At 70.3% G+C, this 54,351-nt stretch carries 65 protein-coding genes and 3 tRNA genes (1 of these 68 only partly in view); 62 read left to right on the top strand and 6 right to left on the bottom strand.

The genetic code is table 11. The annotated features are described in order from the left end of the window. The 8 genes from D4B81_RS11655 to D4B81_RS18150 form a co-directional block, all read left to right on the top strand. Positions 1–885, top strand: the 3' portion of a protein-coding gene (locus D4B81_RS11655) for a MaoC family dehydratase (protein ID WP_122262795.1). The gene continues 93 nt to the left of window position 1, outside the view; only the last 885 of its 978 coding nucleotides appear in the window; its start codon lies off the left edge, out of view; its stop codon occupies positions 883–885. A gap of 105 nt (positions 886–990) precedes the next feature. Beyond that, positions 991–1,063 (top strand) — tRNA-Thr (locus D4B81_RS11650). Positions 1,064–1,098: 35 nt separating this feature from the next. Further along, positions 1,099–1,172 (top strand) — tRNA-Met (locus tag D4B81_RS11645). A gap of 53 nt (positions 1,173–1,225) precedes the next feature. Next, positions 1,226–1,396 carry a 50S ribosomal protein L33 gene (gene rpmG, locus D4B81_RS11640; protein ID WP_097188228.1) on the top strand — a complete coding sequence of 57 codons (171 nt, stop codon included), beginning with the start codon at positions 1,226–1,228 and terminating at the stop codon, positions 1,394–1,396. Between the two features lie 72 nt (positions 1,397–1,468). Beyond that, positions 1,469–1,915, top strand: coding sequence for an FAS1-like dehydratase domain-containing protein (locus tag D4B81_RS11635; RefSeq protein ID WP_122262794.1), 447 nt, complete (start codon positions 1,469–1,471; stop codon positions 1,913–1,915). Continuing rightward, positions 1,915–2,340, top strand: coding sequence for a MaoC/PaaZ C-terminal domain-containing protein (locus tag D4B81_RS11630; RefSeq protein WP_122262793.1), 426 nt, complete (start codon positions 1,915–1,917; stop codon positions 2,338–2,340). The genes D4B81_RS11635 and D4B81_RS11630 overlap by 1 nt, the downstream gene beginning before the upstream one ends. Then, positions 2,337–3,473, top strand: a complete 1,137-nt coding sequence (locus D4B81_RS11625; RefSeq protein WP_122262792.1) for a UDP-N-acetylmuramate dehydrogenase — start codon at positions 2,337–2,339, stop codon at positions 3,471–3,473. Before D4B81_RS11630 ends, D4B81_RS11625 begins: the two co-directional genes overlap by 4 nt. A gap of 46 nt (positions 3,474–3,519) precedes the next feature. Next, positions 3,520–4,422: a hypothetical protein gene (locus tag D4B81_RS18150; RefSeq protein ID WP_161965136.1), complete on the top strand. Its 903-nt coding sequence runs from the start codon at positions 3,520–3,522 to the stop codon at positions 4,420–4,422. A gap of 29 nt (positions 4,423–4,451) precedes the next feature. Here the strand turns inward: D4B81_RS18150 and D4B81_RS11615 are convergent, their stop codons facing one another. Then, the gene (locus D4B81_RS11615; RefSeq protein ID WP_161965135.1) at positions 4,452–4,949 is read right to left on the bottom strand and encodes a hypothetical protein; all 498 of its coding nucleotides are present in this window, start codon (positions 4,947–4,949) and stop codon (positions 4,452–4,454) included. 337 nt (positions 4,950–5,286) lie between these two features. Then, complete coding sequence (locus tag D4B81_RS11610) at positions 5,287–6,324, bottom strand: adenosine deaminase (RefSeq protein WP_122262904.1); 1,038 nt, start codon at positions 6,322–6,324, stop codon at positions 5,287–5,289. Positions 6,325–6,417: 93 nt separating this feature from the next. Here D4B81_RS11610 and D4B81_RS11605 point away from each other — a divergent pair, with 93 nt between their 5' ends. The 5 genes from D4B81_RS11605 to argG all read left to right on the top strand — a co-directional run bounded on the left by D4B81_RS11605 (position 6,418) and on the right by argG (position 11,439). Beyond that, on the top strand, positions 6,418–7,410 hold the full coding sequence (locus D4B81_RS11605; protein WP_122262790.1) for an ABC transporter ATP-binding protein: 993 nt from the start codon (positions 6,418–6,420) through the stop codon (positions 7,408–7,410). Further along, positions 7,410–8,294, top strand: a complete 885-nt coding sequence (locus D4B81_RS11600) for a hypothetical protein (RefSeq protein WP_122262789.1) — start codon at positions 7,410–7,412, stop codon at positions 8,292–8,294. Before D4B81_RS11605 ends, D4B81_RS11600 begins: the two co-directional genes overlap by 1 nt. Continuing rightward, positions 8,291–9,214, top strand: a complete 924-nt coding sequence (locus tag D4B81_RS11595) for an ABC transporter ATP-binding protein (RefSeq protein WP_097188221.1) — start codon at positions 8,291–8,293, stop codon at positions 9,212–9,214. The genes D4B81_RS11600 and D4B81_RS11595 overlap by 4 nt, the downstream gene beginning before the upstream one ends. Continuing rightward, entirely contained in the window at positions 9,211–9,918 is a 708-nt protein-coding gene (locus D4B81_RS11590; protein ID WP_122262788.1) for an ABC transporter permease, read from the top strand. Before D4B81_RS11595 ends, D4B81_RS11590 begins: the two co-directional genes overlap by 4 nt. Positions 9,919–9,987: 69 nt before the next feature. Continuing rightward, positions 9,988–11,439 (top strand): argininosuccinate synthase, encoded by a 1,452-nt coding sequence (gene argG, locus D4B81_RS11585; RefSeq protein WP_122262787.1) that lies wholly within the window; start codon positions 9,988–9,990, stop codon positions 11,437–11,439. Between the two features lie 141 nt (positions 11,440–11,580). Here argG and D4B81_RS11580 read toward each other — a convergent pair whose 3' ends face one another. Next, a complete protein-coding gene (locus tag D4B81_RS11580; protein ID WP_122262786.1) occupies positions 11,581–12,813 on the bottom strand; it encodes a pyridoxal phosphate-dependent aminotransferase in 1,233 nt (410 codons plus the stop codon). 99 nt (positions 12,814–12,912) lie between these two features. Here D4B81_RS11580 and D4B81_RS11575 point away from each other — a divergent pair. From D4B81_RS11575 to D4B81_RS11550, 7 genes are all read left to right on the top strand, one after another. Beyond that, positions 12,913–12,985, top strand: a tRNA-Trp gene (locus D4B81_RS11575). Between the two features lie 62 nt (positions 12,986–13,047). Then, positions 13,048–13,293 carry a preprotein translocase subunit SecE gene (gene secE, locus D4B81_RS11570; protein WP_097188217.1) on the top strand — a complete coding sequence of 82 codons (246 nt, stop codon included), beginning with the start codon at positions 13,048–13,050 and terminating at the stop codon, positions 13,291–13,293. Between the two features lie 62 nt (positions 13,294–13,355). After that, positions 13,356–14,252 (top strand): transcription termination/antitermination protein NusG, encoded by an 897-nt coding sequence (gene nusG / locus D4B81_RS11565; protein ID WP_122262785.1) that lies wholly within the window; start codon positions 13,356–13,358, stop codon positions 14,250–14,252. A gap of 93 nt (positions 14,253–14,345) precedes the next feature. Beyond that, the gene (rplK, locus tag D4B81_RS11560) at positions 14,346–14,777 is read left to right on the top strand and encodes a 50S ribosomal protein L11 (protein WP_097188215.1); all 432 of its coding nucleotides are present in this window, start codon (positions 14,346–14,348) and stop codon (positions 14,775–14,777) included. A gap of 15 nt (positions 14,778–14,792) precedes the next feature. After that, positions 14,793–14,939, top strand: coding sequence for a hypothetical protein (locus D4B81_RS18145; protein WP_161965134.1), 147 nt, complete (start codon positions 14,793–14,795; stop codon positions 14,937–14,939). A 2-nt stretch (positions 14,940–14,941) separates the two neighbouring features. Next, positions 14,942–15,652 carry a 50S ribosomal protein L1 gene (gene rplA, locus D4B81_RS11555; RefSeq protein ID WP_097188214.1) on the top strand — a complete coding sequence of 237 codons (711 nt, stop codon included), beginning with the start codon at positions 14,942–14,944 and terminating at the stop codon, positions 15,650–15,652. Positions 15,653–15,927: 275 nt separating this feature from the next. Next, the gene (locus D4B81_RS11550; RefSeq protein ID WP_122262784.1) at positions 15,928–16,914 is read left to right on the top strand and encodes a hypothetical protein; all 987 of its coding nucleotides are present in this window, start codon (positions 15,928–15,930) and stop codon (positions 16,912–16,914) included. Positions 16,915–17,124: 210 nt separating this feature from the next. Here the strand turns inward: D4B81_RS11550 and D4B81_RS11545 are convergent, their stop codons facing one another. Together D4B81_RS11545 and D4B81_RS11540 are read right to left on the bottom strand one after the other, a co-directional pair. Continuing rightward, positions 17,125–18,213, bottom strand: coding sequence for a P1 family peptidase (locus D4B81_RS11545; RefSeq protein ID WP_122262783.1), 1,089 nt, complete (start codon positions 18,211–18,213; stop codon positions 17,125–17,127). A 42-nt stretch (positions 18,214–18,255) separates the two neighbouring features. Beyond that, positions 18,256–18,981: an esterase family protein gene (locus tag D4B81_RS11540; protein ID WP_122262782.1), complete on the bottom strand. Its 726-nt coding sequence runs from the start codon at positions 18,979–18,981 to the stop codon at positions 18,256–18,258. A 317-nt stretch (positions 18,982–19,298) separates the two neighbouring features. Between D4B81_RS11540 and rplJ the strand changes: the two genes are divergently transcribed. The 9 genes from rplJ (at position 19,299) to D4B81_RS11495 (ending at position 33,871) form a co-directional block, all read left to right on the top strand. Then, positions 19,299–19,934, top strand: a complete 636-nt coding sequence (gene rplJ, locus D4B81_RS11535) for a 50S ribosomal protein L10 (RefSeq protein WP_097188209.1) — start codon at positions 19,299–19,301, stop codon at positions 19,932–19,934. Positions 19,935–20,013: 79 nt separating this feature from the next. After that, the gene (gene rplL, locus D4B81_RS11530) at positions 20,014–20,403 is read left to right on the top strand and encodes a 50S ribosomal protein L7/L12 (protein WP_097188208.1); all 390 of its coding nucleotides are present in this window, start codon (positions 20,014–20,016) and stop codon (positions 20,401–20,403) included. A 477-nt stretch (positions 20,404–20,880) separates the two neighbouring features. Further along, positions 20,881–24,354 carry a DNA-directed RNA polymerase subunit beta gene (gene rpoB / locus D4B81_RS11525; protein WP_122262781.1) on the top strand — a complete coding sequence of 1,158 codons (3,474 nt, stop codon included), beginning with the start codon at positions 20,881–20,883 and terminating at the stop codon, positions 24,352–24,354. A 118-nt stretch (positions 24,355–24,472) separates the two neighbouring features. Beyond that, on the top strand, positions 24,473–28,399 hold the full coding sequence (locus tag D4B81_RS11520; RefSeq protein ID WP_122262780.1) for a DNA-directed RNA polymerase subunit beta': 3,927 nt from the start codon (positions 24,473–24,475) through the stop codon (positions 28,397–28,399). Positions 28,400–28,798: 399 nt separating this feature from the next. After that, the gene (gene rpsL, locus D4B81_RS11515; protein ID WP_097188205.1) at positions 28,799–29,173 is read left to right on the top strand and encodes a 30S ribosomal protein S12; all 375 of its coding nucleotides are present in this window, start codon (positions 28,799–28,801) and stop codon (positions 29,171–29,173) included. Then, entirely contained in the window at positions 29,173–29,643 is a 471-nt protein-coding gene (gene rpsG / locus D4B81_RS11510; protein WP_097188204.1) for a 30S ribosomal protein S7, read from the top strand. The genes rpsL and rpsG overlap by 1 nt, the downstream gene beginning before the upstream one ends. A 112-nt stretch (positions 29,644–29,755) precedes the next feature. Then, positions 29,756–31,858, top strand: coding sequence for an elongation factor G (fusA, locus tag D4B81_RS11505; RefSeq protein ID WP_097188203.1), 2,103 nt, complete (start codon positions 29,756–29,758; stop codon positions 31,856–31,858). Positions 31,859–31,978: 120 nt separating this feature from the next. Next, positions 31,979–33,172 (top strand): elongation factor Tu, encoded by a 1,194-nt coding sequence (gene tuf / locus D4B81_RS11500; RefSeq protein WP_097188202.1) that lies wholly within the window; start codon positions 31,979–31,981, stop codon positions 33,170–33,172. A gap of 129 nt (positions 33,173–33,301) precedes the next feature. Then, entirely contained in the window at positions 33,302–33,871 is a 570-nt protein-coding gene (locus tag D4B81_RS11495; protein WP_337189875.1) for a YceI family protein, read from the top strand. Between the two features lies 1 nt (position 33,872). Here D4B81_RS11495 and D4B81_RS11490 read toward each other — a convergent pair whose 3' ends face one another. After that, positions 33,873–34,352 (bottom strand): DUF2599 domain-containing protein, encoded by a 480-nt coding sequence (locus tag D4B81_RS11490; RefSeq protein ID WP_122262779.1) that lies wholly within the window; start codon positions 34,350–34,352, stop codon positions 33,873–33,875. A 341-nt stretch (positions 34,353–34,693) separates the two neighbouring features. Here D4B81_RS11490 and rpsJ point away from each other — a divergent pair, with 341 nt between their 5' ends. The 33 genes from rpsJ (at position 34,694) to D4B81_RS11325 (ending at position 53,956) form a co-directional block, all read left to right on the top strand. Further along, positions 34,694–35,002, top strand: coding sequence for a 30S ribosomal protein S10 (gene rpsJ, locus D4B81_RS11485; protein ID WP_006946210.1), 309 nt, complete (start codon positions 34,694–34,696; stop codon positions 35,000–35,002). Between the two features lie 8 nt (positions 35,003–35,010). After that, positions 35,011–35,679, top strand: a complete 669-nt coding sequence (gene rplC, locus D4B81_RS11480; RefSeq protein ID WP_122262778.1) for a 50S ribosomal protein L3 — start codon at positions 35,011–35,013, stop codon at positions 35,677–35,679. An 8-nt stretch (positions 35,680–35,687) separates the two neighbouring features. After that, positions 35,688–36,359, top strand: coding sequence for a 50S ribosomal protein L4 (gene rplD / locus D4B81_RS11475; protein WP_097188200.1), 672 nt, complete (start codon positions 35,688–35,690; stop codon positions 36,357–36,359). Beyond that, positions 36,356–36,658 carry a 50S ribosomal protein L23 gene (rplW, locus tag D4B81_RS11470; protein ID WP_202613668.1) on the top strand — a complete coding sequence of 101 codons (303 nt, stop codon included), beginning with the start codon at positions 36,356–36,358 and terminating at the stop codon, positions 36,656–36,658. Before rplD ends, rplW begins: the two co-directional genes overlap by 4 nt. Positions 36,659–36,698: 40 nt before the next feature. Further along, the gene (gene rplB / locus D4B81_RS11465; protein ID WP_097188199.1) at positions 36,699–37,535 is read left to right on the top strand and encodes a 50S ribosomal protein L2; all 837 of its coding nucleotides are present in this window, start codon (positions 36,699–36,701) and stop codon (positions 37,533–37,535) included. 18 nt (positions 37,536–37,553) lie between these two features. Then, the gene (rpsS, locus tag D4B81_RS11460; protein ID WP_097188198.1) at positions 37,554–37,835 is read left to right on the top strand and encodes a 30S ribosomal protein S19; all 282 of its coding nucleotides are present in this window, start codon (positions 37,554–37,556) and stop codon (positions 37,833–37,835) included. A 29-nt stretch (positions 37,836–37,864) separates the two neighbouring features. After that, positions 37,865–38,242 carry a 50S ribosomal protein L22 gene (rplV, locus tag D4B81_RS11455; protein WP_097188349.1) on the top strand — a complete coding sequence of 126 codons (378 nt, stop codon included), beginning with the start codon at positions 37,865–37,867 and terminating at the stop codon, positions 38,240–38,242. Next, the gene (rpsC, locus tag D4B81_RS11450) at positions 38,242–39,111 is read left to right on the top strand and encodes a 30S ribosomal protein S3 (RefSeq protein WP_122262777.1); all 870 of its coding nucleotides are present in this window, start codon (positions 38,242–38,244) and stop codon (positions 39,109–39,111) included. The genes rplV and rpsC overlap by 1 nt, the downstream gene beginning before the upstream one ends. After that, positions 39,111–39,530: a 50S ribosomal protein L16 gene (gene rplP / locus D4B81_RS11445; protein ID WP_097188196.1), complete on the top strand. Its 420-nt coding sequence runs from the start codon at positions 39,111–39,113 to the stop codon at positions 39,528–39,530. The genes rpsC and rplP overlap by 1 nt, the downstream gene beginning before the upstream one ends. Next, on the top strand, positions 39,530–39,781 hold the full coding sequence (gene rpmC, locus D4B81_RS11440; RefSeq protein ID WP_097188195.1) for a 50S ribosomal protein L29: 252 nt from the start codon (positions 39,530–39,532) through the stop codon (positions 39,779–39,781). Before rplP ends, rpmC begins: the two co-directional genes overlap by 1 nt. Positions 39,782–39,783: 2 nt before the next feature. Beyond that, positions 39,784–40,131 carry a 30S ribosomal protein S17 gene (rpsQ, locus tag D4B81_RS11435; protein ID WP_122262776.1) on the top strand — a complete coding sequence of 116 codons (348 nt, stop codon included), beginning with the start codon at positions 39,784–39,786 and terminating at the stop codon, positions 40,129–40,131. A gap of 132 nt (positions 40,132–40,263) precedes the next feature. Then, entirely contained in the window at positions 40,264–40,632 is a 369-nt protein-coding gene (gene rplN / locus D4B81_RS11430) for a 50S ribosomal protein L14 (RefSeq protein ID WP_097188193.1), read from the top strand. Between the two features lie 3 nt (positions 40,633–40,635). Continuing rightward, entirely contained in the window at positions 40,636–40,989 is a 354-nt protein-coding gene (gene rplX / locus D4B81_RS11425) for a 50S ribosomal protein L24 (protein ID WP_122262775.1), read from the top strand. Between the two features lie 2 nt (positions 40,990–40,991). Next, positions 40,992–41,594, top strand: a complete 603-nt coding sequence (gene rplE, locus D4B81_RS11420; RefSeq protein ID WP_122262774.1) for a 50S ribosomal protein L5 — start codon at positions 40,992–40,994, stop codon at positions 41,592–41,594. A gap of 3 nt (positions 41,595–41,597) precedes the next feature. Continuing rightward, on the top strand, positions 41,598–41,783 hold the full coding sequence (locus tag D4B81_RS11415; RefSeq protein ID WP_097188190.1) for a type Z 30S ribosomal protein S14: 186 nt from the start codon (positions 41,598–41,600) through the stop codon (positions 41,781–41,783). A 113-nt stretch (positions 41,784–41,896) separates the two neighbouring features. Continuing rightward, positions 41,897–42,295, top strand: coding sequence for a 30S ribosomal protein S8 (rpsH, locus tag D4B81_RS11410; protein WP_097188189.1), 399 nt, complete (start codon positions 41,897–41,899; stop codon positions 42,293–42,295). A gap of 30 nt (positions 42,296–42,325) precedes the next feature. Further along, a complete protein-coding gene (gene rplF, locus D4B81_RS11405) occupies positions 42,326–42,865 on the top strand; it encodes a 50S ribosomal protein L6 (protein WP_097188188.1) in 540 nt (179 codons plus the stop codon). A gap of 3 nt (positions 42,866–42,868) precedes the next feature. Further along, the gene (rplR, locus tag D4B81_RS11400) at positions 42,869–43,243 is read left to right on the top strand and encodes a 50S ribosomal protein L18 (RefSeq protein ID WP_097188187.1); all 375 of its coding nucleotides are present in this window, start codon (positions 42,869–42,871) and stop codon (positions 43,241–43,243) included. Positions 43,244–43,274: 31 nt separating this feature from the next. After that, a complete protein-coding gene (gene rpsE, locus D4B81_RS11395; protein WP_097188186.1) occupies positions 43,275–43,937 on the top strand; it encodes a 30S ribosomal protein S5 in 663 nt (220 codons plus the stop codon). Then, positions 43,937–44,119: a 50S ribosomal protein L30 gene (gene rpmD / locus D4B81_RS11390; RefSeq protein WP_122262773.1), complete on the top strand. Its 183-nt coding sequence runs from the start codon at positions 43,937–43,939 to the stop codon at positions 44,117–44,119. Before rpsE ends, rpmD begins: the two co-directional genes overlap by 1 nt. A 2-nt stretch (positions 44,120–44,121) precedes the next feature. Continuing rightward, positions 44,122–44,604, top strand: coding sequence for a 50S ribosomal protein L15 (gene rplO, locus D4B81_RS11385; protein ID WP_122262772.1), 483 nt, complete (start codon positions 44,122–44,124; stop codon positions 44,602–44,604). A 178-nt stretch (positions 44,605–44,782) separates the two neighbouring features. Continuing rightward, positions 44,783–46,108 (top strand): preprotein translocase subunit SecY, encoded by a 1,326-nt coding sequence (gene secY, locus D4B81_RS11380; protein WP_097188183.1) that lies wholly within the window; start codon positions 44,783–44,785, stop codon positions 46,106–46,108. Continuing rightward, a complete protein-coding gene (locus tag D4B81_RS11375; protein WP_122262771.1) occupies positions 46,108–46,707 on the top strand; it encodes an adenylate kinase in 600 nt (199 codons plus the stop codon). The genes secY and D4B81_RS11375 overlap by 1 nt, the downstream gene beginning before the upstream one ends. Positions 46,708–46,730: 23 nt before the next feature. Beyond that, positions 46,731–47,600, top strand: coding sequence for a type I methionyl aminopeptidase (gene map / locus D4B81_RS11370; protein ID WP_122262770.1), 870 nt, complete (start codon positions 46,731–46,733; stop codon positions 47,598–47,600). A 152-nt stretch (positions 47,601–47,752) separates the two neighbouring features. Further along, complete coding sequence (infA, locus tag D4B81_RS11365) at positions 47,753–47,974, top strand: translation initiation factor IF-1 (RefSeq protein WP_022925313.1); 222 nt, start codon at positions 47,753–47,755, stop codon at positions 47,972–47,974. Positions 47,975–48,044: 70 nt separating this feature from the next. After that, on the top strand, positions 48,045–48,158 hold the full coding sequence (gene rpmJ / locus D4B81_RS11360; protein ID WP_006592630.1) for a 50S ribosomal protein L36: 114 nt from the start codon (positions 48,045–48,047) through the stop codon (positions 48,156–48,158). 214 nt (positions 48,159–48,372) lie between these two features. Further along, positions 48,373–48,750 carry a 30S ribosomal protein S13 gene (gene rpsM, locus D4B81_RS11355; protein WP_122262769.1) on the top strand — a complete coding sequence of 126 codons (378 nt, stop codon included), beginning with the start codon at positions 48,373–48,375 and terminating at the stop codon, positions 48,748–48,750. 80 nt (positions 48,751–48,830) lie between these two features. Next, a complete protein-coding gene (gene rpsK, locus D4B81_RS11350) occupies positions 48,831–49,238 on the top strand; it encodes a 30S ribosomal protein S11 (protein ID WP_097188179.1) in 408 nt (135 codons plus the stop codon). Between the two features lie 27 nt (positions 49,239–49,265). After that, a complete protein-coding gene (rpsD, locus tag D4B81_RS11345) occupies positions 49,266–49,874 on the top strand; it encodes a 30S ribosomal protein S4 (protein WP_097188178.1) in 609 nt (202 codons plus the stop codon). 160 nt (positions 49,875–50,034) lie between these two features. After that, the gene (locus tag D4B81_RS11340; protein ID WP_122262768.1) at positions 50,035–51,060 is read left to right on the top strand and encodes a DNA-directed RNA polymerase subunit alpha; all 1,026 of its coding nucleotides are present in this window, start codon (positions 50,035–50,037) and stop codon (positions 51,058–51,060) included. Positions 51,061–51,091: 31 nt separating this feature from the next. Further along, complete coding sequence (gene rplQ / locus D4B81_RS11335; RefSeq protein WP_122262767.1) at positions 51,092–52,036, top strand: 50S ribosomal protein L17; 945 nt, start codon at positions 51,092–51,094, stop codon at positions 52,034–52,036. Positions 52,037–52,121: 85 nt separating this feature from the next. Then, positions 52,122–52,982 carry a tRNA pseudouridine(38-40) synthase TruA gene (gene truA / locus D4B81_RS11330; protein WP_122262766.1) on the top strand — a complete coding sequence of 287 codons (861 nt, stop codon included), beginning with the start codon at positions 52,122–52,124 and terminating at the stop codon, positions 52,980–52,982. Then, positions 52,982–53,956, top strand: coding sequence for a zinc-binding dehydrogenase (locus tag D4B81_RS11325; RefSeq protein ID WP_122262765.1), 975 nt, complete (start codon positions 52,982–52,984; stop codon positions 53,954–53,956). The genes truA and D4B81_RS11325 overlap by 1 nt, the downstream gene beginning before the upstream one ends. Positions 53,957–54,351: the final 395 nt, after the last annotated feature.

The following is a 54,351-nucleotide window of genomic DNA, read 5'->3' as shown; positions in this document are numbered from 1 at the left end:
ACGGGTCCGGACGGTCACGACCTCGACGTCCGCCTGCTCGACTCGGCGCCCAACCTCTCCGGCCTCTTCGCCCGGGCCGCCGCCACCGGCGCCCGCCGCCCGGGGTCCGAGGTCAGGCTGCCGACCCACCGGCTGATGCTGGCCGACGTCGGCCAGGACGTCCGGCGCCTGGCCGACTACTCGGAGGTGACCGGGGGAGTGCTCTCCGACCGGCTCCCCGCCACCTGGCTGCACGTGCTGACGTTCCCGCTCCAGGTCTCCCTGATGGCCGGGCGGGAGTTCCCGTTCCCGATGCTCGGTATGGTGCACGTCGCCAACGCGATGACCCAGCGCCGGCCCGTCCTCGTCGGTGAGACCCTCACCCTGTCCAGCTGGGCCGACAACCTCCTTCCGCACCGCCGGGGCCGCACCGTCGACCTCCTGGGCGAGGCCAGGGTGGGGGGCGAGGTCGTGTGGGAGGGCCGCTCGACCTACCTCGTGCGCGGGCAGGGCGGCGACGAGGCCCCTGCGCGGGGCGAGGAGCACGTCATACCCGAGGTCGAGCTGGCCACCTGGCGCCTGCCCGGCAACCTCGGCCGGCGCTACGCGAAGGTGTCCGGCGACGTCAACCCGATCCACCTCTCCGCGCTGTCGGCGAAGGCCTTCGGGTTCCCGCGCGCCATCGCGCACGGCATGTGGACCCACGCCCGGGTGCTCGCCGCCCTGCAGCCGCGGCTGCCCGGGGCGTTCCGCGTCGACGTGCAGTTCGCCAAGCCCGTGATGCTGCCCTCGACGGTGGTCCTGCGAGGCACCTCGACGGGCCTCACCGGGGTGCCGGAGGCCCTCGCGGTCACCTCCCGGGACGGGGGCCGCACCCACCTGACGGCGCAGGTCAGGGACGTGTGAGGTGACCTCGCGGCGGTGCCGGTCCTCGTTTTGGAGGTGCCCGGCACCGTCGTGTAAGGTTGCTTCTCGCTGCCTGCGGGATGCTGTCCGGCAGGAATTCAGCCCGCCCCTATAGCTCAGTCGGTAGAGCGTCTCCATGGTAAGGAGAAGGTCAACGGTTCGATTCCGTTTGGGGGCTCTGGCAGGTCGGTCCTCCCGGGCCGCGCCTCCCGAGGCGGGATAGCTCAGCTGGTTAGAGCGCACGACTCATAATCGTGAGGTCGCGGGATCGAGCCCCGCTCCCGCTACCGAGATCGTCCGGCGTCAACAGTCACACCCCTTCTGAGAGCAGGTTGCAACCGTGGCAGGCAAGTCCCAGGACATCCGCCCCAAGATCACCCTGGCGTGCACGGAGTGCAAGGAGCGGAACTACATCACCAAGAAGAACCGGCGTAACAACCCCGACCGGCTCGAGATGGCCAAGTTCTGCCCGCGCTGCGGCAAGCACACCGCGCACCGCGAGACCCGCTGACTCCACGTCAGTCACGCGAGGCCGTCACCCGAGCAGGGTGGCGGCCTTCGTCGTCCCGTTAGGCTGGCCGGCATGCCTCTCAACCCCGACTTCGCCGGCCGGGAGTACCCTCCGGCCGGGCCGTTCCCGGTGACCCGTGCGGAGATCGCGGCCTTTGCCGACGCGATCGGCTCCGACAACGCGGCGCACCGGGACCCGGGTGCCGCCGCCGCGCTCGGGCACGCCGACGTCGTCGCCCCGCCGACCTTCGCCGTCCGGCTCGCCCAGCGGTGCGAGGCCCAGCTCGTGCAGGACCCGGCCGCGGGCATCGACTTCTCGCGCGTCGTCCACGGTGAGGAGGGCTTCACCCACCACCGCCCGGTCGTCGCGGGCGACGTGCTCCATGGCGTCCTCCACGTGGACCGGATGCGCGAGGCCGGGGGGCACGGCATGGTGTCCACCCGCGTGGAGCTGACCGACCAGGACGGGCGACCGGTCACCACCGTGACCTCCACCATCGTCGTGAGGGGGGAGGCCTGATGAGCGGGGAGACCCAGGGCGCCGCTGCCGTCGACCCCTCCGCGCTGCGGCGCACGGTCGTCGTCGACCGCGCCCGCCTCGTGGACTACGCCGCGGCCTCCGGCGACCAGAATCCCATCCACCAGGACGTGGCCGCTGCCCGGGCCGTCGGCCTGCCCGACGTCATCGCCCACGGCATGTGGACGATGGGTGCTGCCCTGGACGTCGTCACCTCCTACGTCGACGGCGACCCCGCGCGGATCCTCTCCTGCGGCACCAAGTTCACCGGCATGGTCGTCGTCCCCGAGGGGCGGACCGTCGAGGTGCTCGTCGAGGGCGCCGTGCGGATGACGGACGAGGCCGCCGGCACCCAGACCCTCGAGCTCACCGTGACCTGCGGCGGCGAGAAGGTCCTCGGCCGCTGCCAGGCCGTGGTCCGGGCATGACGGGAAGCGGGACCGGCACGCGCACGGCATACCCGCCCCTGGCGGACCTGACGACGATGCGCGTCGGCGGGGCCGCTCACCGGCTCGTCACGGCGACCACGGAGGCGGAGCTCGTCGAGGCGGTGCGCGACGCCGATGCCGCCGGTGAGCCCCTGCTCGTGGTCGGGGGCGGGTCCAACCTCCTCGTGGCGGACGAGGGTTTTCCCGGCACGGTGGTCGTCGTCCGGACCACGGGGATCGAGGTGCCCCACGAGAGCTCCTGCGGCGGGGTCAGCGCCACGGTCGCGGCCGGCGAGGTCTGGGACGACGTCGTCGCGCACGCGGTGGAGCGCGGCTGGTCCGGCATCGAGGCGCTCTCCGGCATCCCCGGCTCCACCGGCGCCACCCCCGTGCAGAACGTGGGCGCCTACGGCCAGGAGGTCGCGCAGACGATCGCGCAGGTGCGGGTGTGGGACCGGGTCGACCAGCGGGTCCGCACCCTCTTCGGCCCGGACCTGCAGTTCTCCTACCGGCACTCGGTGCTGAAGGAGTCGATGCTCGGCCCCGACGCGCCCGCGGGCGCGGTCACCCCGCGCCAGGTCGTGCTCTCGGTCACCTTCTCGCTGCGACCCACCGAGCTCTCCCAGCCGATCGGGTATGCCGCGCTCGCCACCGGGCTGGGGGTCGACCTCGGCACCCGGGTCCCCCTCCGGGACGCCCGCGAGGCGGTGCTCGAGCAACGACGCCGGCGCGGGATGGTCCTGGACGCCACCGACCACGACACCTGGTCGTGCGGGTCCTTCTTCACCAACCCGATCCTCACGCCGGAAGAGATGGCCCGGGTGCGCGATCGGGCCGCCCGGCGGCTCGGTGCCGACGGTCCCGCCCCGCCCGAGTTCCCGGCCGACGGCGGGGGTCGCGTCAAGACCTCCGCGGCCTGGCTCATCGACCGGGCCGGGTTCGCGAAGGGCTACGGCACCCTCGACGGCCGGGCCGCGGGCCTGTCGACGAAACACACGTTGGCCCTCACCAACCGTGGCCAGGCCCGTGCCGCCGACGTGCTGGAGGTCGCGCGCGAGGTGCGCGACGGCGTCGAGGCGGCCTTCGGGGTGCGGCTCGTCAACGAGCCCGTGCTCGTCGGCCTGGAGCTCTGAGCGACCTCGCGGGTCGACCGGGCGTCCCGCTGCGATGATGCCGACCATGAGGATGCCTGCCCTGCTGGTCGTGCTCGCGGCGCTCGCGCTGCCGGCGTGCGGCTCGGCGACGGGCCCCGCGCCGGCGGATCCGGGGGAGGCGACACCGACCGACCACGTCAGCCTGGACGAGGGGCTCGTGGGCCGGGGACTGCTGATGCAGGACTCGCCCGGTGCCGCGGTGGAGCTGTGCCTCGGTCCCTCCGCGTCGTCCTACCCGCCCCAGTGCGGTGGGCCCACGCTCGAGGGGGACTTCTCGTGGGACCAGGTGGAGGCGCAGGTCGAGGGTGACGTCACGTGGACCGAGGAGCCCTACTGGGTCGTGGGGCGCTACGACCCGGACGACGGGAGCCAGGGGTCCTTCACCCTGGTCCGGGCGCCCAGCACCGACCCTCCGGCTGGCTGGACCGCTCCGGAGCCGACGTCCGTGCAGTTCCCGCAGCTGTGCGAGGACCCCACCGCGGACGTCCCTGAGGTGGACCAGGTGGCGCGGACGGCCGGGGCTGGTGGGATGACCGAGGAGCAGGCGCTGATGGAGCTGGTCCGCACCCTGGACGGCTACGTGAGCTCCTGGGTGTCGGACGGGGGGCCGACGTTCAACGTCGTCGTCAGCCGGGACCCCGAGGGCGCGCGCTCGTCGATCCGCACGGTGTTCAGCGGCCCGCTGTGCGTGGAGCAGCGGGACCTGCCGACCGAGGTCGACGTCCGCGCCGCGCAGCAGGCCCTGCTCGACCGCGACGACCTGCGGATGACGGAGCTGTCCAGCGGGGTCTCCGGTCTGCTGGACGTGGGAGTCGTCGTCGCCGACACCGTGACGGTCGAGGCCATCCACGACACGGTGGGGGACTGGCTCACCCCGCAGCAGGTCGTGGTCCGCGGCGAGCTCCAGCCCCTGCGTCAGGGCTCGTGAGGCCTCGTCCACGATCCGCTGCCGGGCGCTCAGTACGGCCATGTCGCGCCGTCATCGTCGTCGCGCGGTCGTGGCTTCCTGCCGTAGCGGGTGCCGGGCGGCGGGGTGAAGCCCTCCGCGGTCCATCCTGGCCGCTGCCAGTCGCCACGGTCGCCACGGTTGCCGAGAACCTCGTGGTACCACCACCACGTCGGACCGTCCCTGCTCTCACGAACCTCCCGGTGAGGGGGGAACCTGCTCCCCGACCGCGTGGTCGCCTCGAGGTCGGTCGGCTCCCACGCGGTCGGCGGCCGGGCCTGGTCCGCCGGCACGACGACCAGCTCGTACCCGGTTCCCCGCAGCAGCCACAGCAGTGACTCCAGCCGCACCCCGCCTGCGTCGACCTCGGCGCGGGCGAGCGCCGCCCGGCTCAGGCCGCGGGCAGCGGCGTAGGCGCGCTGGCTCTGTCCCCGCCGCCGACGGTCCGCCCGCAGCGCCAACCCCACTTCCCGCCGGGCGCCCTCCCCCGACCTCTCCCGCCCAGTCATACCCGGCAGCATCCCCGTCGGTCGCCGTCCCCACCAGGCCTGACCCCTCGGCTGTGGACACGACCCCGGCACGCCCCAGGGTTGTGGACGCGCCACGTGACACCGGCTCACCCCCTGACCCACTGTGTCGGGCGGATCCTCACGTGAACCACCGGACACACCGGGTCAGGTGGTGAGCCGCCGGACCCATCGGATCAGGGGGTGAGCCACCGGACTGATCGGGTCAGGGGGCGAATCAGTGTCACGCCCCTGAGGAAGGACTCGCGGGGACGGCAGGGCACGTCCGCCCCGACCTCGCCGAACGTGCGGCGCCCACCCACCCTGTCGAGCGAACTGCTCACCGTCCAGGGGGGCGGGCGAGCCAGGTGCGGACATCCTCCAGCATCCGTCGGCGCAGTTCCGGCGGCGCCAGCGAGCCCTCGATGGAGCCGCGGGCGAGGCGGGCGAGGGCCTCGTCGTCCAGTCCCTGGTCGCGCCGGGCGCTCTCGTACTGGTCCACCAGGCGGCTGCCGAAGAGCAGCGGGTCGTCCGCCCCGAGGGCCACGCGCGCGCCGGCCTCCAGGAGACGGCGCAGCGGGACGTCGGCGAGGGTCGGGTAGACCCCCAACGACACGTTGCTCGTCGGGCACACCTCCAGCGTCACCTGCTCGCGGACCACACGGTGCAGCACCGCGGGGTCCTCCGCGGCGCGCACGCCGTGCCCGAGGCGGTGCGGCAGCAGGTGCTCCATGGCCACGGCGACGTGGTCGGCGCCGAGGAGCTCCCCCGCGTGCGGCACGCTGGCCAGTCCTGCCCGGGCTGCGATCCGGAAGGCCGGGGCGAAGTCGCTCGTCATACCCCGGCGCTCGTCGTTGGACAGCCCGAACCCGACCACGGTGCCCGCCCCCTCGCCGGCGTGGCGCGCGGCGAGGCGGGCCAGCGTCCGCGCCTCCAGGGGGTGGCGCATCCGGCTGGCCGCGACGACGACGGCCACCGCCGTCCCGGTGGCGGCGCTCGCGGCCCGCGCCTCGTCGAGCACGATCTCCAGCGCGGGGGTGATCCCACCGACGAAAGGCGCGTAGGAGGTGGGGTCGACCTGCAGCTCCAGCCACCGCGACCCCTCCGCAGCGTCGTCCTCCGCCGCCTCCCGTACGATCCGCCGCATGTCCGCCTCGCCGCGCACGCAGGCCCGGGCCGCGTCGTAGAGCCGCTGGAACCGGAACCAGCCCCGCTCGTCGGTGCCCGACAGCTTCGGCGGCCACCGGGTCGTGAACGCCTGCGGCAGGCGCATCCGGTGCTGCTCGGCGAGCTCGCGCACGGTGGACACGCGCATCGACCCGGTGAAGTGCAGGTGCAGGTGCGCCTTCGGCAGCTCGACGACGGACCGGGGCACCATGGCGACCATGTATAGCGCCCCGGTCAGCACCCGTCCCACCCGGGGGACAGCCCCACAGCGCACCCCCAGAACCCGTCACTAGAGTTCCGAAGCGTGTCAGTCATCCGCACCGAGTCGCTCACGAAGCGCTACGGCTCCACCTCCGTCGCTGCGCTCGACGGCCTGACCATCGACGTCGGGCCCGGGGTGACCGGGCTGGTCGGCGCCAACGGGGCAGGGAAGTCGACGCTCATCAAGATCCTGCTCGGGCTTCTGGAGCCGACCGCCGGCGACGCGCAGGTGCTGGGGCACGACATCCGTTCCGACGGCACCGCGATCCGCACGGTCGTCGGCTACATGCCCGAGCACGACTGCCTCCCCCCGGACATGCGCGCCATCGACTTCGTCGTCCACATGGCCCGCGTGTCGGGGCTGCCGCCCGCCGCCGCGCGCGAGCGGGCCGCGGACGTGCTGCGCCACGTCGGGCTGGCCGAGGAGCGCTACCGGCTGATGGGGGGCTACTCGACGGGGATGAAGCAGCGCGCCAAGCTCGCGCAGGCGCTCGTCCACGACCCGAGGCTCGTCATGCTCGACGAGCCCACCAACGGCCTGGACCCCGCCGCCCGGGAGGACATGCTCGCCCTCGTGCGCCGTATCGGCCACGACTTCGGCATCCCGGTGCTCGTCACCTCCCACCTGCTCGGCGAGCTCGAGCGGATCAGCGACCACGTGGTCGTCCTCGACTCCGGCCAGCTGCTGCGCTCCGAGGCGACCGGCTCCTTCCTCGCCGACACGGGCGTCGTGCTCGTGGAGGTGATCGGCGACCGCGGACCGGACGGGGTCGACGCGCAGACCAGGATGGGGGAGGCTCTCGCCGCCCGCGGCGTCACCTGCCGACCGAGAGGTGCCCTCATCGAGATCCAGCCGGCGGCGCCGCCGGGCGGGAGCGACGGCATACCCGAGGACCGGGAGGCGGCCGTTCTCCAGCTGGACACCCTGCGCGACCTGGTCCGCGACGCGGCGGCCGACCTCGGCCTCGGTCTCGTCCGGGTGCAGCCCCAGACGGGGCGGCTCGAGGACGTCTTCCGCGAGGAGGTGGCAGGCTGATGGCGAGCGAGCGAACCGGGGTCATCCACGACATCGGCTACCGGACCTACACCGGGCCCCGCGAGGGCAGGTGGGCCATCGTCGCCGCGCTCCTGCGGCACGGTGCCCTCTCGACCTTCGGCTTCGGGCGGTCGGGGCGCGCCAAGGTGCTGCCCTTCGGGCTGCTCGTCGTCACCCTCGTGCCGGCGATCGTCTTCGTCGGCATCCTCAGCTTCATCGGCATGGACGCCGAGCTGCTCAACTACGCCGGCTACCAGCAGGTCACCTCGGGCTTCGTCTCGCTCTTCGTGGCCGCCCAGGCACCGGTGCTGTTCACCCGCGACCTGCGCTCGGGGGCGATCAGCCTCTACCTCGCACGTCCCCTCGGGGCGGCGACCTTCGCGCTGGTGCGCTGGGGCTCCCTGGTGCTGGCGATCCTCGCCTTCGTCGTGACCCCCCTGCTCGTGATGTTCTTCGGCGGGCTCGGGGCGGGGGCGAGCTTCCCGGAAGAGGCGCCGAAGCTGCTCGTCGCGCTGGGCGGCGCGGTGCTCCTCGCCGTCCTGCTGGCGACCATCGGCGCCACCGCCGCCAGCCTCACGATGCGCCGCGGCCTGGCCATCGGCGGGACGATCGTCGTCCTGATCTTCGGCCTGGGCGCGACGGCGATCCTCCAGGAGATCGGGCGGGAGCAGAACCAGGAGGCCGCAGCCGCGTGGCTGAGCCTGTTCTCGCCGTTCGTCCTCGTCGACGCGGTCCAGCACGGGCTCGGGGACGCCACGAGCTCGTTCGAGACCCCGCCGGACGACCCGGCCACCGCAGCCCTGCTGCTCCTGAGCGCCCTGGCCCTGGCCGCGCTCGCGCTGCTCATGCTCGTCCGCCGCTACCGCAGGAGGGGGTCGCGGTGACCCAGCTCGTCCTGGACAACGTCAGCCGCTGGTACGGCAACGTCGTCGCCGTCAACGACGTCTCGATGACGATCGGCCCTGGGGTCACCGGGCTGCTGGGCCCCAACGGCGCCGGCAAGTCCACCCTCATCGCGATGATGGCCGGCTTCCTCGCCCCGTCGGCCGGGGAGGTCACGCTCGGCGGCGCCCAGGTGTGGCGCAACGTCGGGGCCTACCGCGAGCTGGGCCTGGTCCCCGAGCGCGAGGTCAGCTTCGCCTACCTCACCGGCCGGCAGTTCGTGCAGGCCAGCGCCGAGCTGCACAAGCTGGGCGACCCGCGCGGTGCCACGCAGCACGCGCTCGAGGAGGTCGACCTGGTCGACGCCGCCGACCGCGCGATCAGCACCTACTCCAAGGGGATGCGCCAGCGCGCCAAGCTGGCCGGCGCCCTCGTGCACGACCCCGGCGTCCTCCTGCTCGACGAGCCGTTCAACGGCGTCGACCCGCGCCAGCGGATGCACCTGATGGCCCTGCTGACCCGGATGGGGGAGGAGGGCCGCACGGTCCTCTTCTCCAGCCACATCCTGGAGGAGGTCGAGCAGATCGCCCGGCACGTGGAGGTCGTGGTCTCCGGCCGGCACGCCGCCAGCGGCGACTTCGGCGCCATCCGGCGGCTGATGACCGACCGACCCACCCACTACACGGTCCGCAGCAGCGACGACCGCCGGCTCGCGGCCGCCCTCATGGGGCAGCGGAGCGTGCGAGGTGTGAGCCTGCAGTCCCCGACCGGCACGAGCGAGGTCCACGTGGAGGTGACCGACATGGGCGACTTCACCCGGGCGCTGCCCACCCTGGCCCGGGACGCCGGCATCACGGTGCGCGAGCTGACGCCCACCGACGAGTCCCTGGAGTCGGTCTTCACCTACCTGGTGCAGTCATGAACCCCACCATCAGCCGACTGGCCCTGCGCGGTCTCGTCGGTCAGCGCCGGGGGCTCGTCCTCCTCGCCCTGCCGCTCGTCCTCATCCTCCTGGCGCTCGCCGTCCGCCTGCTCACGGGCGAGCCGATCAGCGCCAGGGGAGTCCTCGTCGAGGTCGGGCTCGCCGTGGTCGTCCCGCTCGTCGCGCTCCTGGCCGCCAACGGGGTGCTCGGCCCCGAGATCGACGACGGGTCGGTCGTCTACCTCCTCTCCACCCCCGTCTCGCGGTATGCCGTCGCCGCCAGCAAGTGGGCCACCGCGGCCGGGGTCTCGGTCGTGCTCAGCTCCGGAGGACTGGCCGCCGCGGCACTGGTGGGCGGGGTCAGCGGGCGCTGGGTGCTGGGCTCCGCGGTGGCCGGGGCGATCGCCGCCATCCTCTACACGGCCCTGTTCGCGGCGATGTCCTCGGCGACCCGCCACGGGATGATCGCCGGGCTCGTCTACGTCCTGCTCATCGAGCGCGGGCTCGGCACCCTGCTCAGCGGTCTGCGTTACCTGTCGGTGCAGGCCTTCACCCAGCGGATCGCCGAGCAGGTCGCCGACATCGACATGCCCGTCGACATGGGGCTGGTGTATGCCGTGGTCGCGGTCGTCGTCGTGCTCGTCGGCGGCGTGGCCATGGCCGGGTGGCGGCTGGAGCGCTTCCAGCTGCGCGGCGACGAGTGAGCGTGCGCGCCATACCCTCCTGACCTGCGGATTGCATATCTATGCGTGACTCCGCATACACTGTTGCCCATGTCCAAGGTCTTGACGAGCATCCCTGTCGGTGAACGTGTCGGCATCGCCTTCTCGGGCGGTCTGGACACCTCGGTGGCGGTCGCCTGGATGCGCGAGAAGGGCGCCGTGCCCTGCACCTACACGGCCCACATCGGTCAGTACGACGAGTCCGACATCGACGGGGTCCCGGGTCGCGCCCAGGAGTACGGCGCCGAGCTCGCGCGGCTCGTGGACTGCCGCCCGGCGCTCGTCGAGGAGGGCCTGGTCGCCCTCGCCTGCGGGGCCTTCCACATCCGCTCCGGCGGGCGCACCTACTTCAACACCACGCCGCTGGGCCGCGCCGTCACCGGCACGATGCTGATCCAGGCGATGAAGGCGGACGACGTCCACATCTGGGGCGACGGGTCGACCTACAAGGGCAACGACATCGAGCGGTTCTACCGCTACGGCCTGCTCGCCAACCCGCAGCTGCGGATCTACAAGCCGTGGCTGGACGAGGCGTTCGTGCACGAGCTCGGCGGGCGCGCCGAGATGAGCCAGTGGCTCACCGAGCGCGAGCTGCCCTACCGCGCCAGCAAGGAGAAGGCCTACTCCACCGACGCCAACATCTGGGGTGCCACGCACGAGGCCAAGAGCCTGGAGCACCTCGACACCGGCATCGAGATCGTCGAGCCGATCATGGGCGTCCGGTTCTGGGACGCCGGGATCGACATCGAGCCCGAGGACGTCACGGTCTCCTTCCGCGACGGCCGCCCGGTCGCGATCGACGGGGACGACTTCGCCGGTGACGCCGTCGCCCTCGTGATGAGGGCCAACGAGATCGGCGGGCGCCACGGCCTCGGGATGGCCGACCAGATCGAGAACCGCATCATCGAGGCCAAGTCGCGCGGCATCTACGAGGCGCCGGGCATGGCGCTGCTGCACATCGTCTACGAGCGCCTCCTCAACGCCGTGCACAACGAGGACACGATCGCGGCCTACCACCAGCAGGGGCGGGCGCTGGGCCGACTCATGTACGAGGGGCGCTGGCTCGACCCGCAGGCGCTCATGGTCCGGGAGTCGTTGCAGCGGTGGGTCGCCTCCGCGGTCACCGGCTCGGTGACGCTCCGGCTGCGCCGCGGGGAGGACTACTCGATCGTGGACACCGCGGGCGACACCTTCTCCTACCACCCGGACAAGCTGTCGATGGAGCGCGTCGCGAACCAGGCGTTCGGGCCGACCGACCGGATCGGGCAGCTGACGATGCGCAACCTGGACATCGCCGACTCCCGGTCCCGGCTGGAGCAGTACGTCGCGATGGGGCTTCTGGGCAACGGCACCGACGGTGTGGCCGCCCTCGGCATGGCGACCACCAAGCTCGTCGGGACGCTCGAGGCGGGCGGTGCCGAGAGCATCGTCGGCGGCGTCGGACCCACGGACGAGGAGGAGGAGGCGCTGGACCGCGCGGCGATGGAGTTCGGCACCGACTGACGCCTCGCCCCCTCAGCGCCCCACGATCACCGCTCTCCCGCGCCCGGTCGCCCACCTCAACTCACAGGCACGAAGCCTGCTCCCGGCGGCATGCATCCGCCGTTCCTAAGGTTTCACGCCTGTGAGTTGCGAGGGTGAGCGTCAGCGGGCCTCGCCGAGCAACGCCTGGATCCGCCCGACACCCTCCACCAGGTCGTCGTCACCCAGCGCATAGCTCAGGCGCAGGTAGCCGCTCGGGCCGAACGCCTCGCCGGGCACGACGGCCACCTCGACCTCGTCGAGGATGAGCTCCGCGAGCTCGGCCGAGGTGCCCGGACGCCGCCCGCGGATCTCCTTGCCCAGCACCCCCTCGACCGAGGGGTAGGCGTAGAACGCCCCCTGCGGCACCGGGCAGTGCACCCCCTCGATCGCGTTGAGCATCTCGACCATGAGTCCGCGCCGCCGGTCGAAGGCCACCCGCATCTCCTGCACCGCGTCCAGCGAGCCCTCGAGCGCCGCGACGGCCGCGCGCTGGGAGACGTTGGCGACGTTGGAGGTCGCGTGGCTCTGCAGGTTGGTGGCCGCCTTGACCACGTCCTTGGGCCCGATCATCCAGCCCACCCGCCAGCCGGTCATCGCGTAGGTCTTGGCCACCCCGTTGAGCACGACGCACGTGTCGGCCAGCTCGGGGACGAGGACCGGCATCGACGGCGCCTGCGCCCCGTCGTAGAGCAGGTGCTCGTAGATCTCGTCGGTGACGACCCAGATGCCGTTCTCCAGCGCCCAGCGCCCGATCGCCTCGACCTGCTCGGGCGGGTAGACCGCTCCGGTCGGGTTGGAGGGGGAGCAGAAGAGCAGCACCTTGGTCCGCTCCGTGCGCGCCTCCTCCAGCTGCTCCACGGTGACCAGGTATGCCGCGTCGGCGCCGGCGAAGACCTCCACCGGCTCGCCGCCCGCGAGCCGGATCGCCTCGGGGTAGGTGGTCCAGTACGGCGTGGGGAGGATGACCTCGTCGCCCGGGTCGAGCAGGGCCGCGAAGGTGTTGTAGACCGCCTGCTTGCCGCCGTTGGTGACGAGCACCTGGGCCGGCTCCACGGCATACCCCGAGTCGCGCTGCGTCTTGGCGACGATCGCCGCCTTGAGGTCGGGCAGCCCCCCCGCGGGGGAGTAGCGGTGGTTGACCGGCTGCGAGGCCGCCTCGACGGCCGCCCGGACGACGTAGTCCGGGGTGGGGAAGTCGGGTTCTCCGGCGCCGAAGCCGATCACCGGGCGGCCCTGCGCCTTGAGCGCCTTCGCCCGGGCGTCCACGGCGAGGGTGGCCGACTCGGCGATCGCGCCGATCCGGCGGGAGATGCGGGGCGTGGTGGTCTGCGTCTGCTCGCTCACGGCGCCCATCTTTGCACCTGGACTGGCGCTCACGTAGACTGCCTGATCGGGTGTTCGCACCGTGCGCCAGCCTGCCCCCACCGCAGTCGGCGCGTGTCCACCCGGTGAAGGGCATTAGCTCAATTGGTAGAGCACCGGTCTCCAAAACCGGCGGTTGGGGGTTCGAGTCCCTCATGCCCTGCGCGAACGATCAGGCCGACCGACCCGATCGCGACCGACGACCTGCACGAAGGAAGGCGACCCGTGGCGAACCAGGCTCACGACATCGAGGGTGTCGCGCGCAGCCAGGGTGGTTCCGGCCAGCCGGCCCGCCCCGCGACCTTCGTCGCGCAGGTCATGGCCGAGCTGCGCAAGGTCGTCCAGCCGACGCGGCGGGAGCTGATCACCTACACCATCGTGGTGCTCGTCTTCGTCGCGGCGGTGATGGCCTTCATCTTCGGCATGGACCAGTTGTTCCAGTGGCTCATGGGTCTGGTCTTCGGACGCTGAGTCCGACCCCGACCGAGCCCCAGGCGGCGCCCCGCGCCGCCGACCACCCGAGGAAGTAGGGCATGTCCGAGCAGACCCCCCAGAACGACGTCCGGCTGGACGCCGGCGACCCCTCCGTCGACGAGGGCACCGCCGAGCAGACCGTCCAGGAGGCCGACCTCGAGGCGGCGCGCGAGTTCGACGGCGACGCCCCCTCCGACCCGGCGCAGGACGCCGTCTACGCCGAGGACCACTTCGAGACCGAGCCGGTCGAGCAGGGTGACGTCGAGGCCGCCGACGACGAGGCTGCCGACTCCGACGACGCGGCTGCCGACGACGAGCCCGCCGAGGAGGCGCCCGCCGAGGTCGACCCCCTCGAGGAGTTCAAGGCCAACCTGCGCGGGAAGTTCGGCGACTGGTTCGTCATCCACTCCTACGCCGGTTACGAGAACCGCGTCAAGCACAACCTCGAGACGCGCATCACGAGCCTCAACATGGAGGACTTCATCTACGAGGTGGAGGTCCCCATGGAGGAGGTGCGCGAGATCAAGAACGGCCAGCCCAAGCTGGTCCGTCGGGTCCGGATGCCCGGGTACGTCCTCGTCCGCATGGACCTCACCGACGCCTCCTGGGGCGCCGTCCGCCACACCCCCGGCGTGACCGGCTTCGTCGGCAACGCGCACCAGCCGGTGCCGCTGTCCATCGACGAGGTCGTCAGCATGCTCGCCCCCCGCTTCGAGGCCCCGGCCAGCACCCCCGCGGCCAAGGGCGGCTCGTCCGGTGGCGGCAAGTCCGCTCCCGCCCTCGAGATCGACTTCGAGGTCGGCGAGTCCGTCACCGTCATGGAGGGTCCGTTCGAGACCCTTCCCGCCACGATCTCCGAGGTCATCCCCGAGAGCCACAAGCTCAAGGTGCTGGTCTCGATCTTCGGCCGCGAGACTCCCGTCGAGCTGTCGTTCAACCAGGTCTCCAAGCTCTAGCAGCACCGACCTGCACCTCCGGCGTCGACCGACGCCGGGCACTGCAACCGGGTCATCGCCCACGGCGTCGGCCCACAACCAGGAAGAGACAGCATGCCTCCCAAGAGCAGGAAGGTCTCCGGCTTCATCAAGCTGCAGATCCAGGCCGGTGCGGCCACCCCCGCACCCCCCGTCGGCCCGGCCCTCGGCCAGCACGGCGTCAACATCATGGAGTTCGTCAAGGCCTACAACGCCGCGACGGAGTCCCAGCGCGGCAACGTCATCCCGGTCGAGATCACGGTCTACGAGGACCGCTCGTTCACCTTCGTGACGAAGACCCCGCCGGCCGCCGAGCTGATCAAGAAGGCCGCGGGCGTCCCCAAGGGCTCCAGCGAGCCGCACAAGACCAAGGTCGCCAGGCTCACCGACGCCCAGCTCACCGAGATCGCCGAGATGAAGATGCAGGACCTCAACGCGAACGACGTCGACATGGCCAAGCGGATCATCGCCGGCACCGCCCGCTCGATGGGCATCACCGTCGAGTGACGACACCTCCCGGGTATGCCGCCCGCCCACCAGGGCGGTCGGCCCACCCGGGACCGGGGTCACCCGAGCGCCCGCACCCGCGGGCGCGACGGCATACCCCACCTGTGGCAGGGCCTGCGCTGGCCCGTCCGACCACAGCTCCACCATCACACCAAGGAGTGAACATGAAGCGCAGCAAGGCCTACCGCGCCGCCGCCGAGAAGATCGAGGACGGCCGTCTCTACACCCCGGTCGAGGCCGTCCGCCTCGCCAAGGACACGGCGTCCACCAAGTACGACCCGACCGTCGAGGTCGCCCTGCGCCTGGGCGTCGACCCGCGCAAGGCGGACCAGCTGGTCCGCGGCACCGTCAACCTGCCCAACGGCACCGGCAAGACCGCCCGCGTCGTCGTGCTGGCCAACGGTGACAAGGCTGAGGCCGCCCGCGAGGCCGGTGCCGACCACGTCGGTTCCGACGACCTGATCGAGCGGATCAGCGGCGGGTGGACCGACTTCGACGCGGTCGTGGCGACCCCGGACCTCATGGGCAAGGTCGGCCGCCTCGGCAAGATCCTCGGCCCGCGCGGTCTCATGCCGAACCCGAAGACCGGCACCGTGACGATGGACACCGCCAAGGCCGTGACCGAGATCAAGGGCGGCAAGATCGAGTTCCGCGTCGACAAGCACAGCAACCTCCACTTCATCATCGGCAAGGCCTCCTTCGACGAGGCCAAGCTGGTGGAGAACTACGGGGCGGCGATGGACGAGATCCTGCGGCTCAAGCCGTCGGCCTCCAAGGGTCGCTACGTCACCAAGGCCACCGTCGCCACCACGATGGGCCCCGGCATCCCGGTCGACCCCTCGCGCGTGAGCAGCCTGGTGGCCGAGAGCGAGTGACCTCCCCCGGTCTGACCGCCTGACGGAGGCCCCCGACGTCCGCGTCGGGGGCCTTCGGCGTCCCCGGGCACGACGTGCGGCACCGCCACGCCGACCCGGGCGGGCGTGCAGGTCCACCGGATGCCACGCGCCAGTGTCGCCAGGTGTGGATCCTGCTGCGTCGGAGAGAGCGGCCCGGGCATCTTCGGCCCCCGCGCGGTCAGGGAGGCCACAGCAGCGCGTTCGCCTGTGGACAGAGCCGGCTGCCTTGGCGCGCTCTCGGCGAGACTGCTCGCGTGGACGAGGACATACACCGGTTGCTCGAGGCCCAGGGCGGCGCGGGGAGCGTCACGCAGCTCCTCGTGGCCGGTGCCTCCCGGCGCGTGGTGGACGAGACTGTGCGCCGTGGGGACCTGGTCCGCGTGCGCAACGACGCCGTGATTCTCCGCGAGGCTCTCGCGTCCTCGACACCGTGGGAGCGGAGGGGGCTCACTGTGCGCGCCGTCGGGCACAGCCTCGCCCCCGCCGGATCGGGCTCGCATGCGCTCAGTCATCAGAGCGCGCTCATGATCCACGACCTGCCGTACTTCGGTGAGGGCGACCTGGTGCACCTCGTGCGCACGGATGCCCACCGCGGTCGGCGAGACGCCACGATCTTCGTCCACGGCCCGGTGCCGGGGTGGGCGGTGGAGGAGGTCGACGGGCTGCGCGTCGTCGGTCCAGCCCTGGCTGCGCTGCAAGTCGCGCAGTCGTGCGGACCCGAGGCTGGCATCGTCTGCCTGGACGGAGTGCTTCGCCGCGCCGAGGATCAAGACCTGCACGACATGGGGCAGCGTCACGGACCCAGTCGGGCCTCCGTCATCGAGCAGGTGGACTGCCTCCTGGAATCGTCGATCATGACACGCACCCGGCACGTCTCCACGGTGCTCGAGCTGATGGACGGCCGGAGCCAGTCGGTGGGGGAGAGTCGTTCCCGCTGGCTGCTGCACCTCCTGGGCTTCGGTCGGGCGACACCACAGTTCGAGATCCGTGACCGCACAACCCTCTACGGCGTGGTCGACCTCAAGCTGGCGGACCACGCGGTGATCGTGGAGTTCGACGGCACCACGAAGTACACCGGACCGGGGGACCTGTTGGCCGAGAAGCGCCGGGAGGATCAGATCCGCGATCTGGGATACGAGGTGGTGCGGCTCACCTGGTCCGACCTCGCCCACCCGAGGCTGGTCAGGCAGAAGATCCTCGCGGCCATCGCCCGGGCGCAGGCCAGGTCCCGTGTGGGATGAGGGTGCAGCGGAATCCACCGAGGAGGCCGCCCTCGGGCATGCATGCAGGGGGATCTTGCTGCCCAGCGCTTGAGGTGCAGCGGAATCCACCGATGAGGACGCCCTCGGGGATGCATGCAGGGGATCTCGCTGCACGGTGCTTGACGTGCAGCGAAATCCACCGGGGCTTGCATCGTCGACGTTGCTCGACGTGGATTCATCTGCATGCCCTCAGAGCCAGGGGCAGCGCTCGACGAGGCCGTTTCGGCCGGTCACGGGGGAGGCATGCCGCAGGGATGACAGCACGGCCTCCTCGACGACGTCGGCCACGGCGGCGAACCAGGGCCGCAGCCACGGACCGTCGCGGCGATGCCGGGGCTCCGTGGTCGTCCACGCCACAACGAGCTCGCCCGACCCGTGGTCGGTCACGACGCCCGTGCGGGCGAGTCCGTTCTGGGCCCGACGGGCGAGCCGGCCGAGCTGGCGGGCGTCGAGCGGCGCGTCGGTCGCGAGCAGCACGATCACCGAGCCGTCGGCCGGTGCGTCGTCGGTGTCAGGACCGCCACCCCGCCGACCCGCTGCATCCTGCCGAGCCGCACCCTGCCCCGCCGCGCCCTGCCCTGCTGCGCCTTGCCCCGCCGCGCCCTGCCCTGCTGCGCCTTGCCCCGCCGCACCCTGCCCCGCCGCGGCCCGCCCGTCCGCGTCCGACATCCCGACCCGCCGCCCGTGCACCACCAGGTCCTCGGGCCGGCCCATGTTGGTGAGCACCAGGGCGCCGAGCGTGGCGCGGCACACCTCGTCGTCGACGGCGGCGGACGAGGTGCCGATCCCACCCTTCCAGCCGAAGGCGACCATGCCGTGGCCGGCGCCCACCGACCCCTCCTCGACGGGATGCCCGTCCCGGCGCCTCTCCGCCAGACCGATGGCCTCGGCGACGTGCTCGGCCCGCACGGCGAGGGCGCGCTGGTCGTTGAGCCGTCCGTCGTTGCACTCCAGCACCACCGGGTTGACCGTCTCCGGGCGGCCCAGGTCCGGATGGCGCGCGAGGAGGTGCCGGACCACCCCCTCGTGGGCGGCTCCGACCGCCAGCGTGCTGGTCAGCACCAGCGGCGTCTCGATCTCGCCGAGCTCGGCGACCTGGACCAGCCCCACCGGCTTGCCGTAGCCGTTGACCACGTGCACGGCGGCGGTGACCGGAGCCGCGAGCAGGTCACGGGCGGCGGGGAGCACGCACGTCACACCGGTCCGCACCGAGTCCCCCGCCCCGCCCAGGGTGACGTGGGCGACGCGCACGCCGGGGACGTCGGTGAGGGCTCCCATGCCCGCATCCTCCCAGCCGACGGGCGGGCCCGGGGTGGGCCGTCAGCCCAGGCCGAGCAGCTCGCGGAGGTACTGCGGCAGCATGGCCCACCAGGTCGGCCACTCGTGCTCGTAGTCGGGGCCCCAGTTGTCGACCCGGTTCGGTATGCCGCGCGCGCCCAGCACGTCCGCCATCCGCCACGACTCGTCGATGTCCTCCCAGGCCCCGGTGCCGGAGGCGAGGAGGACGTACCGCTGCCGGTGGAGCTCGAGGCCGGCGCCGTCCATCCCCGGCAGGAACCGCTGCGGCGTCGCGTAGAACAGGTCCTCGGTGTAGCCGCCGACGAAGCGCTCGATCTCGTAGGTCCCGCTCATCGCGATGGCCAGCCGGAACAGGTGCGGGAACCGGCACAGGAGGGCGACCGAGTTGAACGCCCCGATCGAGGAGCCGGTCACCGTCACCAGTCGGTGGCCGGAGTCGGCCTGCATGGCGGGGACCACCTCGGCGGCGACCGCCTGGTGGAACTGGTTGAGCAGCCAGCACCGGTACGCGACGTCGCCGTGCTCCTGCATCATGGCCTTCCCGGCCACGCTGTCGCAGGAGTAGAGCCGCACGTGGCCGGCGTCGATGAGGTCGCCGAGCACGTCGACGAGCTTGTGCCGCTCCACCTCCTCCGCGTCACCCCCGGCGGTGGGAAGGGCGAGGACCGGCACGCCGTCGTGGCCCCAGCGCGCGAGGGTGATGTCCTGACCCATGCGGTCCGAGTACCAGCGCTCGACAGATTTCATGCGCTAGGTCTACCCGATGACGGGCCCCCGCGTCAGGTCGTGGCTCGGGCAGCCGTGGATTTGGGCCGGGCGAACGGGATGCCGTACTCTGGCGGCATACCCAATGACCGCCGGTTGTCGGCGTGCCCGGGGCGCGAGCCCAGGAGACGCCGGCCGAAGGTTCCCGACAGCGGGAGCGACCAGCGCAGGAGTGTGAAGAGCCGCCGCGGTGAGGACCTGTCCGAGCCCCGGAACCACGAGCCCCGAGCGCCCTGCGCCGGGGCTCTCGCCGTGAGGGGCCGGGGGGTATCCGGCACCACGTGACGAAGGAGGCCCACATGGCGACTGCTGAGAAGGCTGCAGCCATCGCGGACATCGCGGAGAAGTTCCGCACGTCCGGCGCGGCCGTGCTCACGGAGTACCGCGGCCTGACGGTGAGTCAGCTCACCCAGCTGCGCGGCTCCATGCGCGAGCACGCCACCTACTCCGTGGTGAAGAACACGCTGACCAGGCGTGCTGCTGCCGAGGCCGGCATCGAGGGCCTCGACGAGCACCTGGTGGGCCCCACGGCCATCGCCTTCGTCACCGGTGACCCGGTGGAGGCGGCCAAGGGCCTGCGTGACTTCGCCAAGGCCAACCCGGCCCTGGTGATCAAGGCGGGGGTGCTCGACGGCAAGCCGTTGAGCCCCGAGGAGATCACCAAGCTCGCGGACCTGGAGTCCCGCGAGGTCCTGCTGGCCAAGCTCGCCGGCGCCATGAAGGCGAACCTGAGCAAGGCCGTCTACCTCTTCGCCGCCCCGCTGTCGCAGACCGCCCGGGTCGTCGACGCGCTGCGCGCGAAGGTGGAGGAGCAGGGCACCGCCGCACCCGTCGAGGCTGCTGCCGAGACCCCCGTCGAGGCTGACGCCGAGACGCCCGCCGAGGCTCCGGCCGAGGCTTCCACCGACGTCGCCGAGGGTGGCGACGAGAGCTGAGCCGCGTCGACCGCGAGGTCGTCCGGAGCAGCACCATCACAACCCGCCACTCACGGCACAACGAGAAAGGAACGCCACCATGGCGAAGCTGAGCACCGAGGAGCTCCTTGACCAGTTCAAGGAGATGACCCTGATCGAGCTGTCCGAGTTCGTCAAGGCTTTCGAGGAGACCTTCGAGGTCACCGCTGCCGCCCCGGTCGCCGTCGCGGCCGCCGGCGCCCCCGCCGGCGGCGGCGACGCCGTCGTCGAGGAGGAGCAGGACGAGTTCGACGTCGTCCTCGAGGCCGCTGGCGACAAGAAGATCCAGGTCATCAAGGAGGTCCGCGCGCTGACCTCCCTGGGGCTGAAGGAGGCCAAGGACCTCGTCGACGGCGCTCCCAAGGCGGTCCTGGAGAAGGTCGACAAGGACGCCGCGAACAAGGCCAAGGAGCAGCTCGAGGGCGCCGGCGCCACCGTCAGCGTCAAGTGAGCCCGGCCCGGGCGGCCTGACCGCCCGGGACCGCTCCGCACGGGCGGGGTCGCACCAGCAGCACGCTGGTCGCGGCCCCGCCCTCGCTGTTCCCCCGGGTATGCCGGGGGCGCTCCGCTCCTCGTGGGTGGGCCCGGGGGCGCACCTCCGCGGGCGCGCGACACGCCATACCGGGCGGTCCGGCTTGACGGATGGCGGGGCCACGGGCGAGAGTGTTCTCGCCGAACCGGGGGGCGGGAGCGCAGGTCCCGGTCGCGACGTCGCGACCGATTGGATCTGGCTCGCTCATGCGTGTATGCTGTCGCTTTGCGCTGCCCTTCACCTGCCCCCGTACTCCACCGACCGACGGCATCGCGCGTCGCCGCCCCACGACCAGGGACCGGAAGATGCGCTTGACACCGTCGAGTCGTCGTGTCCGGAGGCTGGCCGGGGTGGCCTGACCTTAGCCGCCCATCAGGCCCGTGGAAGGACCAATCCTTGGCTGCCTCGCGCACTAAGAAGAAGACTGTGTCCACCGCTCGAACGGCATCCGGCCGTCTGAGCTTTGCAAAGATCCGGGAGCCCCTCGAGGTTCCCGACCTCCTCGCCCTCCAGACCGAGAGCTTCGACTGGCTCCTCGGCAACGAGGCGTGGCAGGGACGTGTCGCCGACGCGCAGATCGCCGGCCGGAACGACATCCCGACCGCCTCCGGGCTCGAGGAGATCTTCGAGGAGATCTCCCCGATCGAGGACTTCTCCGGCTCCATGTCCCTGAGCTTCCGGGACCACCGGTTCGAGGAGCAGAAGTACTCCATCGAGGAGTGCCAGGAGAAGGACATGACCTACTCCGCGCCGCTCTTCGTCACCGCGGAGTTCATCAACAACACCACGGGCGAGATCAAGAGCCAGACGGTCTTCATGGGCGACTTCCCGCTCATGACGCCGCGCGGCACCTTCATCGTCAACGGCACCGAGCGGGTGGTCGTCTCCCAGCTCGTCCGCAGCCCGGGCGTCTACTTCGAGCGCTCGCTCGACAAGACGTCCGACAAGGACATCTACTCGGTCAAGGTCATCCCCAGCCGCGGCGCCTGGCTGGAGTTCGAGATCGACAAGCGGGACCAGGTCGGCGTGCGGGTGGACCGCAAGCGCAAGCAGAGCGTCACCGTGCTGCTCAAGGCCCTCGGCTGGACCGAGGCCCAGATCCTCGAGGAGTTCGGCGACTACGAGTCGATCCGCGCCACCCTGGAGAAGGACCACACGGCCAACCAGGACGAGGCCCTGCTCGACATCTACCGCAAGCTGCGTCCGGGCGAACCGCCCACCAAGGAGGCCGCGCAGACGCTGCTGGACAACCTCTACTTCAACCCCAAGCGCTACGACCTGGCCAAGGTCGGCCGCTACAAGATCAACAAGAAGCTGGGGCTGCAGGCGCCGCTGGAGGAGTCCGTCCTCGGCATCGACGACATCGTCGCCACCATCCGCTACCTCGTCGCGCTGCACGCCGGCGAGACCACGCTGAACATGCCCGTCGGCGAGATGCCCGTCGAGGTCGACGACATCGACCACTTCGGCAACCGCCGCCTGCGCAGCGTCGGCGAGCTCATCCAGAACCAGGTCCGCACCGGCCTGTCCCGGATGGAGCGGGTCGTCCGCGAGCGCATGACCACGCAGGACGTCGAGGCGATCACCCCGCAGACGCTGATCAACATCCGGCCGGTCGTCGCCTCCATCAAGGAGTTCTTCGGGACCAGCCAGCTGTCGCAGTTCATGGACCAGAACAACCCGCTCTCCGGGCTGACGCACAAGCGTCGTCTGTCCGCGCTGGGCCCGGGTGGTCTGTCCCGTGACCGCGCCGGCATGGAGGTGCGTGACGTCCACGTCTCGCACTACGGCCGCATGTGCCCGATCGAGACCCCGGAGGGGCCGAACATCGGCCTCATCGGCTCGCTGGCCTCCTACGGGCGGATCAACCCCTTCGGCTTCGTCGAGACCCCCTACCGTCGCGTGGTCGACGGCACGGTGACCGACGAGGTGGACTACCTGTCCGCCGACGAGGAGGACCGCTTCGTCATCGCCCAGGCCAACGCGATGCTGGCCGACGACGGCACCTTCATGGACGAGCGCGTACTGGTGCGCGCCCGTGACGGCGAGGCCGTCGACGTCCCGGCCGACGACGTGGACTACATGGACGTCTCGGCGCGCCAGATGGTCTCCGCCGCGACCGCGATGATCCCGTTCCTCGAGCACGACGACGCCAACCGCGCCCTCATGGGCGCGAACATGCAGCGTCAGGCCGTGCCGCTGGTGCGCACCGAGGCCCCGCTCGTGGGCACCGGTATGGAGTACCGCGCGGCCATGGACTCCGGCGACGTCGTCCGGGCCACCAAGCCCGGCGTGGTCCAGGAGGTCTCGGCCGACCTGGTCACCGTGGCCAACGACGACGCGACCTACACGTCCTACAAGATCAACAAGTTCACCCGCTCCAACCAGGGCAACTGCTACAACCAGCAGGTCCGGGTGGACGCCGGTTCGCGCGTGGAGGACGGTCAGCTCATCGCCGACGGTCCCGCCACCGACGGCGGCGAGATGGCGCTCGGTCGCAACCTGCTCGTGGCGTTCATGCCGTGGGAGGGGTACAACTACGAGGACGCGATCATCCTGTCCCAGCGTCTCGTCCAGGACGACGTGCTCTCCTCGATCCACATCGAGGAGCACGAGATCGACGCCCGGGACACCAAGCTGGGCCCCGAGGAGATCACCCGGGACATCCCGAACGTCTCCGACGACGTGCTGGCCGACCTCGACGAGCGCGGCATCATCCGCATCGGCGCCGAGGTCCGCGACGGCGACCTCCTCGTCGGCAAGGTCACGCCCAAGGGCGAGACCGAGCTGACCCCGGAGGAGCGCCTGCTGCGCGCCATCTTCGGCGAGAAGGCCCGCGAGGTCCGGGACACCTCGATGAAGGTGCCGCACGGCGAGACCGGCACGGTCATCGGCGTCAAGGTGTTCGAGCGCGAGGACGGCGACGAGCTGCCCCCGGGCGTCAACCAGCTGGTCCGGGTCTACGTCGCCAACAAGCGCAAGATCACCGACGGTGACAAGCTCGCGGGCCGGCACGGCAACAAGGGCGTCATCTCCAAGATCCTGCCCGTCGAGGACATGCCGTTCCTCGAGGACGGCACCCCCGTGGACGTCGTGCTCAACCCGCTGGGCGTGCCCGGCCGGATGAACATCGGCCAGATCCTGGAGCTGCACCTCGGCTGGGCCGCGGCGCAGGGCTGGGAGATCGTCGGGGACCCGGAGTGGGCGCAGTCCATCGGGTCCGACGCCCGCGTCGCCGGTCCCCGGACCCGCGTGGCGAGCCCGGTGTTCGACGGTGCGCGCGAGGAGGAGATCGCCGGGCTGCTCGACAGCACGACCAAGACCCGTGACGGCGAGCGCCTCATCGGCTCCAGCGGCAAGGCGTGGATGTTCGACGGTCGCACCGGCGAGCCCTACCCGGACCCGGTCTCGGTCGGCTACATGTACATCCTCAAGCTGCACCACCTGGTGGACGACAAGATCCACGCGCGCAGCACCGGCCCGTACTCGATGATCACCCAGCAGCCGCTGGGCGGGAAGGCGCAGTTCGGCGGCCAGCGCTTCGGCGAGATGGAGGTGTGGGCCCTGGAGGCCTACGGCGCCGCCTACGCGCTGCAGGAGCTGCTGACCATCAAGTCGGACGACGTCACCGGCCGCGTGAAGGTCTACGAGTCGATCGTCAAGGGCGACAACGTCCCCGAGCCGGGCATCCCCGAGTCCTTCAAGGTGCTCATCAAGGAGATGCAGTCGCTGTGCCTGAACGTGGAGGTCCTCTCCTCCGACGGCACGCAGATCGACCTGCGGGAGTCCGACACCGAGGTCTTCCGGGCCGCGGAGGAGCTGGGCATCGACCTCAGCCGCCGCGAGCCGAGCTCGGTCGAAGAGGTCTAAACACAGGTATGACGTGGGGCCGGCGCCTCGAGAACCGGCACCGGCCCCACGGCCCAGCCACACGTCATACCCAACGTCTTGAACTGCGTAACCCGAGATCACGGAGAGAAGGATCCACGTGCTCGACGTCAACTTCTTTGACGAGCTTCGTATCGGCCTGGCGACTGCGGACGACATCCGCGGCTGGAGCCACGGCGAGGTCAAGAAGCCCGAGACCATCAACTACCGCACCCTCAAGCCCGAGAAGGACGGCCTCTTCTGCGAGAAGATCTTCGGCCCCACCCGGGACTGGGAGTGCTACTGCGGCAAGTACAAGCGGGTCCGCTTCAAGGGCATCATCTGCGAGCGCTGCGGCGTCGAGGTGACCCGCGCCGGGGTCCGTCGTGAGCGGATGGGCCACATCGAGCTCGCCGCCCCCGTCACCCACATCTGGTACTTCAAGGGCGTCCCCTCGCGCCTGGGCTACCTGCTCGACCTGGCGCCGAAGGACCTGGAGAAGGTCATCTACTTCGCGGCGTACATGATCACGCACGTCGACGTCGACGCGCGTCACCAGGACCTACCCTCGCTCGAGGCCCAGATCCAGACCGAGAAGAAGGCACTGGAGAACCGTCGCGACTCCGACGTCGAGGCCCGCGCCAAGAAGCTCGAGACCGACCTCGCCGAGCTCGAGGCGGAGGGTGCCAAGGCCGACGCACGGCGCAAGGTCAAGGACGGCGCCGAGCGGGAGATGAACCAGATCCGTCGTCGCGCCGACCAGCAGGTCGAGCGTCTCGAGCAGGTCTGGGACCGCTTCAAGAACCTCAAGGTCCAGGACCTCGAGGGCGACGAGATCCTCTACCGCGAGATGCGTGACCGCTTCGGCATGTACTTCGAGGGCGGCATGGGTGCGGCGGCGCTGCAGAAGCGCCTCCAGAGCTTCGACCTCGTGGCCGAGGCCGAGTCGCTGCGCGAGATCATCGCCACCGGCAAGGGGCAGCGCAAGACCCGCGCCATCAAGCGGCTCAAGGTCGTCTCCAGCTTCCTGTCGACCAAGAACGAGCCGGCCGGCATGGTGCTGGACTGCGTCCCGGTCATCCCCCCGGACCTGCGCCCGATGGTGCAGCTGGACGGTGGCCGCTTCGCGACCTCGGACCTCAACGACCTCTACCGCCGGGTGATCAACCGCAACAACCGCCTCAAGCGGCTGCTGGACCTCGGTGCGCCCGAGATCATCGTCAACAACGAGAAGCGGATGCTGCAGGAGGCCGTCGACAGCCTCTTCGACAACGGTCGCCGTGGCCGCGCCGTCACCGGGCCGGGCAACCGCCCGCTGAAGTCGCTCTCCGACATGCTCAAGGGAAAGCAGGGCCGGTTCCGCCAGAACCTGCTCGGCAAGCGCGTCGACTACTCCGGCCGCTCGGTCATCGTCGTCGGCCCGCAGCTGCGCCTGCACCAGTGCGGCCTGCCCAAGCAGATGGCGCTGGAGCTGTTCAAGCCGTTCGTGATGAAGCGCCTCGTCGACCTCGACCACGCGCAGAACATCAAGTCCGCCAAGCGGATGGTCGAGCGCGGCCGCAGCGTCGTCTGGGACGTCCTCGAGGAGGTCATCACCGACCACCCCGTGCTGCTCAACCGGGCACCCACGCTGCACCGTCTGGGCATCCAGGCGTTCGAGCCGCAGCTGGTCGAGGGCAAGGCGATCCAGATCCACCCGCTGGTCTGCACCGCCTTCAACGCCGACTTCGACGGTGACCAGATGGCCGTGCACCTGCCGCTGTCCGCGGAGGCGCAGGCCGAGGCCCGCATCCTGATGCTCTCGAGCAACAACATCCTCAAGCCGGCGGACGGTCGCCCGGTGACGATGCCCACCCAGGACATGGTCATCGGTCTGTTCCACCTGACCAGCGAGGCGAGCAACGAGCCGGACACGGCCTTCCTGCTCGACGAGGACGGCAACCGCCACCTGCGCTCCTTCTCGACCGTCGCCGAGGCCCGCATGGCCTTCGACGCCGGTCAGATCGCGCTGGGTTCGGCGATCCGCGTGCGGCTCACCGAGACGGCCCCGCCGCTCGGCCACGAGCTGTCCGAGGACGCGGTCGTGGCGGAGGACGGCGTCGTCGAGACGTTCGAGCTGGAGACCACGCTGGGCCGCGCGCTGTTCAACGACGCGCTGCCGCCGAACTACCCCTACGTCAACGACATCGTGGAGAAGAAGCGGCTCTCCGGCATCGTCAACGACCTCGCCGAGCGCTACACCAAGGTGCAGGTCGCGGCCAGCCTCGACTCGCTCAAGGACATCGGCTACTACTGGGCCAGCCGTTCGGGCACGACCGTCGCGGTCTCCGACGTGCAGACCCCGGTCCGCAAGGCCGAGATCCTGGCGGGCTACGAGACCAAGGCCGCCAAGGTCCAGGTGCAGTACGAGCGTGGTCTGATCACCGACGACGAGCGCCGTCAGGAGCTCGTCGAGATCTGGACCCAGGCGACCAACGAGGTGGCCAAGGAGCTCGAGACCACGATGCCCAAGGACAACACCATCTACCGGATGGTGACCTCGGGAGCGCGTGGTAACTGGTTCCAGCTGCGGCAGATCGCCGGCATGCGTGGGCTCATGGCCAACCCGAAGGGCGAGATCATCCCGCGCCCGATCAAGTCGAACTTCCGCGAGGGCCTCTCGGTCCTGGAGTTCTTCATCTCCACGCACGGCGCCCGCAAGGGGCTGGCGGACACCGCGCTGCGGACCGCCGACTCCGGCTACCTCACCCGTCGTCTCGTCGACGTGTCGCAGGACGTCATCATCCGTGAGGACGACTGCGGCACCGAGCGCGGGTTCGTCATGCCGATCGCCGTGCGCACCGACTCCGGCGCGTTGCGCGAGCACGACGACGTCGAGACCGCGGTCTACGCCCGCACCCTCGTCGAGGACGTGCTCGGCGCCGACGGCGAGGTGCTGGCCCAGGCCGGCATCGACCTCGGCGACGTGGTGATCGACGGGCTCGTCGCGGCCGGCATCGAGTCGGTCAAGGTGCGCTCGGTGCTCACCTGCGAGTCGCTCGTCGGCACCTGCGCCAAGTGCTACGGCCGCTCGCTGGCCACCGGCAAGCTGGTGGACATCGGCGAGGCCGTCGGCATCATCGCGGCCCAGTCGATCGGCGAGCCCGGCACCCAGCTGACGATGCGCACCTTCCACACCGGTGGTGTGGCCGGTGACGACATCACCCAGGGTCTGCCGCGTGTCGTCGAGCTCTTCGAGGCCCGCACTCCGAAGGCGGTCGCCCCGATCGCCGAGGCCACCGGTCGCATCGAGATCGAGGACACCGACAAGTCGCGCCGTCTCCTGCTCACGCCGGACGACGGCTCGGAGGAGCACGCCTACCCGGTGAGCAAGCGCTCGCGCCTGCTCGTCCAGGACGGCCAGCACGTCGAGGTCGGTTTCAAGCTGGTCTCCGGTGCCATCGACCCCAAGCAGGTGCTGCGCATCCTCGGCCCCCGCGCCACCCAGCAGCACCTGGTGGACGAGGTCCAGAGCGTCTACCGCCAGCAGGGTGTGTCGATCCACGACAAGCACATCGAGGTCATCGTGCGGCAGATGCTGCGCCGGATCACGATCATCGAGGCCGGCGACGCCGAGCTGCTCCCGGGCACGCTCGTCGAGCGTGGCCGCTTCGAGACCGAGAACCGTCGCGTCGTCTCCGAGGGTGGCCGCCCGGCCTCGGGCCGTCCCGAGCTCATGGGTATCACCAAGGCCTCGCTGGCGACCGACTCCTGGCTCTCCGCGGCCTCCTTCCAGGAGACCACGCGCGTCCTCACCGAGGCCGCGATGGAGGCCAAGAGCGACCCGCTGCTCGGCCTCAAGGAGAACGTCATCCTCGGCAAGCTGATCCCGGCCGGCACGGGCCTGACCCGTTACCGCAACCTCACGGTCGAGCCGACCGAGGAGGCTAAGGCCGCGGCCTACAGCGTCCCGGTCTACGACGACTTCGACTACGCCGGCACCTTCGGGTCCGGTTCGGGCGAGGCCGTCCGCCTGGACGACCTGCCGATGAGCGACGACCGCTACTGAGGACCACCCGGTCCCCGACAGGGGCGGGTATGCCGTGTCCCACGGCATACCCGCCCCTGCGGCGTCGGGGGAGGCCGGGGGCGTGGGCCCGTCCAGTCGCTGATTTGGAGCGCAGGGGAGCCTGCCGGTAGTCTGGAGAGCCGTGTGCGGGCTAGGTCCCGCACGCGCGCTGGCGGGCGACGATGTCGTCCCCGGCGCAGACACCTCTCGCCGGGCAGTCCGCCCGGTCCACCCCGTGAACGCACATCATGCACCACGGGCGGGCCGGTCGGGAAGTGCGGGGGAGAGCAGCAGGTCCCGGACCACCGGCTCCCGGAGGTCCACGGACAGGCACAACCCAAGGAGCGGGGCCGGCCCCCAGCCGGAGACCGCACGACCACATCGACTGACGGAGAATCAGTGCCCACGATCAACCAGCTCGTCCGCAAGGGCCGCTCGGACAAGGTGAAGAAGTCCGACTCACCGGCCCTCAAGGGCAACCCGCAGCGCCGCGGCGTCTGCACCCGCGTCTACACCACCACCCCGAAGAAGCCGAACTCCGCCCTGCGCAAGGTCGCCCGTGTGCGCCTAACCAGCGGCGTCGAGGTCACGGCCTACATCCCGGGCGTGGGCCACAACCTGCAGGAGCACTCGATCGTGCTCGTGCGCGGTGGTCGTGTGAAGGACCTTCCCGGCGTCCGCTACAAGATCATCCGCGGGTCCCTGGACACCCAGGGCGTCAAGGGGCGCAACCAGTCCCGCTCCCGCTACGGCGCCAAGAAGGAGAAGAAGTAATGCCTCGTAAGGGCCCCGCTCCCAAGCGCCCGCTGATCCAGGACCCGGTCTACGGCAGCCAGCTGGTCACCCAGCTCGTCAACAAGATCCTCACGGACGGCAAGAAGTCCACCGCCGAGCGCATCGTCTACGGCGCCCTCGAGGGCTGCCGCGCCAAGTCCGGCACCGACCCGGTGCAGACCCTCAAGCGCGCGCTCGACAACGTCAAGCCCTCGCTGGAGGTCAAGTCCCGCCGCGTCGGTGGCGCCACCTACCAGGTGCCGATCGAGGTCAAGCCCAACCGCTCGACCACGCTCGCCCTGCGCTGGCTCGTGGGCTACGCCCGCCAGCGTCGTGAGAAGACGATGACCGAGCGCCTGATGAACGAGATCCTCGACGCCAGCAACGGCCTCGGCGCCGCGGTCAAGCGCCGTGAGGACACGCACAAGATGGCCGACGCCAACAAGGCGTTCGCCCACTACCGCTGGTGATCGCCGGGAGGTGAGGGTATGACGTGCCCGCGCCCCCGGCGCAGGCACGCGCCCTCACCTCCCGCCGCCCGCACGGCAGACCGCACGAGACGACCAACCAGAGAGAGAGACCGTGGCACAGGACGTCCTGACGGACCTGCACAAGGTCCGCAACATCGGCATCATGGCGCACATCGATGCCGGCAAGACGACGACCACCGAGCGCATCCTGTTCTACACGGGTGTCAACCACAAGATGGGTGAGACGCACGACGGTGCGTCGACCACCGACTGGATGGAGCAGGAGAAGGAGCGGGGGATCACCATCACCTCCGCCGCCGTCACCAGCTTCTGGCACGGCACCCAGATCAACCTGATCGACACGCCCGGCCACGTGGACTTCACCGTCGAGGTCGAGCGCAACCTGCGCGTCCTCGACGGCGCCGTCGCCGTCTTCGACGGCAAGGAGGGCGTCGAGCCCCAGTCCGAGACCGTCTGGCGCCAGGCCGACAAGTACGGCGTGCCCCGCATGTGCTTCATCAACAAGATGGACAAGATGGGCGCCGACTTCTACTTCTCGGTGCAGACGATGGTGGACCGCCTCGGCGCGACGCCGCTCGTCATGCAGCTGCCCATCGGTGCGGAGTCCGACTTCATCGGCATGGTCGACCTGGTCACCATGAAGGCCCTCGTGTGGCCCAAGGAGACCGCCCTCGGTCAGGACTACGAGGAGCAGGAGATCCCGGCCGACCTCAAGGAGCGTGCGGACGAGTACCGCAGCGCCCTGGTCGAGAAGGTCGCCGAGGCCGACGAGGAGCTGCTCGAGAAGTACCTCGGCGGCGAGGACCTGACCGAGGACGAGATCAAGGCCGGCGTGCGAGCGCTGACCCTGGCCGGCGAGGTCAACCCCGTCTTCTGCGGCACGGCCTTCAAGAACAAGGGCGTCCAGCCGCTGCTCGACGCGGTCGTCGACTTCCTGCCCTCCCCGCTCGACCTGCCCCCCACCGAGGGGCACAAGCCGGGTGACGAGGAGACGGTCATCACCCGCGACCCCGCCACCACGGAGCCGTTCGCCGCGCTGGCGTTCAAGATCGCCTCGCACCCCTTCTTCGGCACCCTGACCTACATCCGGGTCTACTCCGGCGAGATCACCGCGGGCTCGCCCGTGATGAACGCCACCAAGGGTCGTCGCGAGCGCCTGGGCAAGCTGTTCCAGATGCACGCGAACAAGGAGAACCCGGTGGAGAAGGTCTCCGCGGGGCACATCTACGCGGTCATCGGCCTCAAGGACACCACGACCGGGGACACCCTCTGCGACATCAGCGAGCAGATCATCCTCGAGTCGATGACGTTCCCGGAGCCGGTCATCCACGTGGCGATCGAGCCGAAGACCAAGGGCGACCAGGAGAAGCTGGGCACCGCGATCCAGAAGCTGGCCCAGGAGGACCCCACGTTCACCGTCCGCCTGGACGAGGAGACCGGCCAGACCGTCATCGGCGGCATGGGCGAGCTGCACCTCGACATCCTCGTGGACCGGATGAAGCGCGAGTTCAAGGTCGAGGCCAACGTGGGCGCGCCCCAGGTCGCCTACCGCGAGACGCTGCGCCGCAAGGTGGAGAAGTTCGACTACACCCACAAGAAGCAGACGGGTGGGTCGGGCCAGTTCGCCAAGATCCAGATCGCCCTGGAGCCGATGGACACGAGCGAGGGCGAGATGTACGTCTTCGACAACTCGGTCACCGGCGGCCGCGTGCCGAAGGAGTACATCCCCTCGGTCGACCACGGCATCCAGGACGCGATGCAGCTGGGCATCCTCGCCGGCTACCCGGTCGTCGGGGTGAAGGCCACCCTGCTCGACGGCGCCTACCACGACGTCGACTCCTCGGAGATGGCGTTCAAGATCGCCGGCTCGATGGCCTTCAAGGAGGCCGCCCGCAAGGCCGACCCGGCCCTGCTCGAGCCGATGATGGCCGTCGAGGTCCGCACGCCCGAGGAGTACATGGGCGACGTCATCGGCGACCTCAACAGCCGCCGCGGCCAGATCCAGGCCATGGAGGACATCTCCGGGGCCAAGATCGTCCGGGCCGTGGTCCCGCTCTCCGAGATGTTCGGGTACGTTGGTGACCTCCGCTCCAAGACGCAGGGTCGCGCCAACTACACCATGCAGTTCGACTCCTACGCCGAGGTTCCGCGGAACGTGGCCGAGGAGATCATCAAGAAGGTCCGCGGCGAGTGAGCTGACCTCACTCCGTCCGCGGAGTGATGGACCGAAGCACCACCATCCATCAGAAATCATGACCGTCGCCCCCGGTACCCAACCGGTGACGATCGCAACACGTCCAACAGGAGGACCCCAGTGGCTAAGGCCAAGTTCGAGCGCGTGAAGCCGCACGTCAACATCGGCACCATCGGACACATCGACCACGGCAAGACCACGCTGACGGCTGCCATCTCCAAGGTGCTGCACGACAAGTACCCGGACCTGAACGAGGCGTCCCCGTTCGACTCGATCGACAAGGCTCCCGAGGAGCGTCAGCGCGGCATCACGATCTCCATCGCGCACATCGAGTACCAGACCGAGAAGCGCCACTACGCGCACGTCGACTGCCCCGGGCACGCCGACTACGTCAAGAACATGATCACCGGCGCGGCCCAGATGGACGGTGCGATCCTCGTGGTCGCCGCCACCGACGGCCCGATGCCGCAGACGAAGGAGCACGTCCTCCTGGCCCGCCAGGTCGGCGTCCCCTACATCGTGGTGGCCCTCAACAAGGCCGACATGGTCGACGACGAGGAGATCATGGAGCTCGTCGAGATGGAGGTCCGCGAGCTGCTGTCCTCCTACGAGTTCCCCGGCGACGACCTGCCGGTCGTGCGTGTCTCCGCGCTGAAGGCGCTCGAGGGTGACCCCGAGTGGACCAAGACCGTCGAAGAGCTCATGGACACCGTGGACGAGTACATCCCGGAGCCCGAGCGCGACCTGGACAAGCCGTTCATGATGCCCGTCGAGGACGTCTTCACGATCACCGGTCGTGGCACCGTCGTCACCGGTCGTATCGAGCGCGGCATCCTCAAGGTCAACGAGGAGATCGAGATCGTCGGCATCCGCCCGACCTCGGCCAAGACCACGGTCACCGGCATCGAGATGTTCCGCAAGCTGCTCGACGAGGGCCGTGCGGGCGAGAACGTCGGTCTGCTGCTCCGCGGCACCAAGCGCGAGGACGTCGAGCGCGGCCAGGTCATCGTCAAGCCGGGCACCATCACCCCGCACACCGAGTTCGAGGCGCAGTCCTACATCCTGTCCAAGGACGAGGGTGGCCGTCACACCCCGTTCTACGACAACTACCGCCCGCAGTTCTACTTCCGCACCACCGACGTGACCGGCGTCGTGCACCTCCCCGAGGGCACCGAGATGGTCATGCCGGGCGACAACACCGACATGCGCGTCGAGCTGATCCAGCCGATCGCCATGGAGGAGGGCCTCATGTTCAACATCCGTGAGGGCGGCCGCACCGTCGGCGCCGGCCGGGTCACCAAGATCCTCAAGTGACCTGACCCCTGCTCGCAGGTCGGGCCCCGTCACCTCCTCGAGGTGGCGGGGCCCGTCTGCGTGCGGCGTGCCGCCCGCACCGCGTGGCGAGGGGCGAAACCTGACGTGCCAGCGGGTAGGGTCAGCCCCGTGACTCTCTTCGACCCGTCCATGAGCGGCGAGTGGCGCTTCGACCCGGCGCACACCCGGGTCGGCTTCTCCGCCCGGCACGCGATGGTGACCACCGTGCGCGGCACCTTCAAGGAGGTCTCGGGGGTCATCCGCGTCGACGCGGAGGAGGTCTCCCGGTCCTCCGTCGAGGTCGTCATCCAGGCGGCGAGCGTCGACACCTACAACGCCCAGCGCGACGAGCACCTGCGCAGCGTCGACTTCTTCGACGTGGAGACGTACCCCGAGATCCGGTTCGTCTCAAGCACGGTCGACGAGGTCGAGGAGGACAACTTCATGGTCGTCGGCGACCTGACGATCAAGAGCACCACCAAGCAGGTGGCCATCCCGATCGCGCTCCTGGGCATCCAGCGCGACCCGATGGGCAACCTCCGCGCCGGTTTCGAGGCCACGCGGCGGCTGAACCGCAAGGAGTTCGGGCTGCACTGGAACATGCCCCTCGACAAGGGCGGGGTGCTCGTCTCCGAGAAGGTGTCGCTCGAGTTCGAGATCTCGGCGATCAGGACCGAGGACGCCGGCCAGGCGTCCTGACCTACGGCAGCGGGTTGCACGCGGCGGCCAGCATGACCCCGTCGTCCACCACCGGACGCCACGGCTCCAGGTGCCACTCGTCCGCGCCGGACGCCAGCTCCAGGTGACAGCGGTACTGCTCGAGCATCCCGGGTGAGTCCGCGGTGGGCGCCTCTCCGAGAGGGTCCGACCACCCCGGGGGAGGGTCCTCGACGGTCCGGAAGGGTCCCCCGCAGGCGCGCAGCTGCGCCGAGGGCACGACCCGCAGCGCCACGCCGTCGCTGCGCTCCACCCAGGTCACCGCCCCGACGGGCAGCGCCGCAGGGCACGGGGGTGACGGGGGAGGGGACGGGGAGGCGGTCGCCGGGGCCTGACCGGCCGAGGGGGCGGGCGGCATACCCGGGTCCGGTGGCGGACCGGCGCAGCCGGCCAGCAGGGCGACCCCGACCAGCCCGACCAGCCCCGCGAGGACGGCCCGGGGCCGGGAGCGGGGGCCGCACATGGTGGCAGGGCGACGTCGGGGTGCCGATTTGGGCGGTGCGCCCGTTCGTGGCACACTAGACAGGTTGCTTGACGCGTGGCGTACACCCATGTGCCCGTCACCGTCCGTCCGGCACGCGCAGAGACTGCGCGGTGAGGTCCCCTCGCCGCAGGTCCCCGCGCGGGCGACGGAAGCGCAAGCCCCGGTCGAGGCCGGGACCGAACACCAGCCCACGCAGGGAATCCTGACATGGGCTGCCTCCGCCGGTCGTGCGACACGCCCGACCTCGGGGGTCGGTGGAAGGTCCAGCCTCATCCGGCACCGAATGTTCTGTAGGACGACGAGAGAGAGTCAGACAAGCGATGGCGGGACAGAAGATCCGCATCCGGCTGAAGTCGTACGACCACGAGGTCATCGACAGCTCGGCGCGCAAGATCGTTGACACGGTGACCCGTGCCGGTGCGACCGTGGTCGGCCCGGTGCCGTTGCCGACGGAGAAGAACGTCTTCTGCGTCATTCGGTCGCCCCACAAGTACAAGGACAGCCGCGAGCACTTCGAGATGCGCACCCACAAGCGCCTCATCGACATCGTCGACCCGACCCCCAAGGCGGTCGACTCGTTGATGCGTCTCGACCTGCCGGCGGACGTCAACATCGAGATCAAGCTGTGAGTAGGCCGATGACTGCTACGAACACCATCCAGAGCACGCGCAGCGTCAAGGGTGTCCTCGGCGAGAAGCTCGGCATGACCCAGGTCTGGGACGCCGACAACCGCCTCATCCCCGTGACCGTGATCCAGGCCGCGTCGAACGTCGTCACCCAGGTCCGCAGCACGCAGACCGACGGGTACGACGCCGTGCAGATCGCCTACGGCGCGATCGACCCGCGCAAGGTCACCATGCCGCTGCGGGGCCACTTCGAGAAGGCCGGCGTCACTCCGCGCCGTCACCTCGTGGAGCTGCGGACCGCCGACGCCGGCGACTACACCCTGGGCCAGGAGGTAAGTGTCGAGACCTTCGAGGCGGGCCAGACCGTCGACGTCTCGGGCACCACCAAGGGCAAGGGCTTCGCCGGTGTCATGAAGCGCCACGGCTTCCACGGCGTCGGCGCCTCGCACGGTGCGCACCGCAACCACCGCAAGCCCGGCTCGATCGGTGGCTGCGCCACCCCGGGCCGCGTCTTCAAGGGCATGCGCATGGCCGGCCGCATGGGTGGCGTGCGCCAGACCACCTCCAACCTGACCATCCACGCCGTGGACGCCGACCGGGGCCTGCTGCTGATCAAGGGCGCCGTCCCCGGCCCCCGTGGCGGCATCGTCCTGGTCCGCACGGCCGCGAAGGGGGCGTGAACCTTCCGATGTCACTTCCGACCGTCTCCGTACACACCCCGACCGGCGGCGAGGCCGGCACGATGGAGCTGCCCGCCGAGCTGTTCGACGTGCAGACCAACGTGCCGCTGATCCACCAGGTCGTCGTCGCTCAGCTGGCCGCGGCACGTCAGGGCACCCACTCCACCAAGAACCGCGGCGAGGTCCGCGGCGGTGGGCGTAAGCCCTACCGCCAGAAGGGCACCGGCCGTGCCCGCCAGGGCTCGACCCGGGCACCGCAGTTCGCCGGCGGTGGCGTCGTCCACGGCCCGCAGCCGCGCAGCTACGCGCAGCGCACGCCCAAGAAGATGAAGGCCGCCGCCCTGCGCGGGGCCCTGTCCGACCGGGCGCGCCACGGCCGCATCCACGTGCTGACCGCCGTGGTCGAGGGCGAGAGCCCGTCGACCCGCACCGCGGCCAGCGCCCTCTCCGGCCTCAGCGAGCGCCCGAACCTCCTCGTGGTCATCCACCGCGCGGACGAGATCGGGCTGCGGAGCCTGCGCAACCTGGCCCAGGTGCACGTCCTGTTCGTCGACCAGCTCAACACCTACGACGTGCTGTGCTCCGACGACGTGGTTTTCACCCAGGCGGCGCTCGAGGCCTTCATCGCCGGTGCCGACAAGGGCGCCACCAAGGTCGAGGCTCAGGAGGAGACCCAGTGAGCACCCCCGTCGTGAACAAGGACCCGCGCGACATCCTGCTGGCGCCGGTCGTCTCCGAGAAGTCGTACGCGCTGCTGGACCAGGGCAAGTACACCTTCATCGTGGACCCCCGCTCCAACAAGTCCGAGATCAAGAAGGCCGTCGAGAGCATCTTCGGCGTCAAGGTCAGCTCGGTGCACACCCTCAACCGCCAGGGCAAGACCCGTCGCACGCGGTTCGGGATGGGCAAGCGCAAGGACACCAAGCGCGCGATCGTGACGCTGCGCGAAGGCACCATCGACATCTTCGGCACTCTCTGAGCTGCCGAGAGTCGAGACGAGAGGTAGAGGAACCCCCCACATGGCTATCCGCAAGTACAAGCCGACGACGCCTGGTCGTCGTGGCTCGAGCGTGGCCGACTTCGTCGAGGTGACCCGCAGCACCCCCGAGAAGTCGCTGGTCAAGCCGCTGTCCAAGACCGGTGGTCGCAACGCGTCCGGCCGGATCACGACGCGCCACATCGGTGGCGGTCACAAGCGCGCCTACCGCGTGATCGACTTCCGCCGGGCCGACAAGGACGGCGTGAACGCCAAGGTCGCGCACATCGAGTACGACCCCAACCGCACCGCGCGCATCGCGCTCCTGCACTACACCGACGGCGAGAAGCGCTACATCGTCGCGCCGAACCGTCTCAAGCAGGGCGACGTCGTCGAGAACGGCCCGTCGGCCGACATCAAGCCCGGCAACAACCTGCCGCTGCGCAACATCCCGGTCGGTACCGTCGTGCACTGCATCGAGCTGCGCCCGGGCGGCGGGGCCAAGATCGCGCGCTCCGCCGGCACCCGCGTCCAGCTGGTCGCCAAGGACGGCTCGATGGCCCAGCTGCGCATGCCCTCCGGCGAGATCCGCAACGTCGACGCGCGCTGCCGCGCGACCGTCGGCGAGGTCGGCAACGCCGAGCAGAGCAACATCAACTGGGGCAAGGCCGGCCGCATGCGGTGGAAGGGCAAGCGCCCGACCGTCCGTGGTGTCGTCATGAACCCGGTCGACCACCCCCATGGTGGTGGCGAGGGCAAGACCTCAGGTGGCCGGCACCCGGTCAGCCCGTGGGGTCAGCCCGAGGGCCGCACCCGTAAGCCCAACAAGCCCAGCGACAAGCTCATCGTGCGTCGTCGCCGGACCGGCAAGAAGCGCTGAGCAGGGAGTTAACGAGACATGCCTCGCAGCCTGAAGAAGGGCCCGTTCGTCGACGACCACCTTGTCAAGAAGGTGGACGCGCAGAACGAGGCCGGCACGAAGAACGTCATCAAGACCTGGTCCCGCCGGTCGATGATCACCCCCGACATGCTCGGCCACACGCTGGCCGTGCACGACGGCCGCAAGCACGTCCCGGTCTTCGTGACCGAGTCGATGGTCGGCCACAAGCTCGGTGAGTTCGCTCCGACCCGCACGTTCAAGGGTCACGAGAAGGACGACAAGAAGGGCCGTCGACGGTGAGCACGACCACGACCAACGAAGGAACCACCATGGAAGCCAAGGCGCAGGCGCGGTTCGTCCGCGTCACGCCCATGAAGGCGCGCCGTGTGGTCGACCTCATCCGGGGCAAGAACATCCCGGAGGCGGTCGCCCTCATGCGGTTCGCCCCGCAGGCGGCGAGCGAGGTCGTGCTCAAGGTGCTCGACAGCGCCGTGGCCAACGCCCGCTTCGCGGCGGACCAGGCCGGCCAGGCCTTCGACGAGGCGGACCTGTACGTGTCCGCGGCCTTCGTCGACGAGGGCCCGACCATGAAGCGGTTCCGGCCGCGTGCCCAGGGCCGCGCCAGCCGCATCAACAAGCGCACGTCGCACATCACCGTGCGCGTCGCGCCCCGTCCGACCGGCAAGACCAAGGGAGGTGCCCGCTGATGGGGCAGAAGATCAACCCGTACGGCTACCGCCTGGGCATCACGACCGACCACCGCAGCCGCTGGTTCGCCGACTCGACCAAGCCGGGTCAGCGCTACCGCGACTACGTGAAGGAGGACGTGGCGATCCGCGGCCTGCTCTCGGAGGGCATGGACCGTGCCGGCATCGCCCGCGTGGAGATCGAGCGCACCCGTGACCGTGTCCGCGTGGACATCCACACCGCGCGCCCCGGCATCGTCATCGGCCGCCGCGGCGCCGAGGCCGACCGCATCCGCAGCGAGCTCGAGAAGCTCACCGGCAAGCAGGTGCAGCTGAACATCCTCGAGGTGAAGAACCCGGAGATCGACGCGCAGCTGGTCGCCCAGGGCATCGCCGAGCAGCTGGCCGCGCGCGTCACCTTCCGTCGCGCCATGCGCAAGGGGATGCAGTCCTCGCTCCGGGCCGGTGCCAAGGGCATCCGGATCCAGTGCTCCGGTCGGCTCGGCGGCGCCGAGATGTCCCGCTCGGAGTTCTACCGCGAGGGCCGGGTGCCGCTGCACACGCTGCGCGCCAACATCGACTACGGCTTCTACGAGGCCAAGACGACCTTCGGTCGCATCGGTGTCAAGGTCTGGATCTACAAGGGCGACCTGACCGCCAAGGAGCTCGCCCGCGAGGAGGCCTCCCAGGCCCCGCGCGGCGACCGCCGCGGCGGCGGCCGGCCCGAGCGTGGCCCCCGCGGCGACCGTGCCGAGCGCGGCGAGCGTCGTGGCACCGGCCGCGGCCCGCGCCGTGACGAGGCCCCCCAGGGCGGGACCGAGGCCGCGGACGCCGCTGGCGCGGCTCCCGTCGAGGCCGCCCCCGCCACCACCGAGGGAGAGCAGTCCTGATGTTGATTCCCCGTCGAGTCAAGCACCGGAAGCAGCACCACCCCGGCCGCAGCGGCCGGGCCAAGGGCGGCACGGAGATCGCGTTCGGCGACTACGGCATCCAGGCCCTCGAGCCCGCCTACGTCACCAACCGGCAGATCGAGTCGGCGCGTATCGCGATGACCCGCTACATCAAGCGTGGCGGGAAGGTCTGGATCAACATCTACCCGGACCGTCCCATCACCAAGAAGCCCGCCGAGACCCGCATGGGCTCGGGCAAGGGCTCGCCCGAGTGGTGGATCGCCAACGTCAAGCCGGGTCGCGTGCTCTTCGAGCTCTCCGGCGTGACCGAGGACGTGGCCCGCGAGGCCATGCGCCTGGCGATGCACAAGCTCCCCATGAAGACCCGCTTCGTCACGCGTGAGGGTGGTGACATCTGATGGCAGTCGGTTCCAAGAACCTGACCCCCGAGCAGCTGCGCGGGCTGGAGGACGGCCCGCTGGCCGACGCGCTGGCGGAGGCCAAGAAGGAGCTGTTCAACCTGCGGTTCCAGTCGGCCACCGGCCAGCTCGAGAACCACGGCAGGCTCCGCGCCGTCCGCAAGGACATCGCGCGGATCTACACGGAGATGCGCGAGCGCGAGCTCGGCATCGGCCGGGACGCCGCCGAGACGAACGAGAAGGTGGGTTGAGGATGAGCGAGAACACTGTGAGCACCGAGGACACCACGGCGCCGGGCACCGCCCCGGAGCCCCACGGCCCGGACTCCCACGCGCTGGGCCACGGCGGTGACCGCAACTACCGCAAGACCCGTCAGGGCTACGTGGTGAGCGACAAGATGGACAAGACCGTCACCGTCACGGTCGAGGACCGCGTCAAGCACGCGCTCTACGGCAAGGTGCTGCGCAAGAGCCACAAGGTCAAGGCTCACGACGAGGCCAACACCGCCGGCATCGGCGACCTCGTGCTGATCATGGAGACCCGCCCGCTCAGCGCCACCAAGCGCTGGCGCGTGGTGGAGATCCTCGAGAAGGCCAAGTAACAGAACCATCCCGGAGAGCTGCCTCCACCGCACGCTTCCCCGGGGACCCCCCGCTACACATTCACGACGTTCGGCCAGGCTCGGCCCGCAGCTCGCGGGAGGAGGACCAGCTGACATCTAGGAGTACGAACAGTGATCCAGCAGGAGTCGCGACTTCGCGTCGCCGACAACACCGGTGCCAAGGAAATCCTGTGCATCCGTGTGCTCGGCGGCTCCGGCCGTCGCTACGCGGGCATCGGGGACACCATCGTGGCCGCCGTCAAGGACGCCATCCCCGGCGGCAACGTCAAGAAGGGTGATGTCGTCAAGGCTGTCGTGGTGCGCACCCGCAAGGAGCGCCGCCGCCCCGACGGTTCCTACATCCGCTTCGACGAGAACGCCGCGGTGATCCTCAAGAACGACGGTGACCCCCGGGGCACCCGCATCTTCGGCCCGGTGGGCCGCGAGCTGCGCGACAAGAAGTTCATGAAGATCGTCTCGCTGGCGCCGGAGGTGATCTGAGCCATGGCGAAGATCAAGATCAAGAAGAACGACCTCGTGCAGGTCATCGCGGGCAAGGACAAGGGCCTCCAGGGCCGCGTCATCGCCGTCTACACCGAGACCGACCGGGTCCTGGTGGAGGGCGTCAACCGCATCACCAAGCACACCCGCGCCAGCGGCCAGCGTGGCGTCAACACCGGCGGCATCCAGGTCCAGGAGGCTCCCATCCACATCTCCAACGTGATGGTGGTCGACCCGGAGACCAAGACGCCGACCCGCGTGCGGACCCGCGTCGAGGAGGTCGAGCGTGACAACGGCTCCGACCGGAGCAAGACGGTGCGCACCCGCGTCGCGGTGCGCTCGGGTAAGGATCTGTGAGCATGACTGACACCATCAACGAGACCACCGAGGCGACCCCGGAGCCGGCGGCCCCGCGTCAGGTGCCCCGCCTCAAGACGAGGTACGCCGAGGAGATCACGCCGGCGCTGACCTCCGAGTTCGGCTACGGCAATCCGATGCAGGTGCCGGGCCTGGTCAAGATCACCGTCAACATGGGGGTCGGCGAGGCCGCCCGCGACAGCAAGCTGATCGAGGGCGCGATCCGCGACCTGGCCACCATCACCGGCCAGAAGCCGCAGGTCACCAAGGCCCGCAAGTCGATCGCCCAGTTCAAGCTGCGCGAGGGTATGCCGATCGGCGCCCACGTGACGCTGCGCGGCGATCGCATGTGGGAGTTCCTCGACCGCCTGCTCTCGCTCGCCCTGCCGCGCATCAGGGACTTCCGCGGCCTCTCGCCGCGGCAGTTCGACGGGCGTGGCAACTACACCTTCGGTCTGACGGAGCAGTCCATGTTCCACGAGATCGACCAGGACAGGATCGACCGCGTCCGAGGCATGGACGTCACGGTCGTCACCACCGCCACCAACGACGACGAGGGCCGGGCGCTGCTGAAGCACCTGGGCTTCCCGTTCAAGGAGAACTGACCCATGGCGAAGACCGCTCTCGTCAACAAGGCCAACCGCAAGCCGAAGTTCGCGGTGCGTGCCTACACCCGCTGCCAGCGGTGCGGCCGTCCGCACTCGGTGTACCGCAAGTTCGGCCTGTGCCGGATCTGCCTGCGTGAGATGGCGCACCGCGGCGAGCTGCCGGGCGTCACCAAGTCCAGCTGGTAACCCCAGCAGTCCCCAGACCAGAGAACCGAACCACCTGGAACATCGCAGGTCGCGCGACCCACGGCATACCCGTGAACAGCGTGAAACCGCGATGAGAAAGGGCGAGAAGCCCCATGACCATGACCGACCCGATCGCGGACATGCTGACCCGCATCCGGAACGCCAACTCGGCGCACAAGGACCAGGTCCGCATGCCGTACTCCAAGCTCAAGGCGACCATCGCCGACATCCTCAAGGCCGAGGGCTACATCGGCAGCTGGACCGCCGAGGAGGCCGAGGTGGGCCAGACGCTCGTCATCGACCTCAAGTACGGTCCCAACCGCGAGCGTTCCATCGCGGGTGTCCGCCGCGTGTCCAAGCCGGGCCTGCGCGTGTACGCCAAGTCCACCAACCTGCCCCGGGTGCTGGGAGGGCTGGGCGTGGCGATCATCTCCACGTCCGCCGGCCTGCTCACGGACCGCCAGGCCGCCGAGAAGGGCGTGGGTGGGGAAGTCCTCGCCTACGTCTGGTGACCTGGGACAGAAGGTAAGGAGCACAGAAGAATGTCTCGTATCGGACGACTTCCCGTCCCTGTCCCCTCCGGCGTCGACGTGACCATCGACGGGTCGAACCTGACCGTCAAGGGTCCCAAGGGCCAGCTCGCGCTCGACGTGGTCGAGCCCATCACGGTCGCCAGGACCGAGGACGGCACCCTGCAGGTCTCGCGCCCCGACGACGAGCGCGACTCCCGCGCCCGTCACGGCCTGACCCGCAGCCTCATCGCCAACATGGTGGAGGGTGTGACCAACGGTTACACCAAGAAGCTGGAGATCCACGGCACCGGTTACCGGGTGACGGCCAAGGGCACCGACCTCGAGTTCGCCCTCGGCTACTCGCACCCCATCCTCATCAAGGCCCCGGAGGGCATCACCTTCCAGGTCGAGAGCCCCACCCGGTTCTCGGTCACGGGCATCGACAAGCAGCAGGTCGGCGAGGTCTCTGCCAACATCCGCAAGCTGCGCAAGCCCGACCCGTACAAGGGCAAGGGCGTGCGCTACGAGGGTGAGCACATCCGCCGCAAGGTCGGAAAGGCTGGTAAGTAAGCCATGGCCCAGATCATCAAGCGCGCCAAGACCAAGACGGCCGCGCGCGGCCGTCGTCACGAGCGCCTCCGCAAGAAGGTCACCGGGACGGCCGAGCGGCCGCGCCTCGTGGTCAACCGCTCCTCGCGCCACGTCTTCGTCCAGCTGGTCGACGACACCCGGAGCGCGACCCTGGCGTCCGCCTCGACCATGGAGGCCGACCTGCGCGCCCTGGACGGCGACAAGACCGCCAAGGCGCGCCGGGTGGGCGAGCTGCTCGCCGAGCGCGCCCAGGCCGCCGGCGTCGGCACGGCCGTCTTCGACCGTGGTGGCAACCGGTACGCCGGTCGCGTCGCCGCGATCGCGGACGGCGCCCGCGAGGGTGGCCTGTCCCTGTGATGACCCCGAAGAACGGAAAGAGGACCCACTGATGGCTGGTGACTTCCAGCGCCGCGGAACCGGCGACGGCAGCAGCGCTGCCGGCGACTCCCGCGACAACCGTCGGGGCGGCCGTGACGGCCGTGACCGGGACAACCGCCGCGGCGGTCGTGAGGAGGAGCGCAACCAGTACCTGGAGCGCGTCGTCACGATCAACCGCGTGGCCAAGGTCGTCAAGGGTGGCCGCCGCTTCAGCTTCACCGCGCTCGTCGTGGTCGGCGACGGCGACGGCACCGTGGGCGTCGGCTACGGCAAGGCCAAGGAGGTGCCCGCCGCGATCGCCAAGGGTGTGGAGGAGGCGAAGAAGAACTTCTTCCGCGTCCCCCGCATCGGCGGCACCATCCCGCACCCCGTCCAGGGTGAGGCCGCGGCCGGCGTCGTCCTGCTCAAGCCGGCCAGCGCCGGTACCGGTGTCATCGCCGGCGGGCCCGTGCGCGCCGTGCTCGAGTGCGCCGGCATCCACGACGTGCTGAGCAAGTCGCTCGGCTCGGACAACTCGATCAACATCGTGCACGCCACCGTCGCGGCCCTCAAGGGTCTCGAGCAGCCGGAGGCCGTGGCCGCGCGCCGCGGCAAGACGGTCGAGGAGGTCGCGCCCGCCGCGATGCTGCGGGCCCGCGCCGAGGCGCGTGCCGAGGCGAAGGCAGGTGCGTGATGGCCCGTCTGAGGGTGACCCAGGTCAGGTCGACCGTGGGGACCAAGCACATGCACCGTGAGACGGTGCGCAGCCTTGGTCTGAAGCGGATCGGCGATACCGTCGTCAAGGAGGACCGCCCGGAGTTCCGGGGCATGGTCCGCACGGTCGCCCACCTGGTGACCGTCGAGGAGGTTGAGTGAGCATGGCAGACAGCACCGCCAGGACGGACAGGCAGAACGGCACCGCCGCGCTGAAGGTCCACCACCTGCGCCCGGCGCCCGGCGCCCGCACCGCCAAGACCCGCGTCGGTCGCGGTGAGGGGTCCAAGGGCAAGTCCGCGGGCCGTGGCACCAAGGGCACCAAGGCCCGTTACCAGGTGCCCGCCGCGTTCGAGGGTGGTCAGACGCCGATGCACATGCGGCTGCCCAAGCTGCGTGGCTTCAAGAACCCGTTCAAGACCACCTACCAGGTCGTCAACCTGGACCAGCTGGGCTCCCTCTTCCCGGAGGGCGGCACCGTCACGGTGTCCGACCTCGTGGAGCGGGGCGCGGTCCGCAAGGGCCACCTGGTCAAGGTGCTCGGCGACGGTGAGATCTCGGTCAAGGTCGACGTGACCGCCAGCAAGTTCTCGGCCTCCGCCAGGGCGAAGATCCAGGCCGCCGGCGGGTCCGCCACCGAGGCCTGACCACCACCCGGTCTGACCCGGTCTGCCGAAGGCCCCGGCTCGTCGCGGACGAGCCGGGGCCTTCGGCCGTTGTTCCCCCCGCCCACCCGGGTGTTATCGTCGCTTCGATCATGCCCACTCCCCGGTCCTCACGGCAGCGCTGACGCGCCGCTCGCCGGGGACCCACAGGAGGACCTGAATGCTCTCCGCCTTCGTGCGTGCGTTCAAGACGCCGGATCTTCGCAAGAAGATCCTCTTCACGCTCGCGATCATGGCGATCTACCGGCTGGGCACCCACATCCCGAGCCCGGGCATCGACTACTCGCTCGTCCAGCAGTGCCAGCAGGTGGCCACCTCCGCAGGCAGCGTCCTGGGGATGGCCAACCTGTTCTCCGGCGGCGCCATGATGCAGCTGTCGATCTTCGCGCTCGGGATCATGCCGTACATCACCGCCGCGATCATCGTGCAGCTGCTGACCGTCGTCATCCCGCGCTTCGAGGCGCTGAAGAAGGAGGGGCAGGCGGGGCAGACGAAGATGACGCAGTACACCCGGCTGCTCACCATCGGCCTCGCGGTGCTCCAGGCCTCGACGCTGGTCACCATCGCCCGGGAACCGGCACGGCTCTTCGGCGGCGCCTGCGCGACGGTGATGCCGGACGACAGCGTGCCCGCGCTGCTGCTCATGGTGCTGACGATGACGGCCGGGACCGGCCTCATCATGTGGCTGGGCGAGCTGATCACCGAGAAGGGGATCGGGAACGGGATGTCGCTGCTCATCTTCGTCTCGATCGCCGCGACCTTCCCCGCCTCCTTCGGCGCCATCTACCAGCAGTCCGCGACGACCTTCGTCCTGGTGATGCTCATGGGCCTGGCCATCGTCGCGGCCGTGGTCTACGTCGAGCAGTGCCAGCGGCGCATCCCGGTGCAGTACGCCAAGAGGATGATCGGGCGACGCCAGTACGGCGGCACGTCGACCTACATCCCGCTGAAGCTGAACATGGCCAACGTCATCCCGATCATCTTCGCCAGCTCGATCCTGATGCTGCCGCAGCTGGCCGCCAACTTCTCCCGGCCGACCGACCCGACGCAGACGTCGCCGGAGTGGGTGACGTTCGTGGACCGCTACCTGTCGATGGGCTTCTCGGGCCAGGGCACGCACTGGGTCTACATGGCGATCTACGTCGCGATGCTGATCTTCTTCACCTTCTTCTACGTGTCGGTGACCTTCAACCCCACCGAGGTGGCCGACAACATGAAGCGCTACGGCGGCTTCATCCCCGGCATCCGGGCGGGCCGCCCCACGGCCGAGTACCTCCAGTACGTGATCACCAGGATCACCACCGTCGGTGCCATCTACCTGGCCGCGCTCGCGCTCATGCCGCTCATCGCCTTCAACGCCCTCCAGATCGTGGACTTCCCGCTGGGCGGCGCCTCCATCCTCATCATCGTCGGGGTGGGCCTGCAGACGGTGAAGCAGATCGAGTCCCAGCTCCAGCAGCACGACTACGAAGGGTTCCTCCGCTGATGCGTCTGATCATGCTCGGCCCGCCCGGCGCCGGGAAGGGCACCCAGGCGGCGCTCGTCTCCGCGGCCCACGGCGTCCCCGCGATCTCCACGGGGGACATCTTCCGCGCGAACATCCGCAACGAGACGCCCCTGGGTCTGCAGGTCAAGGAGATCACCGCCTCCGGCGGCTACGTCCCCGACGAGATCACCAACGCGATCGTGCGCGACCGGATCGCCGAGACCGACGCCGTCGACGGGTTCCTGCTCGACGGCTACCCCCGGACCACCGGCCAGGTGCTGGCCCTCGACGACATGCTCGCGGAGACCGACCACGCGCTCGACGCCGTCGTCGAGCTGACCGTCGACACCGAGGAGGTGGTCGGCCGGCTGCTGGCCCGGGCCGTGGAGCAGGGCCGCGCGGACGACACCGAGGACGTCATCCGCGAGCGGATGCGTCTGTACGCCGAGGAGACCGCTCCCCTGGCCGCCGTCTACCGTGAGCGCGGGCTGCTGCAGCGCGTGGACGGCATGGGGACGGTCGAGGAGGTCACCGGGCGCATCGAGCAGGTACTCTCCGGCGTCCGGGCCGGTCGCTCCGGCCGCCCCGCCGGAGCCTGAGCCGCGCGCGGACGGCATACCTGATGTCGATCTTCCGTCGCAGGACCCGGATCGAGGCGAAGACCGAGGACCAGCTGCGCGCCATGCGTCGCGCCGGCCTGGTCGTCGCGGACACCCTGCAGCGCTCCGTCGATCGCGCGGCCGCGGGCACCAGCACCCTCGAGCTCGACCGTCTGGCCGAGCAGGACATCCGGGCCGCCGGAGCGGTGCCGAGCTTCCTCGGCTACCACGGCTTCCGGGGCAGTCTGTGCATCTCCGTCAACGAGGAGGTCGTGCACGGCGTGCCCGGCGAGCGGGTGCTGCGCGACGGCGACCTCGTCTCGATCGACTGCGGTGCCGTCCTCGACGGGTGGCACGGGGACGCGGCGGTGACGCTCGTCGTGGGCGGCCGGGACAGGGGGAGCGCCGCGGACCTGGCGCTGACGGACGACACCGAGGCCTCGCTGTGGGACGGGATCGCCGCGCTGCGGGCGGGTGGTCGGCTGTACGCCGTGGGCGACGCGGTGGAGGCCTCGGTCGAGGCCGCGCTGGAGCGGCGACGGGCCCAGGGCAGCGTGAGCAGCTACGGCATCCTGGAGGACTATGTCGGGCACGGCATCGGACGCGAGATGCACATGGACCCCCAGGTGCCCAACTACGCCGTGACGTCCGCGGGCCCGACGGTGCCCAGCGGCGGCACCTTCGCCATCGAGCCGATGGTCACCCTCGGCACCATCGAGACCCGCACGCTGGACGACGACTGGACGGTGGTCACCACCGACGGCAGCCGCTCGGCGCACTGGGAGCACACCGTCGCGGTGACCGACCGTGGGCTGTGGGTGCTCACCGCCCACGACGGGGGAGAGGCACAGCTGACCTCCCGGGCCGCACCCTTCGCCCCGCTGGCCGACTGACGCGACCCCGCTCGCCATGCCGGACCGTCCGCGGGCGGGGGAGGGTGGCGGCCACGGGGACGCGATTGGCCTTGGGGGTTGCCAATCCCGTACGATGGCATGTCGGTCCCCGTGGGCCGACAGCAGTGACAATCACGCGAAAAGTGGAGGACATGGCGAAGAAGGACGGCGTCATCGAGATCGAGGGCACGGTAGTCGAGGCCCTTCCGAACGCGAACTTCCGGGTCGAGCTGACCAACGGTCACGTTGTGCTCGCTCACATCTCCGGCAAGATGCGTCAGCACTACATCCGGATCCTCCCCGAGGACCGGGTCGTGGTGGAGCTCAGCCCGTACGACCTGACTCGCGGACGCATCGTCTTCCGCTACCGCTGACCGAGCCCCCGGCGACGGGGGCTCCACACTGCACGCACACCCATCCAGATCACCCGAAAGCAGGCAGGCCATGAAGGTTCAGCCGAGCGTGAAGAAGATCTGCGACAAGTGCAAGGTGATCCGCCGCAACGGGCGGGTCATGGTGATCTGCGAGAACCTGCGCCACAAGCAGCGCCAGGGCTGAGCAGAGGGCCGACCTCCGCACACGTCGCAGCTTCGCGACAGCCACGACACAACTGCATATAGCTCGACACGACGAACAGCAGCACCCGACCCCCGTCGACACGGGACGTCACCCCCGGCCGCGAGAGCCGGGGACCGCGGGCACGAGCCCACCACAGAGGATGCGGACCGGTGCTGTACCCACACTCTCGCTCGACTCCACAGGAGCACGCCACATGGCACGACTCATCGGTGTCGACCTCCCGCGCGACAAGCGCGTCGAGGTCGCTCTCACCTACATCTTCGGCGTGGGCCGCACCCGCGCCGAGCAGACGCTGGAGGCCACGGGCGTCGACCCGTCCACCCGCGTCAAGGACCTGACGGAGGACCAGCTGGTCGCCCTGCGCGACCACCTCGAGAGCAGCTTCCGCCTCGAGGGTGACCTGCGCCGTGAGGTGGCCGCCGACATCCGCCGCAAGGTGGAGATCGGCAGCTACCAGGGCCTGCGGCACCGCCGCGGCCTGCCGGTGCACGGTCAGCGCACCAAGACCAACGCGCGCACGCGCAAGGGTCCCAAGCGCACGGTCGCCGGCAAGAAGAAGGCCGGCAAGTAATCCGTCGGGGGGCTCTCGTCCCCCGACCACCGGGCACCGCCCACGCACGACAGACTTGATCTTCCGTCAGGAGAAACGCAATGCCCCCCAAGAGCCGTCAGGCTGCCGGCGCCCGCAAGGTGCGCCGCAAGGAGAAGAAGAACATCGCCTTCGGGCAGGCTCACATCAAGAGCACGTTCAGCAACACCATCATCACGATCACGGACCCGACCGGTGCCGTCATCGCCTGGTCCTCGTCGGGCCAGGTCGGTTTCAAGGGGTCGCGCAAGTCGACCCCCTACGCCGCGCAGATGGCCGCCGAGGCCGCTGCCCGCCGCGCGATGGAGCACGGCATGAAGAAGGTCGACGTGTTCGTCAAGGGCCCGGGTTCGGGCCGTGAGACGGCCATCCGTTCGCTGACCGCCGCCGGCCTGGAGGTCGGCGCGATCTCCGACGTGACGCCCCAGGCGCACAACGGTGTCCGTCCGCCCAAGAAGCGTCGCAACTGAGCACCGGAAGGATTAGGTAGAGAAATCATGGCCCGTTACACCGGACCCATCACCAAGAAGTCCCGCCGGCTCAAGGTCGACCTCGTCGGCGGAGACAAGAACTTCGACCTGCGCCCCTTCCCCCCGGGGCAGCACGGCCGCCGCCGGTCCCAGGAGAAGGAGTACCTGACCCAGCTGCAGGAGAAGCAGAAGGCCCGCTTCACCTACGGCGTCATGGAGAAGCAGTTCCGCCGGTACTACGCCGAGGCCGCCCGCCGGCCCGGCAAGACCGGTGCGAACCTCCTCGTCATCCTCGAGTCGCGGCTGGACAACGTGGTGTACCGCGCCGGCCTGGCCCGCACCCGTCGCGCCGCCCGCCAGCTGGTGACCCACGGTCACTTCATGGTCAACGGCCAGCGCGTCGACGTGCCGTCCTACCGCGTCTCGCAGTACGACATCATCGAGGTCCGCCGGCAGTCGGTCGAGACGTTCCCCATCCAGCTCGCTCGCGAGACCTTCGGCGACCGCCCGGTCCCGGCCTGGATGAAGGTCATCCCCGGCTCGCTGAAGATCCTCATCCACCAGCTGCCCACCCGTGAGCAGATCGACACGATCCTCACCGAGCAGCTGATCGTCGAGCTCTACTCCAAGAACTGACCCCCCGGGGCACTGCCCCCGGACCCCGGGCGGGTATGGCGTCACGCGTCATACCCGCCCGACGTCAGGACCACGGACAGAGGTGGTCCCGACAGCCGGCCCCGCGCCGGCACCTCACCGGGCGTCATATAGCGGTCGCCCGTGGAAAGGAAACAGAACAGTGCTCATCGCACAGCGTCCCACCCTGTCCGAGGAGGTCGTCTCCGACCACCGCTCCCGGTTCTCCATCGAGCCGCTGGAGCCTGGCTTCGGCTACACCCTCGGCAACTCCCTCCGTCGCACCCTGCTCTCGAGCATCCCCGGCGCCTCGCTGACCAGCATCCGCATCGACGGCGTGCTGCACGAGTTCTCCACGATCCCCGGGGTCAAGGAGGACGTCACCGAGATCATCCTCAACCTCAAGGGCCTCGTCGTCTCCAGCGAGCACGACGAGCCAGTGGTGATGTACCTGCGCAAGCAGGGCGCCGGTGCCGTCACCGCCGCCGACATCGCCCCGCCGGCCGGGGTGGAGATCCACAACCCCGACCTGCACCTCGCCACGCTCAACGAGTCCGGCAAGGTCGAGATGGAGATGACCGTCGAGCGCGGCCGCGGCTACGTCTCCGCGCAGCAGAACAAGGCCGGCGACCAGGAGATCGGCCGGATCCCGGTCGACTCCATCTACTCGCCCGTCCTCAACGTGACCTACAAGGTCGAGGCCACCCGTGTCGAGCAGCGCACGGACTTCGACCGCCTGGTCGTCGACGTCGAGACCAAGCGCTCGATGGCCCCCCGGGACGCGCTCGCCTCCGCCGGTCGCACGCTCGTCGAGCTCTTCGGCCTGGCCCGCGAGCTCAACGTCGAGGCCGAGGGCATCGAGATCGGCCCCGCCGCCGGTGACGGCGCGCTGGCCTCCGACCTGGCCCTGCCGATCGAGGAGCTCGACCTGACCGTCCGCTCCTACAACTGCCTCAAGCGCGAGGGCATCCACAGCGTGGGTGAGCTCGTGGGCCGCAGCGAGGCCGACCTGCTCGACATCCGCAACTTCGGCGCCAAGTCCATCGATGAGGTCAAGGACAAGCTCGCCGAGATGGGCCTGGCCCTCAAGGACAGCCCCCCCGGGTTCGAGGGCGCGTCGGGCTCCTTCGAGGACGAGTCCTACGACGACGAGGGCGACGCCGCCTTCGTCGAGGACGAGCAGTACTGATCCCCACCAGCCTGAGCCATAAGGAGTAACCATGCCCGCACCCAAGAAGGGCCCGCGCCTCGGTGGCGGTCCGGCGCACGAGCGCCTGATCCTGTCCAACCTGGCGACCGCGCTGTTCGAGCACGACCGCATCACCACGACCGAGGCCAAGGCCAAGCGGCTGCGTCCGCTGGCCGAGCGCATGGTCACGTTCGCCAAGCGCGGTGACCTGCACAACCGCCGCAAGGTCCTCGCGATGATCCGGGACAAGGGCGTCGTGCACCGTCTCTTCACCGAGATCGCCCCCGACATGGCCGAGCGTCAGGGCGGCTACACCCGGATCACCAAGATCGCGCCGCGCAAGGGCGACAACGCCCCCATGGCCGTGATCGAGCTGGTTCGCGAGGCCGTCGCGAAGAAGGCGGTCGTCACCCAGGCCGAGGGCGCCACCAAGCGCGCCGCGAAGGACCGCCGGGGAGGCACGGCAGACGCAGCGGCCGCCGCGCCGATCTCCGACGCCGAGCTCGCGACCGAGGAGCCCACGACCACCGACGACGCCGCGGTCGAGGCCGCCCAGGCCGAGGTCGAGGCGGCCGACAGCGCCGCCGAGCAGGGCGCCGAGGTCGCCGCCCCCGGTGAGGTGGCGGACGTCACCGACACCGCGGACCTGGCGACCGAGGACACCACCGAGGCCGCCATGGTCTCGGCCGGCTCTCAGGACGCGGACGCGTCGGCTGGTGCAGGTGCCCGTGATTTCGGTCCCGACAGCCGCCCCGCCACCGAGGACGGCACGGCCCCGGAGGGCTTCGACGTCAAGGGCAACGCCAACTCGATGAAGTACCACGTCCCCGGCTCGCGCTGGTACGAGCAGACCGAGGCCGAGGTGTGGTTCAGCTCCGGCGACGCCGCCGAGGCCGCGGGGTTCGAGCCCGCCGGCGGCGCCGGTGAGCAGGCGCTGGACGCAGGTGCCGACCTCGGCACCGCCGAGGAGAAGTGACGCCGGCCCGGCCGACGACCCACTGACGACAGCCGCCCACCCCGACCGGGGTGGGCGGCCTCGTCGTGTGGGGCAGGATGGGGCGGTGCGTATCCGGATCGACCTCGCCTACGACGGGACCGACTTCTCCGGCTGGGCCCGCCAGCCCGGGCTGCGGACCGTGGAGGAGGAGCTGGCCCGCGCCCTGGGCACCGTCCTGAGGACCGGGACGCCCTCGCTGACGGTCGGCGGTCGCACCGACGCGGGGGTGCACGCGCGGGGTTCCGTCGCCCACGTCGACGTGGACGAGCAGGTATGGCGCTCGGTCCCCGGCCGCTCGGACCGTCCGCCGGGGGAGGCCCTCACCGCGCGGCTGCGCGGGGTCCTGCCTCCCGACATCGTGGTGCGACGGACCGCTGCCGTCTGCGAGGCGTTCGACGCCCGCTTCTCCGCCCTGCGCCGCCGGTACACCTACCGGCTGTGCGACCGGGCACCCGAGCTCGACCCGCTGCGGCGCCGGGACACCGTCGTCGTCCGCCGAAACCTGGACGAGGCGTCGATGGACCGGGCTGCGTCCACCCTCCTGGGGCTGCACGACTTCGCTGCCTTCTGTCGACCCAGGGAGGGGGCGACGACGGTGCGGACCCTGCTCGGTTACCGCTGGGAGCGCCAGCCGGACGGGGTGCTCGTCGGCACCGTGGAGGCCGACGCCTTCTGCCACAGCATGGTGCGTGCGCTGGTCGGCGCCGTCGTCGCCGTGGGGGAGGGCCGCCGGGCGCCGACCTGGCCCGCCGACGTGCTCGCGGCCCGGCGTCGGGACCCGGGCGTCCAGGTGATGCCGGCCCACGGGTTGTGCCTGGAGGAGATCGTCTACCCGGGGACGGACGCGGAGCTCGGCGAGCGGGCCGTCGACTCCCGGGCGATCCGCGTCCTCCCGGGCGCGACGGGCGAGGATAGGGTTTCCTGATGCTCGCCGCCTACGCCGCCCGCCTCGACCCCGACCATCCTCTCGAGGCCCTCGAGGTGGGGGAGCGGCCGGAGCCACGGCCGACGGAGGGATGGCGCTGCCTGCCGGTGGTCGCGGCGGGCCTGAACCATCACGACCTCTGGAGCCTGCGGGGGGTCGGGCTGGGTGCGGAGCAGCTGCCGATGATCCTGGGCTGCGACGCCGTGGCGCACCACCCCGAGGCGGGCGACGTGGTGATCTACCCCGTGGTGGGGGGGACCCCCGGGTGGACCGGCGACCTCACCCTGGACCCTCGCCGCTCGCTCCTGTCCGAGCGCCATCAGGGGACGCTGGCCGAGCAGGTGACGGTGCCCGAGGGGCACTGGATCCCCCGCCCGGCCCACCTGACCCGGGTGGAGGCCGCCGCGCTCTCCACCTCCTGGCTCACGGCCTACAGGATGCTGTTCAGCAACGCCGGCGTCGCACCCGGTGACACCGTGCTGGTCCAGGGCGCCGGTGGCGGGGTCGCCACGGCCCTGGTGCAGCTGGGCTCGGCCGCCGGCCTCAGGGTGTGGGTGACGAGCAGGGACGGGGCGAAGCGGGAGCGGGCCCTGGGGCTGGGCGCAGACCGGGCCTTCGAGACGGGGGAGCGTCTTCCCGAGCGGGTGGACGCGGTCCTGGAGAGCGTGGGCGCGGCGACGTGGACGCACTCGGTGAACGCCCTGCGCCCCGGAGGCTCGATCGTCATCTGCGGCGCCACCTCCGGGGACGCACCCGAGCGGGCCGAGCTCACCAAGATCTTCTTCAAGCAGCTGCGCGTACTCGGCTCGACCATGGGCACCCTCGACGAGCTCCGGCGCCTCGGGGCCTTCGTGACGACGAAGGCACTGCGCCCCCAGGTGGACAGCGTCTTCCCCCTCGTCGACACGGCCGCGGCCCTCGCCAAGATGGAGGCCGGCGACGTGGTGGGGCAGATCGGCATCGAGGTGGCCTGACCCCGCCGGGGCAGGGCGGCCACGCGCGGTCTGCAACTCAGGCCACGCGCGGTGCAAGGCCGCTGACCTGCGCCTCCACGCGCCGCGGGCGTAGGCGGGCCCCACGGGTCGGCGGGGGAGGGACAGGCGGATTTGCACGCCCGGCGAGAGGAGGTGTAGTGTTTCACTTCGCTGCAGACGCGAGAGCGGAGCGCAGCGAACGCCCCCAGATCACCCCCTCACTCCTCCCAGGTCCTCGGATTTGGAGCGTGCGGCGGCGGTCAGGTAAGGTAGAGAGGTTGCCTCGCACGGGGCGTCACGCGAACTGCGTGGTCGAACCGGCGATGTGCGTCCGATCCTTGAGAACTCAACAGCGTGTCAGATATTGATGCCAATGTATTGTTTTGTTGTGCCAC

This window comes from Ornithinimicrobium cerasi (assembly GCF_003702705.1).
Lineage (GTDB): Bacteria > Actinomycetota > Actinomycetes > Actinomycetales > Dermatophilaceae > Ornithinicoccus > Ornithinicoccus cerasi.
Note: the sequence above shows the minus strand (reverse complement) of the source record. Positions and strands in the feature narration are given on the sequence as shown.

What these genes read in the sequence shown, in the direction of transcription:
- D4B81_RS11635 (WP_122262794.1), top strand. Translation starts at nt 1,469, where the DNA reads ATGCCTCTCAACCCCGACTTCGCCGGCCGGGAGTACCCTCCGGCCGGG.
- D4B81_RS11630 (WP_122262793.1), top strand. Translation starts at nt 1,915, where the DNA reads ATGAGCGGGGAGACCCAGGGCGCCGCTGCCGTCGACCCCTCCGCGCTG.
- D4B81_RS11625 (WP_122262792.1), top strand. Translation starts at nt 2,337, where the DNA reads ATGACGGGAAGCGGGACCGGCACGCGCACGGCATACCCGCCCCTGGCG.
- D4B81_RS18150 (WP_161965136.1), top strand. Translation starts at nt 3,520, where the DNA reads ATGAGGATGCCTGCCCTGCTGGTCGTGCTCGCGGCGCTCGCGCTGCCG.
- D4B81_RS11615 (WP_161965135.1), bottom strand. Translation starts at nt 4,949, where the DNA reads ATGACTGGGCGGGAGAGGTCGGGGGAGGGCGCCCGGCGGGAAGTGGGG.
- D4B81_RS11610 (WP_122262904.1), bottom strand. Translation starts at nt 6,324, where the DNA reads ATGGTGCCCCGGTCCGTCGTCGAGCTGCCGAAGGCGCACCTGCACCTG.
- D4B81_RS11600 (WP_122262789.1), top strand. Translation starts at nt 7,410, where the DNA reads ATGGCGAGCGAGCGAACCGGGGTCATCCACGACATCGGCTACCGGACC.
- D4B81_RS11590 (WP_122262788.1), top strand. Translation starts at nt 9,211, where the DNA reads ATGAACCCCACCATCAGCCGACTGGCCCTGCGCGGTCTCGTCGGTCAG.
- argG (WP_122262787.1), top strand. Translation starts at nt 9,988, where the DNA reads ATGTCCAAGGTCTTGACGAGCATCCCTGTCGGTGAACGTGTCGGCATC.
- D4B81_RS11580 (WP_122262786.1), bottom strand. Translation starts at nt 12,813, where the DNA reads ATGGGCGCCGTGAGCGAGCAGACGCAGACCACCACGCCCCGCATCTCC.
- nusG (WP_122262785.1), top strand. Translation starts at nt 13,356, where the DNA reads ATGTCCGAGCAGACCCCCCAGAACGACGTCCGGCTGGACGCCGGCGAC.
- rplK (WP_097188215.1), top strand. Translation starts at nt 14,346, where the DNA reads ATGCCTCCCAAGAGCAGGAAGGTCTCCGGCTTCATCAAGCTGCAGATC.
- D4B81_RS18145 (WP_161965134.1), top strand. Translation starts at nt 14,793, where the DNA reads ATGCCGCCCGCCCACCAGGGCGGTCGGCCCACCCGGGACCGGGGTCAC.
- rplA (WP_097188214.1), top strand. Translation starts at nt 14,942, where the DNA reads ATGAAGCGCAGCAAGGCCTACCGCGCCGCCGCCGAGAAGATCGAGGAC.
- D4B81_RS11545 (WP_122262783.1), bottom strand. Translation starts at nt 18,213, where the DNA reads ATGGGAGCCCTCACCGACGTCCCCGGCGTGCGCGTCGCCCACGTCACC.
- D4B81_RS11540 (WP_122262782.1), bottom strand. Translation starts at nt 18,981, where the DNA reads ATGAAATCTGTCGAGCGCTGGTACTCGGACCGCATGGGTCAGGACATC.
- rplJ (WP_097188209.1), top strand. Translation starts at nt 19,299, where the DNA reads ATGGCGACTGCTGAGAAGGCTGCAGCCATCGCGGACATCGCGGAGAAG.
- rplL (WP_097188208.1), top strand. Translation starts at nt 20,014, where the DNA reads ATGGCGAAGCTGAGCACCGAGGAGCTCCTTGACCAGTTCAAGGAGATG.
- rpsG (WP_097188204.1), top strand. Translation starts at nt 29,173, where the DNA reads ATGCCTCGTAAGGGCCCCGCTCCCAAGCGCCCGCTGATCCAGGACCCG.
- D4B81_RS11490 (WP_122262779.1), bottom strand. Translation starts at nt 34,352, where the DNA reads ATGTGCGGCCCCCGCTCCCGGCCCCGGGCCGTCCTCGCGGGGCTGGTC.
- rpsJ (WP_006946210.1), top strand. Translation starts at nt 34,694, where the DNA reads ATGGCGGGACAGAAGATCCGCATCCGGCTGAAGTCGTACGACCACGAG.
- rplC (WP_122262778.1), top strand. Translation starts at nt 35,011, where the DNA reads ATGACTGCTACGAACACCATCCAGAGCACGCGCAGCGTCAAGGGTGTC.
- rplD (WP_097188200.1), top strand. Translation starts at nt 35,688, where the DNA reads ATGTCACTTCCGACCGTCTCCGTACACACCCCGACCGGCGGCGAGGCC.
- rplB (WP_097188199.1), top strand. Translation starts at nt 36,699, where the DNA reads ATGGCTATCCGCAAGTACAAGCCGACGACGCCTGGTCGTCGTGGCTCG.
- rpsS (WP_097188198.1), top strand. Translation starts at nt 37,554, where the DNA reads ATGCCTCGCAGCCTGAAGAAGGGCCCGTTCGTCGACGACCACCTTGTC.
- rplV (WP_097188349.1), top strand. Translation starts at nt 37,865, where the DNA reads ATGGAAGCCAAGGCGCAGGCGCGGTTCGTCCGCGTCACGCCCATGAAG.
- rpsC (WP_122262777.1), top strand. Translation starts at nt 38,242, where the DNA reads ATGGGGCAGAAGATCAACCCGTACGGCTACCGCCTGGGCATCACGACC.
- rplP (WP_097188196.1), top strand. Translation starts at nt 39,111, where the DNA reads ATGTTGATTCCCCGTCGAGTCAAGCACCGGAAGCAGCACCACCCCGGC.
- rpmC (WP_097188195.1), top strand. Translation starts at nt 39,530, where the DNA reads ATGGCAGTCGGTTCCAAGAACCTGACCCCCGAGCAGCTGCGCGGGCTG.
- rpsQ (WP_122262776.1), top strand. Translation starts at nt 39,784, where the DNA reads ATGAGCGAGAACACTGTGAGCACCGAGGACACCACGGCGCCGGGCACC.
- rplX (WP_122262775.1), top strand. Translation starts at nt 40,636, where the DNA reads ATGGCGAAGATCAAGATCAAGAAGAACGACCTCGTGCAGGTCATCGCG.
- rplE (WP_122262774.1), top strand. Translation starts at nt 40,992, where the DNA reads ATGACTGACACCATCAACGAGACCACCGAGGCGACCCCGGAGCCGGCG.
- D4B81_RS11415 (WP_097188190.1), top strand. Translation starts at nt 41,598, where the DNA reads ATGGCGAAGACCGCTCTCGTCAACAAGGCCAACCGCAAGCCGAAGTTC.
- rpsH (WP_097188189.1), top strand. Translation starts at nt 41,897, where the DNA reads ATGACCATGACCGACCCGATCGCGGACATGCTGACCCGCATCCGGAAC.
- rplF (WP_097188188.1), top strand. Translation starts at nt 42,326, where the DNA reads ATGTCTCGTATCGGACGACTTCCCGTCCCTGTCCCCTCCGGCGTCGAC.
- rplR (WP_097188187.1), top strand. Translation starts at nt 42,869, where the DNA reads ATGGCCCAGATCATCAAGCGCGCCAAGACCAAGACGGCCGCGCGCGGC.
- rpsE (WP_097188186.1), top strand. Translation starts at nt 43,275, where the DNA reads ATGGCTGGTGACTTCCAGCGCCGCGGAACCGGCGACGGCAGCAGCGCT.
- rpmD (WP_122262773.1), top strand. Translation starts at nt 43,937, where the DNA reads ATGGCCCGTCTGAGGGTGACCCAGGTCAGGTCGACCGTGGGGACCAAG.
- rplO (WP_122262772.1), top strand. Translation starts at nt 44,122, where the DNA reads ATGGCAGACAGCACCGCCAGGACGGACAGGCAGAACGGCACCGCCGCG.
- secY (WP_097188183.1), top strand. Translation starts at nt 44,783, where the DNA reads ATGCTCTCCGCCTTCGTGCGTGCGTTCAAGACGCCGGATCTTCGCAAG.
- D4B81_RS11375 (WP_122262771.1), top strand. Translation starts at nt 46,108, where the DNA reads ATGCGTCTGATCATGCTCGGCCCGCCCGGCGCCGGGAAGGGCACCCAG.
- map (WP_122262770.1), top strand. Translation starts at nt 46,731, where the DNA reads ATGTCGATCTTCCGTCGCAGGACCCGGATCGAGGCGAAGACCGAGGAC.
- infA (WP_022925313.1), top strand. Translation starts at nt 47,753, where the DNA reads ATGGCGAAGAAGGACGGCGTCATCGAGATCGAGGGCACGGTAGTCGAG.
- rpmJ (WP_006592630.1), top strand. Translation starts at nt 48,045, where the DNA reads ATGAAGGTTCAGCCGAGCGTGAAGAAGATCTGCGACAAGTGCAAGGTG.
- rpsM (WP_122262769.1), top strand. Translation starts at nt 48,373, where the DNA reads ATGGCACGACTCATCGGTGTCGACCTCCCGCGCGACAAGCGCGTCGAG.
- rpsK (WP_097188179.1), top strand. Translation starts at nt 48,831, where the DNA reads ATGCCCCCCAAGAGCCGTCAGGCTGCCGGCGCCCGCAAGGTGCGCCGC.
- rpsD (WP_097188178.1), top strand. Translation starts at nt 49,266, where the DNA reads ATGGCCCGTTACACCGGACCCATCACCAAGAAGTCCCGCCGGCTCAAG.
- rplQ (WP_122262767.1), top strand. Translation starts at nt 51,092, where the DNA reads ATGCCCGCACCCAAGAAGGGCCCGCGCCTCGGTGGCGGTCCGGCGCAC.
- D4B81_RS11325 (WP_122262765.1), top strand. Translation starts at nt 52,982, where the DNA reads ATGCTCGCCGCCTACGCCGCCCGCCTCGACCCCGACCATCCTCTCGAG.